Origin of the sequence: Sorangium sp. So ce834 (genome assembly GCF_051521425.1) — a bacterium.
In the GTDB taxonomy this organism is placed as follows: domain Bacteria; phylum Myxococcota_A; class Polyangia; order Polyangiales; family Polyangiaceae; genus Sorangium; species Sorangium cellulosum_D.
Genome location: NZ_CP150351.1, coordinates 7137230 through 7194900, shown reverse-complemented (window position 1 = coordinate 7194900; position 57671 = coordinate 7137230). Strand labels below are relative to the sequence as shown.

The 57671-nt window shown below is 72.6% G+C and carries 37 protein-coding genes and 1 pseudogene (2 of these 38 running past the window's edge); 13 read left to right on the top strand and 25 right to left on the bottom strand.

Annotation, left to right across the window (positions count from 1 at the left end):
* The 3 genes from WMF20_RS25755 to WMF20_RS25745 all read left to right on the top strand — a co-directional run.
* Positions 1-397, top strand: partial view of a MarR family winged helix-turn-helix transcriptional regulator gene (locus WMF20_RS25755; protein WP_437604609.1) — the 3' portion only. The gene continues 32 nt to the left of window position 1, outside the view; the window shows 397 of its 429 coding nt (coding positions 33-429); its start codon lies off the left edge, out of view; its stop codon occupies positions 395-397.
* A 1070-nt stretch (positions 398-1467) separates the two neighbouring features.
* Entirely contained in the window at positions 1468-3387 is a 1920-nt protein-coding gene (locus tag WMF20_RS25750; RefSeq protein WP_437604608.1) for a serine/threonine-protein kinase, read from the top strand.
* A gap of 29 nt (positions 3388-3416) precedes the next feature.
* Positions 3417-3740, top strand: a complete 324-nt coding sequence (locus WMF20_RS25745; RefSeq protein WP_437604607.1) for a hypothetical protein — start codon at positions 3417-3419, stop codon at positions 3738-3740.
* Positions 3741-3787: 47 nt separating this feature from the next.
* Here the strand turns inward: WMF20_RS25745 and WMF20_RS25740 are convergent, their stop codons facing one another.
* The 3 genes from WMF20_RS25740 to WMF20_RS25730 form a co-directional block, all read right to left on the bottom strand.
* Entirely contained in the window at positions 3788-4114 is a 327-nt protein-coding gene (locus WMF20_RS25740; protein WP_129576891.1) for a rhodanese-like domain-containing protein, read from the bottom strand.
* A 79-nt stretch (positions 4115-4193) separates the two neighbouring features.
* Complete coding sequence (locus WMF20_RS25735; RefSeq protein WP_437604606.1) at positions 4194-7019, bottom strand: hybrid sensor histidine kinase/response regulator; 2826 nt, start codon at positions 7017-7019, stop codon at positions 4194-4196.
* Between the two features lie 439 nt (positions 7020-7458).
* A complete protein-coding gene (locus tag WMF20_RS25730; RefSeq protein ID WP_437604605.1) occupies positions 7459-10251 on the bottom strand; it encodes a hybrid sensor histidine kinase/response regulator in 2793 nt (930 codons plus the stop codon).
* Positions 10252-10578: 327 nt separating this feature from the next.
* Here WMF20_RS25730 and WMF20_RS25725 point away from each other — a divergent pair, with 327 nt between their 5' ends.
* From WMF20_RS25725 to WMF20_RS25715, 3 genes are all read left to right on the top strand, one after another.
* Positions 10579-13128 (top strand): DEAD/DEAH box helicase, encoded by a 2550-nt coding sequence (locus WMF20_RS25725; protein ID WP_437604604.1) that lies wholly within the window; start codon positions 10579-10581, stop codon positions 13126-13128.
* 213 nt (positions 13129-13341) lie between these two features.
* The gene (locus WMF20_RS25720) at positions 13342-15654 is read left to right on the top strand and encodes an alpha/beta fold hydrolase (protein ID WP_437604603.1); all 2313 of its coding nucleotides are present in this window, start codon (positions 13342-13344) and stop codon (positions 15652-15654) included.
* 168 nt (positions 15655-15822) lie between these two features.
* Positions 15823-16371: a DUF892 family protein gene (locus tag WMF20_RS25715; RefSeq protein ID WP_129576886.1), complete on the top strand. Its 549-nt coding sequence runs from the start codon at positions 15823-15825 to the stop codon at positions 16369-16371.
* A gap of 273 nt (positions 16372-16644) precedes the next feature.
* Here WMF20_RS25715 and WMF20_RS25710 read toward each other — a convergent pair.
* A pseudogene (locus tag WMF20_RS25710) lies at positions 16645-17295 on the bottom strand (DNA alkylation repair protein); the annotation flags it as partial.
* 105 nt (positions 17296-17400) lie between these two features.
* Here WMF20_RS25710 and WMF20_RS25705 point away from each other — a divergent pair.
* Positions 17401-17610, top strand: coding sequence for a hypothetical protein (locus tag WMF20_RS25705; RefSeq protein ID WP_437604602.1), 210 nt, complete (start codon positions 17401-17403; stop codon positions 17608-17610).
* 52 nt (positions 17611-17662) lie between these two features.
* Here WMF20_RS25705 and WMF20_RS25700 read toward each other — a convergent pair whose 3' ends face one another.
* From WMF20_RS25700 to WMF20_RS25675, 6 genes are all read right to left on the bottom strand, one after another.
* Positions 17663-18655, bottom strand: coding sequence for a chemotaxis protein CheB (locus WMF20_RS25700; RefSeq protein WP_437604601.1), 993 nt, complete (start codon positions 18653-18655; stop codon positions 17663-17665).
* A 54-nt stretch (positions 18656-18709) separates the two neighbouring features.
* Positions 18710-19081 (bottom strand): response regulator, encoded by a 372-nt coding sequence (locus tag WMF20_RS25695; protein ID WP_437604599.1) that lies wholly within the window; start codon positions 19079-19081, stop codon positions 18710-18712.
* 39 nt (positions 19082-19120) lie between these two features.
* A complete protein-coding gene (locus WMF20_RS25690; RefSeq protein WP_437604598.1) occupies positions 19121-19807 on the bottom strand; it encodes a sensor histidine kinase in 687 nt (228 codons plus the stop codon).
* Positions 19741-20694 carry a hypothetical protein gene (locus tag WMF20_RS25685; RefSeq protein ID WP_437604596.1) on the bottom strand — a complete coding sequence of 318 codons (954 nt, stop codon included), beginning with the start codon at positions 20692-20694 and terminating at the stop codon, positions 19741-19743. Before WMF20_RS25685 ends, WMF20_RS25690 begins: the two co-directional genes overlap by 67 nt.
* Before the next feature lie 2 nt (positions 20695-20696).
* Positions 20697-21668, bottom strand: coding sequence for a chemotaxis protein CheB (locus tag WMF20_RS25680; protein WP_437604595.1), 972 nt, complete (start codon positions 21666-21668; stop codon positions 20697-20699).
* A gap of 64 nt (positions 21669-21732) precedes the next feature.
* Positions 21733-22728, bottom strand: a complete 996-nt coding sequence (locus WMF20_RS25675; RefSeq protein ID WP_437604594.1) for a leucine-rich repeat domain-containing protein — start codon at positions 22726-22728, stop codon at positions 21733-21735.
* A 760-nt stretch (positions 22729-23488) separates the two neighbouring features.
* Here WMF20_RS25675 and WMF20_RS25670 point away from each other — a divergent pair.
* From WMF20_RS25670 to WMF20_RS25650, 5 genes are all read left to right on the top strand, one after another.
* Entirely contained in the window at positions 23489-24439 is a 951-nt protein-coding gene (locus WMF20_RS25670; RefSeq protein ID WP_437604593.1) for a hypothetical protein, read from the top strand.
* 192 nt (positions 24440-24631) lie between these two features.
* Entirely contained in the window at positions 24632-26104 is a 1473-nt protein-coding gene (locus WMF20_RS25665) for a hypothetical protein (RefSeq protein ID WP_437604592.1), read from the top strand.
* Positions 26049-26975, top strand: a complete 927-nt coding sequence (locus WMF20_RS25660; RefSeq protein ID WP_437604591.1) for a hypothetical protein — start codon at positions 26049-26051, stop codon at positions 26973-26975. The genes WMF20_RS25665 and WMF20_RS25660 overlap by 56 nt, the downstream gene beginning before the upstream one ends.
* Positions 26972-30319 carry a CHAT domain-containing protein gene (locus tag WMF20_RS25655; RefSeq protein ID WP_437604590.1) on the top strand — a complete coding sequence of 1116 codons (3348 nt, stop codon included), beginning with the start codon at positions 26972-26974 and terminating at the stop codon, positions 30317-30319. The genes WMF20_RS25660 and WMF20_RS25655 overlap by 4 nt, the downstream gene beginning before the upstream one ends.
* A 102-nt stretch (positions 30320-30421) precedes the next feature.
* Entirely contained in the window at positions 30422-31585 is a 1164-nt protein-coding gene (locus WMF20_RS25650; RefSeq protein WP_437604589.1) for a trypsin-like peptidase domain-containing protein, read from the top strand.
* 104 nt (positions 31586-31689) lie between these two features.
* Here WMF20_RS25650 and WMF20_RS25645 read toward each other — a convergent pair whose 3' ends face one another.
* The 4 genes from WMF20_RS25645 to WMF20_RS25630 are packed head-to-tail and all read right to left on the bottom strand — an operon-like array spanning position 31690 to position 37509.
* Complete coding sequence (locus WMF20_RS25645) at positions 31690-32517, bottom strand: hypothetical protein (RefSeq protein WP_437604588.1); 828 nt, start codon at positions 32515-32517, stop codon at positions 31690-31692.
* Positions 32514-34667: a hypothetical protein gene (locus WMF20_RS25640; RefSeq protein ID WP_437604586.1), complete on the bottom strand. Its 2154-nt coding sequence runs from the start codon at positions 34665-34667 to the stop codon at positions 32514-32516. Before WMF20_RS25640 ends, WMF20_RS25645 begins: the two co-directional genes overlap by 4 nt.
* Positions 34658-36787, bottom strand: coding sequence for a hypothetical protein (locus WMF20_RS25635; protein WP_437604585.1), 2130 nt, complete (start codon positions 36785-36787; stop codon positions 34658-34660). The genes WMF20_RS25640 and WMF20_RS25635 overlap by 10 nt, the downstream gene beginning before the upstream one ends.
* On the bottom strand, positions 36784-37509 hold the full coding sequence (locus WMF20_RS25630; RefSeq protein WP_437604583.1) for a hypothetical protein: 726 nt from the start codon (positions 37507-37509) through the stop codon (positions 36784-36786). The genes WMF20_RS25635 and WMF20_RS25630 overlap by 4 nt, the downstream gene beginning before the upstream one ends.
* Positions 37510-38475: 966 nt before the next feature.
* Here WMF20_RS25630 and WMF20_RS25625 point away from each other — a divergent pair.
* Positions 38476-39261 carry a hypothetical protein gene (locus WMF20_RS25625; RefSeq protein WP_129576867.1) on the top strand — a complete coding sequence of 262 codons (786 nt, stop codon included), beginning with the start codon at positions 38476-38478 and terminating at the stop codon, positions 39259-39261.
* Positions 39262-39309: 48 nt separating this feature from the next.
* Here the strand turns inward: WMF20_RS25625 and WMF20_RS25620 are convergent, their stop codons facing one another.
* From WMF20_RS25620 to WMF20_RS25570, 11 genes are all read right to left on the bottom strand, one after another.
* On the bottom strand, positions 39310-40755 hold the full coding sequence (locus WMF20_RS25620) for an NAD(P)/FAD-dependent oxidoreductase (RefSeq protein ID WP_437604581.1): 1446 nt from the start codon (positions 40753-40755) through the stop codon (positions 39310-39312).
* A complete protein-coding gene (locus tag WMF20_RS25615; protein WP_437604579.1) occupies positions 40752-44522 on the bottom strand; it encodes a serine/threonine-protein kinase in 3771 nt (1256 codons plus the stop codon). Before WMF20_RS25615 ends, WMF20_RS25620 begins: the two co-directional genes overlap by 4 nt.
* Entirely contained in the window at positions 44519-48400 is a 3882-nt protein-coding gene (locus tag WMF20_RS25610) for an NAD(P)-binding protein (protein WP_437604578.1), read from the bottom strand. The genes WMF20_RS25615 and WMF20_RS25610 overlap by 4 nt, the downstream gene beginning before the upstream one ends.
* A 68-nt stretch (positions 48401-48468) precedes the next feature.
* Positions 48469-48873, bottom strand: coding sequence for a hypothetical protein (locus WMF20_RS25605; RefSeq protein WP_437604577.1), 405 nt, complete (start codon positions 48871-48873; stop codon positions 48469-48471).
* Entirely contained in the window at positions 48866-49876 is a 1011-nt protein-coding gene (locus WMF20_RS25600) for a hypothetical protein (protein WP_437604576.1), read from the bottom strand. Before WMF20_RS25600 ends, WMF20_RS25605 begins: the two co-directional genes overlap by 8 nt.
* A complete protein-coding gene (locus tag WMF20_RS25595; RefSeq protein ID WP_437604575.1) occupies positions 49873-50193 on the bottom strand; it encodes a hypothetical protein in 321 nt (106 codons plus the stop codon). The genes WMF20_RS25600 and WMF20_RS25595 overlap by 4 nt, the downstream gene beginning before the upstream one ends.
* Positions 50190-51020, bottom strand: a complete 831-nt coding sequence (locus WMF20_RS25590; protein ID WP_437604574.1) for a hypothetical protein — start codon at positions 51018-51020, stop codon at positions 50190-50192. Before WMF20_RS25590 ends, WMF20_RS25595 begins: the two co-directional genes overlap by 4 nt.
* 4 nt (positions 51021-51024) lie before the next feature.
* Entirely contained in the window at positions 51025-52215 is a 1191-nt protein-coding gene (locus WMF20_RS25585; RefSeq protein ID WP_437604573.1) for a polyprenyl synthetase family protein, read from the bottom strand.
* Between the two features lie 16 nt (positions 52216-52231).
* Complete coding sequence (locus WMF20_RS25580; protein WP_237244111.1) at positions 52232-53785, bottom strand: sigma 54-interacting transcriptional regulator; 1554 nt, start codon at positions 53783-53785, stop codon at positions 52232-52234.
* A gap of 788 nt (positions 53786-54573) precedes the next feature.
* Positions 54574-55362, bottom strand: coding sequence for a lysophospholipid acyltransferase family protein (locus WMF20_RS25575; RefSeq protein WP_437604572.1), 789 nt, complete (start codon positions 55360-55362; stop codon positions 54574-54576).
* A protein-coding gene (locus tag WMF20_RS25570; RefSeq protein ID WP_437604571.1) for a serine/threonine-protein kinase crosses the window boundary here: on the bottom strand, positions 55359-57671 show its 3' portion. 1458 nt of this gene lie beyond the right edge of the window; the window shows 2313 of its 3771 coding nt (coding positions 1459-3771); its start codon lies beyond the right edge, outside the window; it ends in the stop codon at positions 55359-55361. Before WMF20_RS25570 ends, WMF20_RS25575 begins: the two co-directional genes overlap by 4 nt.

Below are 57671 nucleotides of genomic sequence, written 5' to 3'. Positions count from 1 at the left end.
GCAGCGCGATCAGGCGCTGCTCGCGGAGGCGGGCCTCTCCCTGGATCGAGCCCTCTTTCAACTGCTGGTGGGGATCGAGCGCTTCGGGCCGATCGGCGTGGTCGAGCTCTCGGACCGAGCCGGGCGCGATTACACGACCGTCAGCCGCCAGGTCGCGAAGCTCGAGAGCCTGGGGCTGATCGAACGTCGACCCAGCCCAGCCGATCGCCGCGTCCATGAGGCGGTGATCACCGACGAGGGGCGACAGATGACGGACGCCTTGGACGCCGCGCGTCAGAGGCTCGCGGCCCCGATCCTCGCCAAATGGAGCGAGGAAGACTTCAGCGACCTGGTGCGCCTGATGCGCCGGTTCGTGGACGACTTGCTGGCGTCGTCGCGCGGAACGGACAAGCCCTGAGGGGCAGACCTCGGCGGGCGGCGCTGCGAGCGCGCGGGCCGCTCCCCGACGACGCCCGCGGACGCCAGGCTCTCGTTACTCTTCGTGGCGTCCTTGGCGGTTCAGCTCTCGGTCGATCGACGTGACCGACGCGCTCGGGGAGGGCTCACGCCGTGCCGGCGAGCGTCGCGGCCCACGCGAGCGCGACGAAGGCGACCTCGACGTCGTTCTTCCTGGGGACGAGGCGCTTCGTCTCGATGCCCTCGGCGGCGCGGTGGGGGAGCTGCTCCAGCGCGGAGAGCTCGGCGGCCTGGGCGGCGTGGAGGTCGCGGAGCGCGGCGTCCGCCTCGGTCCACTCCGCTCGCGCGCGAGCGCCTGCCGCTCCTTCGGGGCGAAGAACTCGTCGACGTCGAGGGCGCCCACCGCGGCGATCGGCGGCGCGGCGAGGTCGGCGAGCAGCTCCTCGAGCCCCGCGGCCCGGCGCTCGCGCAGCCGCCGCTCGGCGAGGTGCGCGAGCAGCACGTGCTCGCGGCTCCGCGCCGGATCCGGGTCGCGCCCGACGAGCCGGAGCAGGAGCGACAGCGAGGCCGAGAGCGCCTCGCGGGCACGCCGTGGGTCACGAGGTGGTGCGCGGGGAGCTCGAGCGGGCGCGCGGCGGCGGCGCCGGGATCCCCCGAGAGCGGGCGAGAGCGGCCCAGGGCGAAGGGGCGGGTCGGCATGAGGGCGCGCTCGTGCCACGGCGGGCGCGACGTCGCAATGCTCCGAGCGGGAGGGGGAGCGGCGGCGCGCAGGCGCGGGGCCGCGGGACGACGCCGCGGGACGACGCCGCGGGACGACGCCGCGGGACGACATGGAGTTACGCGCGGCGCCGCTGGGATCGGCGCGCAGCGCCGCAGAGGCCGTGCGGTACGGCAAGCGGCCGCTCAGCGCAGGGCGTGCGCCACGCGCCGGCGCGACCCACGCAATCCGTGCGACCGCAGCGCACGCGCTGCGCCTTCCCCGTATGCCGCCGCCTGGCGTCGCCTGACGCCCGCATCTTCGCGTCAAAATGGACGCCGGTGCGGCTATAGTGAGCCGATGGAGGTCGGGCCATGAAGCCGGATGCGCCCGCATCCGCCGAAGGCATCCCAAGAATAGGTGAGGTCTTCGCGCAGAGATACCGCCTCGAGCGCAGCCTGGGCCGAGGATCCATGGGCGCCGTCTTCGTCGCAGAGCACGTCTCGCTGCGCCAGCGCGTCGCGGTCAAGTTCCTCCTCCCGCGGGCCAAGGACTTCCCGGGCGCGAGCGCCCGCTTCCTGCGCGAGGCGCGCGCCGCCGCGGCGATCCGGAGCGAGCACGTCGCCCGCGTCATCGACGTGGGCACGGCCGAGCTGGGCTTGCCGTACATCGTCATGGAGCACCTGCGCGGCCGCGACCTCCAGCAGGTGCTCGACGCCCGCGGCCCTCTGCCCGTCTCCGAGGCGGTCGACTACGTGCTCCAGAGCTGCGAGGCGGTCGCGGAGGCGCACGCGCGCGGCATCGTCCACCGCGACCTGAAGCCGGGGAACCTGTTCCTCACGTCCGGCCCGAGCGGCGTCCCCGTGGTCAAGGTGCTCGACTTCGGCCTCTCCAAGTCGGCCGAGGACGCCGCCGAGGAGGACGGGAAGCTCACGGCGTCGGAGATGATGCTCGGCTCCCCCTGCTACATGTCGCCCGAGCAGGTGCGCTGCACGAAGGACGTCGACGCGCGCACCGACGTCTGGGCGCTCGGGATCATCCTCTACCAGCTCCTCACCGCGCGCTTCCCCTTCGACGCGCCCTCCATCTCGGCGCTCTTCGTGGCCATCGTCACCGACGCGCCCAGGCCGCCGCGCGTGCACCGGTGGGAGCTGCCCGTCCACCTCGAGGAGGTCATCCTGCGCTGCCTGGAGAAGGACGTGCAGCAACGCCTCCAGAGCGTCGTGGAGCTGTCGCGCGCGCTCGCCCCGTACGGCACCGAGCACTCGGCGCGCGCGCTCGACCAGATCGAGGCGATCGCCGCGGGCAAGGCCTTCCCCTCGCTGCCGCCGCCCCCGCCCGACCCCGCCGCCAGCACCACGCCCGCCGGCGCGGCGCGCTTCCAGGGCGCCACGGCGACCTGGCCGCGCCCGGGCGCCGACGATGAGCCCGACGGGAGGTTCAGCCGCCGCGCCACCGTGGTCGCTCCCGGCGGCGGCGACCCCGTGACGACCCTGCCCAGCCCGGGCACGGCGGCCGACGCCCTCCGCACCCGCGACGCCGCGCCGGCCGAGCGCACCTCGGTGCCCGTCTCCAGCGACGAGGGGCCCACGCTGATGATGGCGCGCGAGGACGGCCCCACGCTGACGATGGCGCGCGAGGACGGGCCCACGCTGACGATGGCGCGCGAGGACGGCCCGACGCTGAGGATGGCGCACGACGACGGCCCCACGCTGCCCTGGCCCTACCGGCTGCTCGCGGCGCGCCCGCTGGCCGACGGCGAGGAGAGCATCGGGAGCGTGCCCGTCGTGACCGAGCGCCGCCCCGGCCAGCAGAGCTCCCTCATGCTGCGCAAGCGCCGCCGCGCGGCCGCGCGCATCGCCGCGGCCGCCTCCCTGACCGCCGCGGTCGCGGTCGGGGTGACGCTCTGGTCCCGCCGCCCCGAGAGCTCGTCGAACGTCGGCCTCCCGTCCGGCCCGGCCTCGCAGGCGCCGGCCCACGCCTCGTCGCTCGACGCCGCGGGCGAGCCCGAGGCCCCGGCGTCGGCCGGCGAGGCGCTGGAGGGCGCGGCCGGCGCGGCGGCGGGCACGGCGGCTCCGGCGCAGCCCCCCGGCTCCGCCGCGGCCGGCGGGGCGGGGCCGGGCGCGGCTCCCTCGTCCGCCGCCTCCGGGCCCAAGGCGCCCCTCGACCCCCGGCTGGACGGGGCGCTGCGCAAGCCGGCGCACCCTCCGGCGCGCCCGCCGGGCAGCGCCGCGCGCGACCCCAGGGCGCCGGCCCCTCACGACCCCGCGCCCGCGATCCGCGACGACCGGTAGCTGGTAGACCCGGAGCGCAGGGAGACCCCATGGCGAAGAAGAAGCTCTCGGCCCGCGCCGCCCGGCGCGCGGGCGACCGCGCGGCGGAGAAGCTCACCCGCGACATCGAGCGGCTCGCGCTGCTCGAGCCGGGCCACACCCCGGAGCGCGCCATCGCGCTCGACGCAGCCTCGCAGGTCGAGGTGGCCGCGCGGTCGATCCCGTGCCCGCGCTGCCGCGGCGCCTTCCGCGTGGAGGACCACACGGCCGAGACGCTGGACGGCGTCCGCCTCCGCGTCGCGCAGGTCGCCTGCAGCGCGTGCGGCGCGCGCCGGAGGCTCTACTTCCGGCTCGGCGCCGCCTCTCTCAACTAGCCCTGCCCGCGCGCCCCTCGGGCGTGCCGCGACGCTCGGCCCCCGCGTCAATACCGCGGGACGCTCTCGTCGATGTGGACCGACCACGCGTCGATGCCGCCCTGGAGCGAGGCCACGCGCGCGTGGCCGAGCTTCTCGAGGATCGCGGCGGCCGAGAGGCTCCGGACGCCGTGGTGGCAGTACGCGACGATCAGCGCGCCCTCGGGGGCCGCGACCTCGTCCGCGCGCTCGGCGAGCTCGGTCAGCGGGATCAGCGTGCTGCCCGGCAGCGCCGCGATCTCGTGCTCGCCGGGCGTGCGCACGTCGAGGAGCATCACGGGCTCCCCCGCCTTCAGCTTCAGAAAGAGCTCTTTCACGGAGATCTGCTGGACCATGGCCTGCTCGCGATCGCCCCCGGCACGGCGCCGGAAAGACCCCTACCTATCCGAAGCGCTCCCCAGGAACAACCGCGTCTCACCCCGTCGCCCGCTCCCTGGCGAGCGCCGCGACCACGCTCACGAGCTCCGCCGGATCCAGCGGCTTGGCGACGTGGGCCTGGTAGCCGGCGCCGAGCGCCCGCGCCCGATCCTCGGCCCGCGCCAGCGCGCTGAGGGCGACGGCCGGCGTCGCGCCCCCGCGCGCGGGGCCGAGGTCGCGCACCCTGCGGATGAGCTGGAAGCCGTCCTCGCCCGGCATGCCGAGGTCGCTGACGAGCACGTCGGGGCGCTCGCGCTCCAGCATGGCGATCGCCTCCGCGGCCGAGCCGGCCGTGGTGACGCGCGCGGCGCACTCCTCCAGCACGCGCTGGGCGACCTCGCGGGCGTCGGGCTGGTCGTCGACCACGAGGACGCGCACGCCGGTGAGCTCGTCCGCCGGGTAGACGGCGGCCGCCGCCTCGGTGCGGGCCGCGGGGGACCGCTGCGTCGCGCCGGGCGCCTGGGGCGAGACGCCGGCGAGCGGCAGCTTGACGGTGAAGGTGGCGCCCCGGCCCTCACCCGGGCTGGCGACGTGCACGGTGCCGCCGTGCAGCTCGACCAGGTGCTTGACGATGGAGAGCCCGATGCCGAGGCCGCCGTGCTTCCTCGTCGAGGACGCGTCCGCCTGGCGGAAGCGCTCGAACAGGTGCGGCAGAAACTGCGGGGCGATGCCCGGGCCGGTGTCGGTCACCGACAGCTCGGCGTGCGCGCCCGCGCGCCGCAGCGCGACGTCGATCCGCCCGCCGGCCGGCGTGAACTTCGCCGCGTTCGACAGGAGATTCCAGGCGACCTGCTGGAGCCGGGCCGGATCCCCCTTGAGCGAGAGCGACTCGGGCTCGACGCTCGAGACGACCGCGAGGCCCTTGGCCTCGGCCGCGAGCTTGACCGCCTCGAGCGCGCCCTGGAGGACCGCGGGCAGGTCGACCGGCTGGACGTCGAGCCGCAGCTTTCCCGACACGATCCGGCTCATGTCGAGCAGCTCGGAGACCATGTCGGCCTGCAGGTGCGCGTTGCGCTCGATGACCTCGAGCCCGCGCGCGAGGGCCTGCGGCTCCGGGGCCCGGCTGCGCAGGATGCGCGCCCAGCCGAGGATGGCGTTGATGGGCGAGCGCAGCTCGTGCGAGAGGGTGGCGACGAAGTCGTCCTTGACCCGGCTGACGCGCTCGGCCTCGTCGCGGGCGGCGCGCTCGCTCTCGAGCAGCTTCTGGCGCTCTTCCTCGGCCAGCCGCTCCGCGGTGACGTCCTCGCAAATCCCCATGAACGACTCCACCGCGCCGTCGGGACCGAGCTCGGGGATGAAGCGCGTCCGGTATCTCCGCCCGCCCATGGTGAACTCGATGCGTTGCTGCTTGCCCGTCCTCTGCGCCTCGCGGCACGCGGTCTCGCTGGCCTCGCACATATCCCTCGGAAGGAGGGTCTCGAAGCCGTGCTTGCCGAGGTAGTACTCGGGCGGGAACCCGGTCACCGCCTCGACGGCGGACGTCGCGAACGTGCACCGCATCTCGGGGTCGAGCCGGAAGATCACGTCGGGCGAGTTCGTCATGAGCGACGTCAGCTGGCGCTCGCGCCGGCGGAGCTCGTCCTCCAGGCGCTCGCGCTCGGCGAGGACCCGCTTCGCGTCGTCGAGCGCCGCCCGGAGCCGGCGCTCGCTCTCGCGCAGCGCCTCCTCCGTGCGCTTGAGCCGGCCGATGTCCAGGCACAGGCCGACCCAGGCGGTGATCTCGCCCCGCTCGTCGCGGATCGGGACGGCCCGGTTGAGGGCCGGGTGGACGGCGCCGTCCGCGCCGAGATAGCGGAGCTCTTTCTCGTACGGCTCGCCCGTCTGCAGACACCGCCAGAAGAGCGCCACCTTGTGCCGGTCGTCGGGGTGGATCGCGTCGAGCCACCCGCCCTCCGAGCACTGCGCCTGGGTCAACCCCGTCATGCGCAGGAACGCCTCGCTGGCATAGGCGCTCCGGCCCTCGCGGTCGGTGACCCAGATGCCGTAATCGATGGAGTCCCCGATGGCGCGGAAGACCTGCTCGCTCTGCCGGAATGCCGCCTCCGCGCGCCGGAGCGCCGTCATGTCGAGCGCGAGCACGAAGCCGCCGTCCTCGAACCGCCCCGCGGGCAGCAGACAGCCGTTCACGAGCATCGTGATCCGCGTCCCGTCGCGCCGCACATACGTCCGCTCGAACGGCGCGAACGTCCACCGGCCCGACAAAAGCTCCGCCCGCGCACGATCGCCGGCGGGGCGCTCCTCCTGCATCACGTCGGAATCCCACCGGACCAGGCCGGCCGCGAGCTCCTCCCGCGTGCAGCCCACGAGCTGCAGATACGCCTCGTTCGCCTGGACGATCCGCCCATCGGGCATCCAGAGCGCCATCGGCGCCATGTTGCTGTAGAAGAGCCGCTGCATCCTGGCCTCGCTCTCGGCCAGCGCCTGCTCCGCCGCGAGCGCCCGCTCCTCGACGCTCCGCCGCTCGGTGATGTCCTCGACGAACACCACCACGCGATATGGCCGGTCGCGCGCGTCACCGACGGAGACGCCCGTCAGCTGGAGCGAGCGGATACAACCGTCCTTGCAGCGGCAGCGCACCTCGAACGTGATCTCCTCCTCGCCGGCCTCGAGCAGCGAGCGCCATGCGACCAGCGAGCTCGTCCGGTCCTCCGGCAGCGCCAGGTCGAGCAGCCTCTTCCCGAGCAGCTCCCGCTCCGCGTAGCCCAGCAGCCGGCAGAGCGAGCCGCTGACACGCAGGAGCCGCCCGCCCGGCGCGTCCATCTGCGCGTACCCCCTGCCGGGCGAGCGCATCGACCAGGCTGGCTGTCCGGCGGTCTCCCCCATCGCTGTCCGTCCACTCTCCCGGTCACCAACCCGCTCCACGTGCCCCCCGGACGTGCGCGTGCGGCGTCCCCCTGTTTCGTCCAGCCACGCTATCACGAACACGGCGTGTCACGGCAGTATGACAGGCGGATCGAGCGCACGTCATCGGCTCACCCCGGCTGTCTCCGGGGCCCTTTCCGTCCGGGTCTCGTGTGGAGCCCGGCTATCCGACCGGGACATGGATGCGTTTGCTCGCAGGCTTCCGTCATTCCAAGGCACGCTGCCGCAGGCGAGATTCCTGCTCATTGAGCGTCACGATGGAAGGCGCCGAGTTCTTCCAGGAGATCATTCGGCTCACCGGCGAGCAGACCGCTGTGATCAAGTCGACCGCGCGCCCGGTGCCGCTCGACCTTGGCTGGACCGTTACCTCTCCGAAGCGCTCCCCAGGAACAACCGCGTCTCACCCCGTCGCCCGCTCCCTGGCGAGCGCCGCGACCACGCCCACGAGCTCCGCCGGATCCAGCGGCTTGGCGATGTGGGCCTGGTAGCCGGCGCCGAGCGCCCGCGCCCGATCCTCGGCCCGCGCCAGCGCGCTGAGGGCGACGGCCGGCGTCGCGCCCCCGCGCGCGGGGCCGAGGTCGCGCACCCTGCGGATGAGCTGGAAGCCGTCCTCGCCCGGCATGCCGAGGTCGCTGACGAGCACGTCGGGGCGCTCGCGCTCCAGCATGGCGATCGCCTCCGCGGCCGAGCCGGCCGTGGTGACGCGCGCGGCGCACTCCTCCAGCACGCGCTGGGCGACCTCGCGGGCGTCGGGCTGGTCGTCGACCACGAGGACGCGCACGCCGGTGAGCTCGTCCGCCGGGTAGACGGCGGACGCCGCCTCGGCGCGCGGCGAAGGGGGCCGCTGCGTCGTGCCGGGCGCCTGGGGCGAGACGCCGGCGAGCGGCAGCTTGACCGTGAAGGTCGCGCCCCGGCCCTCACCCGGGCTGGCGACGTGCACGGTGCCGCCGTGCAGCTCGACCAGGTGCTTGACGATGGAGAGCCCGATGCCGAGGCCGCCGTGCTTCCTCGTCGAGGAGGCGTCCGCCTGGCGGAAGCGCTCGAACAGGTGCGGCAGGAACTGCGGGGCGACGCCCGGGCCGGTGTCGGTCACCGACAGCTCGGCGTGCGCGTTCGCGCGCCGCAGCGCGACGTCGATCCGCCCGCCGGCCGGCGTGAACTTCGCCGCGTTCGACAGGAGATTCCAGGCGACCTGCTGGAGCCGGGCCGGATCCCCCTTGAGCGAGAGCGACTCGGGCTCGACGCTCGAGACGACCGCGAGGCCCTTGGCCTCGGCGGCGAGCTTGATCGCCTCGAGCGCGCCCTGGAGGACCGCGGGCAGGTCGACCGGCTGGACGTCGAGCCGCAGCTTTCCCGACACGATCCGGCTCATATCGAGCAGCTCGGAGACCATGTCGGCCTGCAGGCGCGCGTTGCGCTCGATGACCTCGAGCCCGCGCGCGAGGGCCTGCGGCTCCGGGGCTCGGCTGCGCAGGATGCGCGCCCAGCCGAGGATGGCGTTGATGGGCGAGCGCAGCTCGTGCGAGAGGGTGGCGACGAAGTCGTCCTTGACCCGGCTGACGCGCTCGGCCTCGTCGCGGGCGGCGCGCTCGCTCTCGAGCAGCTTCTGGCGCTCTTCCTCGGCCAGCCGCTCCGCGGTGACGTCCTCGGTGATCCCCATGAACGACTCCACCGTGCCGTCGGGCCCGAGCTCGGGGATGTACCGGGCGCGGAACCTCCGCGCTCCGAGGCTGAACTCCATCCGCTGCGGCTTGCCCGTCCTCTGCGCCTCGCGGCACGCGGTCTCGCCCGCCTCGCACACCTCGAGCGGGAGCCCGTTCTCGCGGGGCGTCCTGCCGACGTAGTGCTCCGGCGGGAGCCCCGTGACCGCCAGCGAGGTGGGCGACATGAACGTGCAGCGCAGATCCAGATCCAGGCGGTAGATCGCGTCGGGCGAGTTCGTCATGAGCGACGTCAGCTGGCGCTCGCGCCGGCGGAGCTCGTCCTCCAGGCGCTCGCGCTCGGCGAGGACCCGCTCCGCGTCGTCGAGCGCCGCCCGGAGCCGGCGCTCGCTCTCGCGCAGCGCCTCCTCCGTGCGCTTGAGCCGACCGATGTCCAGGCACAGGCCGACCCAGGCGGTGATCTCGCCCCGCTCGTCGCGGATCGGGACGGCCCGGCTGAGGGTGGGGTGAGCGGCGCCGTCCGCGCCGACGTAGCGGAGCTCGTCTTCGAACGGCTCGCCCGTCCGCAGGCACCGCCGGAAGAGCGCCACCTTGTGCCGGTCGTCGGGGTGGAGCGCGTCGAACCACCTGCCCTCCGAGCACTGCGCCTGGGTCAACCCCGCCATGCGCAGGAACGCCTCGCTGGTATAGACGTTCCGGCCCTCGCGGTCGCTGACCCAGATACCGTAATCGATGGAGTCCCCGATGACGCGGAAGACCTGCTCGCTCTGCCGGAATGCCGCCTCCGCGCGCCGGAGCGCCGTCATGTCGAGCGCGAGCACGAAGCCGCCGTCCTCGAACCGCCCCGCGGGCAGCAGACAGCCGCTCACGAGCATCCTTATCCGCGTCCCGTCGCGCCGTACATACGTCCGCTCGAACGGCGCGAACGTCCACCGGCCCGACAACAGCTCCGCCCGCGCACGATCGTCGGCGGGGCGCTCCTCCGGCAGAACGTCGGAATCCCACCGGACCAGGCCGGCCGCGAGCTCCTCCCGCGTGCGGCCCACGAGCTGCAGATACGCCTCGTTCGCCTGGACGATCCGCCCATCGGGCATCCAGAACGCCATCGGGGCCATGTTGCTGTAGAACAGCCGCTGCATCCTGGCCTCGCTCTCGGCCAGCGCCTGCTCCGCCGCGAGCGCCCGCTCCTCGACGCTCCGCCGCTCGGTGATGTCCTCGACGAACACCACCACGCGATACGGCCGGTCGCGCGCGTCACCGACGGAGACGCCCGTCAGCTGGAGCGAGCGGACGCCGCCGTCCTTGCAGCGGCAGCGCATCTCGAACGTGATCTCCTCCTCGCCGGCCTCGAGCAGCGAGCGCCATGCGTCCAGCGAGCTCGTCCGGTCCTCCGGCAGCGCCAGGTCGAGCAGCCTCTTCCCGAGCAGCTCCCGCTCCGCGTAGCCCAGCAGCCCGCAGAGCGAGCCGCTGACACGCAAAAGCCGCCCGCCCGGCGCGTCGATCTGCGCGCTCCCCCTGCCGGATGAGCGCATCGACCCGGCTGGCTGTCCGGCGGTCTCCCCCATCGCTGTCCGTCCGCTCTCCCGGTCACCGGCCCGCTCCACGTACCCCCCGGACGTGCGCGTGCGGCGTCCCCCCCGCTTGTCCGGCCAGGCTATCACGAACCCGCCGTGTTGCGGCAGCGTGGCAGCCGGATCGAGCGCGCCTCATCGGCTCACCCGGGCTGTCCTCGGAGCCCTTTCCGTCCGGGTCTCGCGCCAGGCCCGGCGATCCGACCGGGACACGGAGGAGTTTGCTTGCATTTTCCCTGAAACCAGGCTTCTGCATGGTGCGCCCCCTCGACGGGCGTCCCAGCCGCCATGGATCAAGCCGCCGCTCCGCTCCTCGCCCGCCTCCCGCCGTCGCCCCACGATTTCACGGCCGACGACCTCTTGAACGGCTTCCTCGACTACGTCGCCGAGCGTGGACTCGAGCTCTACCCGGCGCAGGAGGAGGCCATCCTCGAGATCTTCGGCGGCAAGAACGTCATCCTCAACACCCCGACCGGCTCGGGCAAGTCGCTCGTCGCCGCCGCGATGCACTTCAAGGCGATGGCCGAGGGGATGAAGTCCTACTACACGTGCCCGATCAAGGCGCTCGTCAGCGAGAAGTTCTTCGCGCTCTGCAACGATTTCGGCCCCGAGAACGTGGGCATGTTGACCGGCGACGCGGCGGTGAACCGCGACGCGCCCATCATCTGCTGCACGGCCGAGATCCTCGCGAACATCGCGCTCCGCGAGGGCGAGAAGGCGCTCTGCGACTACGTGATCATGGACGAGTTCCACTACTACTCGGATCGCGATCGCGGGGCGGCCTGGCAGATCCCGCTGCTCACGCTGCCGCAGGCGAGGTTTTTGCTCATGAGCGCCACGATGGGAGGCACCGAGTTCTTCCAGGAGGAGATCGCGCGCCTCACCGGCGAGCAGACCGCCGTGATCAAGTCGACCGTGCGCCCGGTGCCGCTCGACTTCGAGTACCGCGAGACGCCGCTGCACGAGACGGTGGCGACCCTCGTCAAGAACGGCAAGGCGCCGATCTACATCGTGAGCTTCACCCAGCGGGCCTGCGCCGAGGAGGCGCAGAACCTGATGAGCCAGGACTACTGCACCAAGGAGGAGAAGCGGGCGATCACCGCCGCCCTCGCCGGGGTGAAGTTCTCGAGCCCTTACGGCCGGGAGGTGCAGCGCTTCGTCAAGCACGGCATCGGGCTGCACCACGCGGGGCTCCTGCCGAAGTACCGGCTCCTGGTCGAGAAGCTGGCCCAGCAGGGGCACCTCAAGATCATCTCGGGCACGGACACGCTCGGCGTCGGCGTCAACATCCCGATCCGCACGGTGCTGTTCACGAAGCTCTGCAAGTTCGACGGCGAGAAGACGGCCATCCTGAGCGTCCGCGACTTCCAGCAGATCAGCGGCCGGGCCGGCCGCAAGGGGTTCGACACGCAGGGCAGCGTCGTGGCGCAGGCGCCGGAGCACGTCATCGAGAACATGCGCCTCGAGGCCAAGGCGGGGAACGACCCGGCCAAGCGGCGGAAGATGGTGAAGAAGAAGCCGCCGGAGAAGGGCTATGTGCACTGGGATCGGCAGACGTTCGAGCGGCTGATCCAGTCGCCGCCCGAGCCGCTCGTGTCGCGGTTCCAGGTCACGCACGGCATGCTGGTCAACGTGCTCGGCCGCGAGGAGGGCGGGTGTCAGGCGATGAAGCGGCTCATCCGCAGCACGCACGACCGGCCCGCCGTCCGGCGCCAGCACGGCAGGACGGCGATGCTCCTGTTCCGCTCCCTCGTGGAGGCGCGCATCATCGAGTTCGTCTCCAAGGAGGACGGGCCGGGCAAGCGCATCCGCATCAACGCGGATCTCCAGGAGGATTTCTCGCTGAACCACGCGCTCTCGCTCTACGTGCTCGAGACGGTGGACAAGCTGGATCCCGACAGCGGCACCTATCCGCTCGATCTCTTGACGCTGGTCGAGTCGATCCTCGAGAACCCCGATCTCATCCTGCAAAAGCAGCTCGATCGGCTGAAGACCGAGAAGCTCGCGGAGCTCAAGGCGGCCGGCGTGGAGTACGAGCAGCGGATGGAGGAGCTCGAGAAGCTCGATTATCCGAAGCCGAACGCGGAGTTCATCTACGGCACGTTCAACGACTATGCGCGGCGGCACCCCTGGGTCGGGCAGGAGAACATCCGGCCGAAGGGCGTCGCGCGCGAGATGTACGAGCAATACCTGTCGTTCGGCGAGTACATCCGGGAGTACAACCTGGAGCGGGCGGAGGGGCTCTTGCTCAGGTACGTCTCCGAGGTGTACAAGGCGCTGGTCCAGACCGTCCCCGACTACGCGAAGGACGCCGACACGAGCGACATGATCGCCTATTTCCGGGCGCTCATCCGCGGCGTGGACTCGAGCCTCCTCGACGAGTGGGAGCGGCTGCGCGACCCGTCGTACCAGCCGCGCGCGGCCTCCCCCGGCGGCGCCGTGGAGCCGTCCGCGTTCGACATCACCCGCAACGCGAAGGACTTCACGGTGCTCGTCAGGAACGAGCTGTTCTTCTTCCTGCGCGCGCTCGCCCGCCGCGACTACGAGGTCGCCGCCGAGATGGTGGAGGGCGAGGACGCCCCCTGGACGGCGGAGCGGCTGGACGAGGCGCTCCGGGGCTTCTACGCGGAGCACGCCGCCATCCGCACCGACCCGGCCGCCCGGAGCCCGAGCAACACGCTCATCCACCCGGCCGAGGACGGCGGCTCGTGGGTGGTGGAGCAGATCATCGCCGATCCGGACGACGACAACGACTGGATGCTCGACTGTAAGGTGGATCTCGAGCGCTCGCGTGACGCGGGCAGGCCCGTCATCGTGCTCCGGCGCATCGCGAGTTGATCGCAAAGGCGCGAAGAGGAGAGTTCAACGCAAAGGCGCAAAGACGCAAAGAAATGATTTGATGGTGAAGAGCGGGGACTCCCCTGCTTTTCTTTATTCTTCTTGCGCCTTTGCGTCTTTGCGCCTTTGCGTTGAATTCTCCCTCTCCACCTCCGGCCTGGCCGCAGCAGCCGGCGTTTGACTTCCCCCGCCGCGTCGGGCGAGATCGCGGCCATGCGAACTCCGCCGCGCTCCGCAACCTGGTGGGTGCTCCCCGTCGTCCTGGCCGCCGCCTGCGCCCCGCCCGCGGGCTCGTCCCCGCCCAGGGCAGCCGCGCCGGCGAAGGCCGCCCCCGCCGGGGACGGCGCCGCGGCGAAGCAGGGCGGCGCGCCGGAGAAGACGCGCATCGCCGGGCCGGAGGCGAGCCGGGTCACGTTCGCGCACCTCGGCCGGCAGCCGCCGCTCGGCGCGCGGCTGCCCAGGGGGGTCCAGTACGCGCCCGGCGGCAAGCTGGTCACCTACCTCCAGCGGCAGCCGGACGGGCCGGAGCAGGCCCTCTTCGCCTTCGACACCGCGTCGCGCGAGACACGGCAGCTCGTCGCGTCGGGCGACCTGCTGAAGGAGTCGAAGCCGCTCTCCCGCGAGGAGGAGCTCCGCCGCGAGCGACAGCGCATGTTCTCGCGGGGGATCACCGCGTATTCGTGGGCCAAGCGCGCCGCGGTGATGCTCATCCCCTTCGGCGGCGACATCTTCCTGCGCGACGCGGCGGGCGCGATCGCGCGGCTCACCAGCACGCCCGAGCCGGAGATCGATCCCCAGGTGTGCGACGGCGGCGAGCGCGTCGTGTTCGTCCGCGGGCGCGAGCTCTTCATGATCGACGTCGCCTCGCGCCGCGAGACCGCGCTCACCCGCGGCGCGCCCGAGGGCGTCTCGCGCGGCCTCACCGACTTCAACGGCCAGGAGGAGTTCGACGAGCCGAGCGGGTTCTGGATCTCCCCCGGCTGCGACCGGGTGGCCTACCTCGAGGTCGACGAGCGCGAGGTCGAGCGGGTGCCCGTCTTCGGCGTCCGCGACGGCAAGGAAGATCTCCAGATGGTGCGCTATCCGCGCGTCGGCGGGAAGAACCCCCGCGTCCGGGCGGGCGTCCTCGACCTCGCGACGCGGAAGACGACCTGGCTCGCGTGGACGGGCGGCCAGGAGGAGCGCTACCTCGGCCGGTTCGCGTGGGCCGACGGCGGCAAGGCGCTCTGGTTCCAGACGCTGTCGCGCGACCAGAAGCGCCTCGCGCTCCTCCGCGCGAACCCGCGCTCGGGCGAGGCCGCCGAGGTCGTCGTCGAGACCTCGCCGACCTGGGCGGACTTCGGCGAGATGCGGCCGCTCGAGCGCTCGCCGAGGTTCCTCTGGGCGACCGCCGCGGGCGGCCATCGCCACCTCGCGGTGCGCGACGCGGACTCGGGCGCGGAACTCGCGAAGCTCACCGCGGGCGACTGGGACATCACCGCGCTCGCCGCGCCGGACGAGGAGCGCGGCGAGGCGCGCTTCGTGGCCACGAAGGACGGCCCGACCGAGCGGCACCTCTACACCGTGCCGCTCGCGGGCGGCGAGGTGAAGCGGATCACGGCGGAGCCTGGCGTGCACTTCGTCACCGTGGAGCCGAAGGGGCCGGGGTACGTGGACGTCCACTCGGCCCTGGGTCGCCCGTGGAAGGCCGTGGTCCGGGGCGAAGGCAGCGCCGAGCTCGGCGCGATGCCGGCGCCGGTCGACCCCGAGCTGGCGGACCTCGGCCTGCGCGCCCCCGAGATCGTCGAGGTGCGCGCCGAGAGCGGCGACACGCTCTACGGCGCGCTGCTCGCGCCGCGCACGATCGAGCCCGGCCGCCGCTACCCGGTCGTGGTGAGCGTGTACGGCGGGCCCGGCGTCCAGACGGTCTATAACTCCTGGTCGCCGCTCCTCCTCTGGAACCACCTCGCCGACCGCGGGGTGGTGGTCTTCCAGCTCGACAACCGCGGCTCGGCGAACCGCGGGCGCGCGTTCGAGGCGCCCATCTACGGCCGCCTCGGCGAGGTCGAGCTCGCCGATCAGATCGCGGGGCTCGAGTTCCTGAAGACGCTGCCGTACGTCGACGCGGGCCGGGTCGGCATCTACGGCCACAGCTACGGCGGGAGGATGGCGCTCTCGGCGCTCCTCAAGGCGCCGGACCGCTTCCACGTGGGCGTCGCGGGCTCGCCGGCGACCGACGATCGGCTCTACGACACGGGCTACACGGAGCGGTACATGGGCCTCCTCGACCAGGCGGCCGCGCGGTACGAGGCGACCGATCTCTCGAAGCACGCGGGCAACCTGCGCGGCAAGCTGCTCCTCCTGCACGGGCTCATGGATGAGAACGTGCACGTCGCGCACACAGCGAAGATGATCGAGGCGCTCATGGCCGCGGACAAGCGGTTCGACATGGTCGTGTTCCCGGGCGAGCGGCACGGCTACCGGTCGCCGGTCGCGAGCCATTTCGCGAACCGCGCCATCGTGGAGTACCTGACCGAGCACCTCTGATCGGCGCGCCCCCGCCTCGCGCGCGCCGCCGCGCGCCTGCCCCCGTGCGCGCCGCGCTCGCCGCCGCGCCTCGCGCTCGCCGCTGCGCCGCCGCGCCGCGCGCACCGGCCGGGCGCGCGCTGCCGCTCGACGGCCTGCGAATCGCATCTGCCCCGGCCGGAGGCATCCATGCAGAAGCTTGCACAGGTGAACAAGGACAAGGCCATCGACCTTCTCAACGAGCGGCTGACATTCGAGCGCGCGAGCGTGAAGCTGTACGACTCCATCATCCAGAAGGTCGGCCGCACGGCCGATCCCGGCCTGCTGAACCTGCTCGGCCAGCTCCGGGAGCACCGGAATCAGGAGAAGGAGCACGAGGAGTGGCTCGAGGCGCAGATCCGCGCGCTCGGCGGGGACGCGCACGCCGAGACCGAGATGTCGCGGCTGATCGAGATCGAGTCGCGGGGCCTCGAGCAGGTGGTGCTCGACGGCGACCAGAACCCGGCCCACCTCTTCCACGCGCTGCTCACCGCGGAGCTCGTCGACAACGCCGGCTGGCAGCTGTTGCTCGAGCTCGCCGACGAGGCGGACGACGCCGAGGCGAGGGAGGCGTTCCGGTGCCGCCTGCACGAGGAGGAGGACCACCTCGTCCTCACGCGCCAGGTCGTCGAGCGGCTCACGCGCAAGGAGCTGCTCGGCTCGTCGGACGAGGCCGTCGCGGCGGCGCATCCGACGTGATCCGGCGCCGGGCGGCGCGTGCCCCCGTCAGCCCCGGCGCGGCGCGACGCGGCGCGACGCGTCGCCCTTCGACGTCTCCGCGGCCGGGGCCGCCGCCTCGCCGCCGCGGCGCGACTTTGTCGCCCTGGCCGGCGCGGCGGCCGCCGGCTTGGCGGCGGCCCTGGCCGGCTTGGCAGCGGCGGCCGGCTTGGCAGCGGCGGCCCTGGCCGGCTTTTCGCCCCTGGCCCCGACCGCCTTCGCCGGCGCGGCGGCCGGCTTCCGGCCGGCCCACAGCTTCAGGATGTGGGCGGTCGCGTCGGGCGTCTTGCAGCTCGTCTCGCCGTGGTCGACCTCGACCTTGCCGATGCGCCGCGCCGCCGAGAGCGCCGTTCCCCGCAGCGGCTCGTTCCGCGCGCCGATGCTGATCACCGCGCCGTTCATCGCCTCGCGGGCGCGGTTCTTGGCCCGGTGGATCGACGCCTCGATCGCCTCCAGCCGCTCCTCGAACAGGCTGTCGGGCAGCGACGGGTCCTCCTCCGCGAGCGCGCCGCAGAGCTTCCAGCCCGCGCGGCCGATCCACTCGTCGTCCGAGGCGGTCCAGCGCGCCATCGCCTCGCGGGCGAACGGCGTCTTCACGGCGATGCGCTTCACGATCAGGTCGATGAGGAGCGGCGAGCGCAGGCCGTGGAGCCACGCCTCGATCTGGTCCCGGGTGAAGCGCCCCGGATCGGCGATCGACGCCGCCAGCGTCCGCGCGTCGGAGTTGCCGGTCGCCCAGAGCGCCTCGGCGAGCTCGTGGTCGCGCTTGATCCGCTTCTCCAGCGCGTTCATGTGGGCGAAGCTCACGCCGAAGAGCGGCTCGGTCGCGCCGTGGCGCAGGTAGACCTTCCGGTTCTGCTCGGTGCCGAGCCGCTCGAGCTCGCGCATCACCTCGGTGAAATGCATGGCCTTCACCTAACCATGCTGCCCATTACGCGCTCGCACGAACTTTTTTCGCGCAGATCGTTCCCGCGGCGCGCTCGTCGACGCGGCCCGGGGTGAGCCGCGGCGTTGACCCTCTGCGTCGAGCGTTGGCTGGGGCTGCCGCCCGTCCGCTGCCTCTTCCCGGACGGGGGGAGCGACGACGGAACCCGCGAAGAACCGGGAGCGAAGGATCGCGAAGACGTTTACGTCAGCGGCAACGTGGCGATCTACTTCAGCGAGCTCCAGGCGAAGAAGAACGACTTCCGCGGGCCGGACGTCTTCGTGGTGCTCCCGTAGCCCGGCCCCGGTCCCCCCCGTCGCGCGCCCGCCCGCCCCGGCCCTCGGCCCGCTAGGACGAGCGCCTCGGCCGCGGGCGCAGCGACGACCCGTTCCCCTCCTCCTTGCCCATCAGCGCCCGGCGCACCAGCGCGCCCCGCTCCTCGGCGGCCCGGACCTTCTCCTCGAAGTGGGCCATCACGTGCAGCTGATTGCGCTCCTGCGCGCGCTGCGCCATCCGGCGCGCCAGCGCCACGGTGTCCTCGATCGTGCGGAGCGCCACCCACAGCGCCGCCTCGAGCGCCTCCGACTGCTCGTCCTCCAGCCCCTCCGGCGAGTATCGATGGCCGACCTTGCACCGGAAGCTCAGCATCGCGCCGTCTCCGCTCCGGATCAGGTTGCCTCCGCACCCCGGACACGTGAACTCGCTCTCGAGTGCCTCCACGTTCTCCCCCACGAGCCCGTATGACGTCTCCGCCCCCTCGGGCGCCTTTCCTGTCCTCTTGTGCACCAGATCGACGAGCAACGGCGGCAGGCGCGCCAGGGGCACGCAGTGATCCACCGGCACGTTGTCGAGCGCGCTCTGCGGCATGCCCGGAAACAGCGCGTCCTTCGGATCCTGCACCACGGCGACGCCGCCGTGACGCTTGATCTCCACGAGCCCAGCGGTGCCGCAGTCGCGCGCGCCCGACAGCACCACGCCGACCACGCGCGGGCCGTACGCCGCGGCCGCGCTCCGGAACAGCGGATCCACCGCTGGCCTGTGGCCGTTCTCCTTCGCGCTGTAGACCACCCGCACGACGCCCTCGCCGAGCATCAGGTGGTTGTCCACCGGCGCGATGTAGATGCGCCCGCGCTCGATCGGCTCGCCGTCGACCGCGGTCGCCGCCGGCATCCGGGTCGTCCGCTCGAGGATCTGCGGGAGCACGCTCCGGCCCGTCGACGGCAGGTGCAGGACCACGAACAGCGACGCCGGCAGATCCGAAGGCAGGCCCCCGATGAGCGCGATCAGCACCTCCACGCCGCCCGCCGACGCCCCGATCGTGATGATGTCGTGTCCCGGCATGGTGGCCTCGTCGAGGAGATGCGTTGAGAGGAGACGCGCCCCGTCAGGGGTCGCTCATGCTGCCGGGCGGACGACGCGCTCCATCGTCGTGAGCAGCGTGGCCATGCTGGCCGGCTTCTGGAGCACCGCCGCCGAGAGCTGCTCCGCCGCATTCCGGAGATCCTCCGGCATGCGCGCCGAGAAGATCACGATGGGCGGCTTCTCCGGGACTCCCTGGAGCCGCGCGACGAGCTCGGCCGTCGTCGCGCCCTTCACGGTCAGGTCGAGCAGGGCGGCCCCGTAACGCCGCTCCGTCAGCGCGGCGATCGCCTGGTCCGCCGAGTGGACCGACTCCACCTCATAGTCGGCCATTCCCAGCATCTCCAGGAGCATCTCGCTCGAATCACGATCATCCTCGATCACGAGGATCTTCGCCCGCTTCGCCATCGTCCCTTCTCCGCAGGAAAGCAGCGCGAACCCAGGGCATCAATCGTGCACACCTCGATTCGGTATCAGCGGCAGCCTGATGGTGAAGGTCGCTCCCTTACCCTCCGCGCTGCGCACGAAGATCTGCCCTCCATGCGCCCTGACGATCTCCTTGCAAATGAAGAGCCCGAGCCCCATGCCGCCAGACGAGGTGTCCTTGGGCCGATCCACCTGGTAGAAGCTCGAGAACACGTGCGCCACGTCGGCGGCGGGGATGCCAGGGCCGTAATCCTCCACGTCGAGCTCGGCGGTGCTGCCCGCGTGCCGCAGGCGCACATCGATCTTGGGTGAGCCGTTGGCGTGCCGGAAGGCGTTGCTGATCAGGTTCATGAGGACCTGCTCCAGCCGCGCGGCGTCGCCGTTCACCACCATCGGCTCCGCCGCGGCGGGGAGCTCGAGGTGGACCTTCGGGGCCGGCCCGAGCGTCTGGGCGCTCTCGGCGACGTGCGAGACCAGCGGGGCGAGCTCCACCGCCGAGAGCTTGAGCTCGAACTTCCCGGTCTGGATGCGGGTCGCGCTCACGAGGTCCTCGACCAGCCGCTCGAGCCGCTCGCTCTGGGCGCGGGCGAGCGACGCGAAGCGGGCGAGGCGCGGGTCGCCGTCCGCCGGCAGCAGCGTGCTCAGCATGTCGAGGTAGCCGCGCAGCGGCACGAGCGGCGTGCGCAGCTCGTGGCTCGCCATCGCCATGAAGCGCTCTGCAGCTTGCGCATGCTCCGCTCGGTGATGTCGCGGATGACATGACGATCACGCCCCGCTCGGCCGCGTCCTTGCCGGTCGAGTCGCCCCCGCCGATGGGGTGGCCGGTGGCCTCGAAGTGCCGGGTCGAGCCCGCCGGGGCCGGGCGTGGTGAACTCCACCTGGAAGCTCTCCCCGCGCGCGGCCCGCTGCTCCGGCGTCTCCTGGTACAGCAGCGGCCGGCCCTTCTCGTCGTGCGCCGTGAGCCGGCCCCCGCCGAACATCGCCTGGTAGGCGTCGTTCATGAGCACCGGCCGCCCCGCGCCGTCGACCACGAGGAGCGCGTCGCCCAGGCTGCGCAGGATCGCCGAGAGCCGCGCCCGCTCCGCCTCGATGGGCGCGGCGAGCTCCTGGATCTCGCGGCTCCGCGCCTCCAGATCGGCGTTCGTCGTGTTGAGCTCCTCGATCGTCGCCTGCAGCTCGTCGTTGACGGTCTCGAGCTCCTCGTTGGTCGCCTGGAACTCCTCGTTCAGCGTCTCGACCTCCTCCATGGCGGCCTGCGCCTCCTCGGTGGAGACCATCAGCTCCTCGTTCACGGCGCGGAGCTGCTCGTGCGCCGACGTGAGCTCCTCGTTGGCCCGGAGCAGCCGCCGGTTCTGCTCGGTCAGCCGCTGGATCGCCGACTGGTCGTGCCCGCGGGTGGACTCGAGCTGCGCGAGCGCGGCGCCGAGGGCCTCGTTCTCCCGGCGCAGCTGATCGCGCTCGGCGGCGAAGCGCTCCTCGGCGCGATCGCGCTCGGCCTTCGCGGCCGCGAGCTCGGCGCGGAGCTGCGCCTCCCGGCCGAGGCTCTCCTGGCTCGCCTTCCGGCGCCGCACCACCTCGGTGACGTCCTCGACCACGATCAGCGCCGCCTCGACCTTGCCCGGCTCTTCCGCGCGGGGCCCGTGGCACGTGATCTGGATGTAGGTCGGGTCATCCGAGGGCGTCGGCTCGACGGCGACCTCGATCGGCTCCGACGATTCGCCCCGGAAGGCGGCGTCGATCGCCTCGAGCGGCGGCCGGTGGGGGACCGACTGCGCGAGGTGGACGAGGTCCTGACCGAGCGCCGTGCCGTGGATGCCGAGCAGGCGCCGCGCCGTGAAGTTGATCTCCAGGATGTCGTGCCGGTCAGGACGATGGCGACGAGGTTCTCGCCGAAGACCTCGGCCGCGGTGCGGAAGAGCGTGTCGACCGACGGCTTGGGTCGCGCGCTGCTCTCCGGCTGGAGCCGGAGCTCATGGTCGGTGATCTCCACGTCGCGGCCCGGGGGCACGATATAGACGACGCCGTCCTCGAGCGGGGCGGCGGAGGCGACGGTGCGGACGGGCAGCTCGCTGCGGCGGCGCAGGACGTCGCCGAGGTGGCTCTGAATACGGACCTGGCAGCCGTTCGTCGCGCTCCATTGCCCATTCACGGGGGCCACATCGCTGGCGGCCTTCCACTCATGGTCATCGAGATCGTAGCCGTAAATGTCCATGTCCACATGGGCCGTGCTGCAGTTGACCTGATTGACGAGCCCGTTGTCCTCCCAGGACGCCTCGAAATGGAGAGTCTCGATGTAGCTGTCGCTCCCCGCATCGACGACGTAACCTCCGGTGCAGTTGGAGTCGTGATAGGCTCCTGACGGCGACTGCGTCTGGACGCTCTCGGATGGGTCGATGACAAGGAAATCATGCGGAACGACGTCCTCGATGTCGCACAAGGCTGACTGCGCGGAGCCGAGCTCTCCCTCCTCGGACACGGGATCATCCACGCTCTCCGCGGAGCACCCCGCGAGCGCGATCGAAGCCAGGGAAGACAGGAAGACGAGCGACGCACGGCCGAGCTGGTTCATAGGATAAGGTCTCCACGGGACGCCCGCGCCCGGCGGCGTCGACCCCGGCGAGCGCTGCGCGGGGTCACCGGCAGTCCACGTGAACGTCCGCGCCGCGCTCCTCGAGCGCGCGGATGTTGCTCGCCTGGGTGGCGCAGCCGATCGGGTTTTGGGAGAGCTCCACGGACCATTCTTTGCTGATATTCGGGTTGGCGGCGAGGGGCGACAGGTCGGAGATCGCGTTGTCGTAGAAATCCATGACGGCCAGCCGAGAGAGGGTCGAGAGCGGAGACAGATCGGAGATGCGGTTGCTCCCGAGGTACATCGTGCGCAGGCTGGTCATGGTCGACAGGGCCGAGATGTCGCTGAGCCCCGCGTCGGTCGCATAGAGCTCGCGGAGCTTCGACAGGCCGGACAGCGGCGCGAGCGTCGAGATCGGCAGGCCGCTCATGCCCAGGATCTCGAGCTCGATCAGCGCGCCGAGCGGGCCGATGTCGCTGATCGGGTTCAGGCCGATGCCCAAGAAACGCAGGTTCGTCAGCGAGCCGAGGGCGGTGATGTCCGAGATGGCGTTGACCTCCAGGTTCAGCACCTCCAGCTGGACGAGCGAGGACAGCGGCGTGATGTCTGCGATGGAGTTCCCCGTCACATCCAGGAAGCGCAGCTCTGCGAGCGAGGACAGCGGCGTGAGATCGGCCACGTGGTTATAGCCGAGGTGCAGCCCCACGAGGGACCTGACGCACTCGAGTCCGGAGAGCGACTGGACCCCGCTGTCGGTGGCGAGGACCTCGAGGGACGCGACGTCGGCCGGGAGGAGCGGGCCCGAGGGCTTCTCCACGGCCTCGCGCACCGCCGCCTCGAGCGCCGGGTCGGCGAGATCGAGCGGTCCGGAGCAGGCGTCGCTGCCGCCGTGGCCGCCGATGTCGCCGCCGGCGCCTGCCCCCGGGGCGGTCGACCCGCCCACGCCGTCCCCCGTCGTGACGCCGGGGGAGCCGCCCGCTCCGGTCGCGCTGGGCAGCGGATCGACGACGACCCGTCCGCACCCGATACCCGCCGCTCCTGCCAGGAGGGCGACCCCCAACCATCGGCTGGCGCTGCCTATGTTGCGCATATCCTCTCGCGGTGTGAGAAAGCCAGACAGGGCGCCTTCCCCTCGGCAACGAAGCGCCGGCAAGCGATCTGCGCGGGTCTCATAGCACGGAGATGCAAGAAACGCCTGGCGCCGTCGTGCTCGGAGGAGCGCTGGGCCCTGCGCCCCGGAGAGCGCTCGACGCGCGAGCGCTCGCGTGCCGTGCGCCCCCCGGGACCGGAACAGGTGCGGTCGGGATTGCTGAGCATTCCCTCCGGGACCGGAAACGGTGCGGTCGGGATTGCTGAGCATTCCCTCCCGGACCGGAAGCGGTGCGATCGGGGTAGCTGAGCATTCCCTCCGGAACCGGAAGCGGTGCGGTCGGGGTAGCCGAGCATTCCCTCCGGAACCGGAAACGGTGCGATCGGGGTAGCTGAGCATTCCCTCCGGAACCGGAAGCGGTGCGTTCGGGATTGCTGAGCATTCCCCCCGGACCGGAACCGGTCCCCGGGCATGGCTGGGCTACCCTCCAGGACCGGAGACGGTCCCGCCCCGGCAGCTGAGCTGTCCATGCGCAAGAACCCGACGCCAGGCCGCCAGTCGTCGCATTCTTGCCAGCTCCGTTGACGCATGGAGACAGGTGCTTACCCCTGGCCGGCACGTCCGGTACGCACCGGACGCTCACAGCACGTCCAGCGCCGGGGGGCAGGGAGCATGGAGTTCGTGTCCCTCCGCCGTCCGGCGAGGGACTTCAACGAGAGGTGTTCCCCTCATGGCCAAAAGTTCCACTCCGGTGACCAAGAAGAAGCCCGCTCCCAGGAAGCCCGCGGCCCCGCCGCAGGCGGCGGCCGCGTACGACAGGGCGCTCCCCGAGATCGAGGCGCTGAGCCCGGAGCAGCTCATCGCCATCAAGCTCGATATCCCCCGCGCCGTCTCCCAGGTGCTCGGCGTGCTGCCCGGCCTCCTCGCGCTGCGCCCCGCCATCGCGGAAGCGCTGCACAAGCACGATATCGCGCTGCTCGACCGGCTCGAGACCTACGCGCTCGCCGCCTGGTATGCGCACCTCCTGTGGCTGTCCACCGGAGCCGCCGAGAGCGCGCTGAAGCCGCTCGTCGCCGAGGCGGTCCCGCTGCGCGAGAACCTGCTCGGCGACGCCGAGGCGCTCGCCCGCCGCGGGCTGCTCGACGCGGACGCGGTCGCGGAGATCCGCGCAGGGCAGGGGCACATCGATACGGCGAACGACCTCGTCGCGCTCTCGGCGCTGTTCAGCGGGAGCTGGCCCGAGATCTCCGGCAAGACGGCGGCGACCGAGGAGGAGGTGAGACGCGCCGGCGAGATCGGGCCGCAGCTCCTCGCCGCGCTGGGCGTGCGGGAGCACGGCAAGGGGCCCGGGCCGACCGAGGCCGCGGACAAGCGGGCGCGCGCGTTCGCGCTGCTCGCGCACGCCTACGACCAGACCCGCCGCGCCGTCGCTTACCTGCGCTGGAACGAGGGAGACGCCGAGACGATCGCGCCGTCGATCTACAAGAGCCGCGGCGGCCGCGCGACGGGGGCGAGCGATGACGGGCCCGAGCCCGACGATGCCGAGGAGGCCGCCGCGCCGCCCGGCCCCGACGCGGGCACAGCGCCCGCGCCGGCTGCGGGCACAGCGACCCCGCCCACCGCCGTACCGCCCGGCCCGGGGCCGCAGGCGCAGCCGGGCGCGACGCCGCCCGCCGGATAGCCGCGCGCATCGCAAACGCCGCCGCACATCGGCGGCGGGTCCACGGTCGCCGGTCGCACCGCCGGCCGTAGCGTCGCGCCGCCGGCCATATCGAGGTCACCGTACCCGCCGAGGCGACGACCCTTGCTCCTTGCCCTCGTGCCGCTTCGAGACGATCATGGCGCGCCACAGCTTCTGCCAGGCACCGCGAGCATGGGAATCCTCGAGATCGAGCAGATCAAGGCCGTCCATACCGCGCTTGTATCGGCCGGCCGCATCGACCGCGATGCCCTGTGCAGCGGCATCAATGCCGAGATCGTCAACGCGCTGACGCGATCCAATGAGCCCATTGCGCAGCTGCTCATGGATCTGCAGGCGCTCAACACCCAGGGGCGGCAGAAGAACGGGAACAAGGACGGCGACTACCCCCTCGCCATCTATCTGAGCAACGCCCTCATGCTCACGCTGGCGATCCCGCAGGCGCAGGCGATCCTCGCAGGCGCTATCGAGCGCTGCAATCAGGCTGCGTTCCTTCCCCGTCCGCCAGGGGACACCGACGCACCGGACATTCCGGTCGCCCCGCACCTCCCGGTCGCCCCGGACACGACCGGCCCCGCCGAGCCCCCGAAGCGCCGCCGCCTCGAGCGACACGCGCCCGCGGCGCTGGCGATCCTCGCCCTCGTCGCCGGTATCGGCGGCCGGGTCGCCAGGGCCCCGCCCCGGCCCGTGATCGACGTCGAGATCACCGCGGACACCGAGGCTCGGTGGCCGGCGCAGCCCAATCAACCGAAGTTCTCGGACTACCCGGTTCCCCTCGAGCGCGTGGCCGAGGTGCTCGACCGGCTCTCGGCCGGCAGCCCGCGCGCCGTCGCGCTGGCCATCGAGCTCGGATCCGACGGGCGGCGCCAGGAGGAGATCGATGCCCTGTCCCAGGCCATCGCCCGGGCGCGCGATCGGGCGGTGCGCGTCATCGTCCCGCAGGGCGCCGCGCGCGCGCTCGTCGACGCGGCCGGCGGCGCAGTCGGCGAGCACGCGCTCCTCCTCGGCTCGATCCTGCTGGGGCAGACGCTCACGGGCGTGCCGACGGGCGACCCGGCGCCGCTCTCCCTCCAGCTCGTCGCGGCGGAGCCGCCCGCCTTCGCGACCGAGGCCGTGCTCCCGCTGAACGAGGGGCAGTGCGGCAACACGGTGCAGTCCGTCGACGCGGGCCTGATCGCGGCGGACGGCGACGCGCGCCTCCGGGAGGCGTACGTCGTCCTCGGTGGCTCGATCGCCGAGTGGCGGCAGCAGCAGGAGCAGGGGCGCGTGCACCTCTACGTCCCGCCGCTCGGCCGGGAGTCGATCACCACCTCGCGCGCGCACGCGATGGTGGCCGCGTGCGCGGCGGGCGGGGGCCTGCGCTGGGCGCTGCCCGCGTGGCCGTGGCTCGCGGCGGGCGTCGGCGCGCTCGCCGCCCGCGCGCGCAAGGCCAAGCGCCTCTCGGCGGCGATCCTCGTGGGCATCGGCGTCGCCGCTGTAGTCGTGACGACGAGCGCAGGTTACACTGTTCCCGTCTGGCCTCTCCTCCTCGTGGCCGCGGCGAGCGCGGCGATGCAGCGGCTGAAGGGCGGTGACGATGATGTATCGGGGGATGGGCGCGGTGGTGATGCTGCTGTCGTTCCTCACGGCCGGCTCGGCCGCCGCTGAGGTCAGCGAGCCGCGCCTGTGGCGCTGCCAGCAGCAGGTGACCGTCAACGGGGTTCCGGTCGACTGCAGCACGGTGGGGGGCGGGATCAAGCTCAAGGTCGACGACAAGGTGGAGGTCGTCCAGGGCGACGCGCTGGTCACCAGCTGGGGGGGCGAGCTCCTGCGCCTCGGCCCGGGCAAGGCGGTGCGCATCCCCCCGCGGCCCGCTCCGCCGGCTGCGCCCTCGGCCGTGCGCGCCATGCAGCAGATGTTCCAGCTGCTCTTCGGCGGCGTGCGCCAATCGGGGGTGATGAAGTCCGACAAGAAGCCCGGCGCCGCGGTCGCGGCGGCGCCGGCGCCGCCGCAGCCGAGGCTCGTCGCGCCGGCGTCGCTCGTCGTGACGGAGTGGAAGGGCACGGTCCGGTGGGAGAGCCCCACGAGCCGGCCGCTGGCGCTGCGCGCTCGATCCTTGAGCGGGGCCCTGATCGGCGCGCCCCGCCTCCTGGATCAGCCGGCCGTCGATCTGGAGTCGCTCGGGCTCGGCGACGCGCCGATCGTGGTCCTCGAGCTGCTGGTCCTCGATTCCCGCCCCGAAGGACAGCCGGCCTACCTGTCGCTGCCCGTGGGCGCCGCGCTCCGTCAGCCCGGGCGCCCGGTGCGCGCGGTCGTGACGACCGCGCTGCGGCGCGTTCCGGCGGCGGAGCGCGCGCGCGAGCAGCAGGCGCTGGAGGCGGAGCTGGCCTCGCTGACACCGCTCGAGCAGGCCGCTCGGCTGCTCGCGGCGGGGGAGCTCTGCCGCGCGCGCAGGGCGGCGGAGGCGGCGGTGCCCGAGGGGCTGCCCGAGCCGTGGCAGCGCTCGCTCTCGGGCGTGCGGGTGCAGGTCGCGCCATGAACCGGGCGCCTCCCGCGAAGGCGCTCGCCGGCCTGCTCATGGCCGGCGCGCTCGGCGCATGTTCGGCACCGCAGCCCGCCGCGCCCGCAGCGCCCGCGGCGTCCACAGCGCCCGCGGTCGACGCCGGGCGCGCCTGGGAGAGCTTCTGGACGGCGATCGGCGACGGCTTCGTGCCCGAGCTGCCCCTCGCCGACCTGCCGGCCGCGAAGAGCGCGTCCGAGGCGCTCGGCCGGGCCGAGCCCGGGGGATGGCGCAGCGGGCTGGCCACGGCGCAGCTCGAGCTGCTCGGCGGGTCGCTCTCCGCCGCGCGGGCCGCCGTGGAGAGGGCCGCCTCCCGGTGCGGGCAGGACGCCGGGTGCGCCGCGGCGACGGCGGTGCTGCGCGCGCTCGTGATCACCGAGCAGCACACGACCTTCGAGCGGGTGGTGCACCTCGACGCGCTGCGGAGCAAAGGGCTCGACGTCGACGTCGAGGGGCTCGGCAAAGGCGCCCGCGCGGCCCTGCCCCGCGTCCCCGCGCCGCTGCGCCGCGCCGCGTGGGCCTGGCATGCGGCCTCGAGGGTCCGCTTCATCCGCGCCGGCTTCCGCTCGCTGCACTACTTCATCACGCCGGGCGACGCGGACCGCTTCGACGCGGAGGCCGCGAGGCAGCTCGACGTGGTCGGGGACGATCCCGTGGTGCGCGTGCTGCGCTGGTCGCTGAACCCGGCCGAGCCGCCGCCCGAAACGGAGGGCAGGCTGCGCGCGGCGGCGGCGCTGCTCCGCGCCGAGTGGCTGCTCGCGCCCAACGGAGGGGTGATGAGCGCCGACGTCCACGTGCTCGGCGGTCCCCCCGACAGGATCACCTGGTACACGGAGGGCTTGCCCCCGCCGCTGGAGCGGGCGCCGAGCGCCGAGGAGATCGCCGCGGCGCGCGCGCTGCTCGCCGACGACGCGGCCTTCGGCGCCGGCACGCTGCTCGAGCCGCAGCGCGCCCTCACCCTCGCGTTCCTCGATCTCGACGAAGGCCGCACGGCCGACGCGCGCGCGCGCATCGAGCGCGCCGAGGCGCGCCTGCGCGGGCCGGGCGCGCCCGCGACGGCGGCCGGCGCCGCCGTGCTGTCCGCCGCCGCGCACCTCGTCGACGGCCGGGTAGGGCCGGCGATGACCGAGTTCCAGCGCGGGCTCGAGCTGACCGAGCGCGCCGGCGCGTTCGGCCGGAGCGTCGCGGTGCTCGGGGCGATGGCGGCGCTCGCGGAGCATGTGTTCCACCTCGGCCAGCGCTACGCGGACGGCGTCGCGCTCACGGAGAAGGCGACCGATCTGGCCATCGAGCACGGCTACCTCGATCAGGCGGTCCGCCTCGCCACGACCTCGGTGGATCTCGTGGACGCGCTGTCGCTCCCGCAGGAGCAGCTCCGCCTCGCGCCGCGGAGCCACCGCGCGCTCGACGCTGCCGTCCAGGGCTATCAGCGGTACGGCGCCGCGCAGAAGCTCAAGGGCGGGGCCGCCGCGAGCCTCGTGGATCAATCGATCCTGTCGATCAGCTCCGTGCGGGCGGGGCTGGCTTCCCAGGAGGCTGCAGCGATGGCGCAGCTGGGCGCGCCGTGGAGCGAGGTCGAGGAGCGGCTCCAGGTGTTCTCGGAGCAGGCCGCCGCCGGCGGCCTGCTCGGCGTGGGCGGCGCTTCCAGCGCGCTCGTCGATCGCCTCCGGGTGACGCTGCGGATCTTCTCCTACGTGGCCCAGGGGGACGCGCCGGCGGCGATCGCGGCGGCGCGGGGCGATCGCGAGCTGCGCGAGCTCATCGCCGCGGCCCAGGGGTACCCGGCGGATCCGGCCGTCCTTGAGGCGCAGCTGCGCGAGCGCGAGCAGGCGCTCGCCGCCGCGACGGCGGGGCAGGGGCCGCTGGTGGGGCGTTACCTCGATGCGATGCTGCACCGGCAGGATCTCGCCTCCAGGCGGGAGCGGTACATCGGCGCGTGCGAGCGCCTCCGGAGCGCGCGCGAGGCGCGCAGGGTCCTCGACGCCTGGCGCGCGGATCCGTTCTCGTCGGCGATCGCCAGGAGCCAGCCCTACCGCGCGCAGATCCTGGAGGCGCAGGTGCTCGCCGCCGAGGGCAAGCGCGGCGAGGCCGCCGCCGCCTACGAGCGGGCGATCGGCGTGCTCCGCGCGCGGCTCGGCGAGGGGCAGCGCCGCGATCGGCACCGGGCGACCATGAGCGCGCTCGCCGAGGGCTACGGGGGGCGGGCGCGCGTGGCGCTGGAGGCTCGCGACGCCCTCACGGCGCTGGATCGCGTGGACGAGCTGCGCTGGCTGCGCGACGAGCAGGAGGGCGGGAGCGGGCGCCCGCTCGCGCCGCCCCCGCTCGAGCTCGACCGGATCGCGCAGAAGCTCGGGGGCGAGGCGGCCGTGGTCATGCTCGCGGACGTGGGGATCCCGGGCTCGGTCCAGGGCTTCGTGTGGTCGCGCAGGGGCGGCCTCCGCACGCGCGCGTTCCCCGCGGCGGCGAGCGGCATGGGGCTGAGCCGCGCGCTGGAGCTGGTGTCCAGCGGAGGCGCGCCGGAGGGGCCGGCCCGGTCGCTCGCCGAGTGGCTCGGCCGCGAGACCCGGCGCGATCGTCCGCTCGTCCTGGCCGTGCCGGCGAACCAGCGCGCCGCGGGGCTGCACCTGCTGCCGGTGGCGGGCGAGCCCTTGGCGCTCCGCAATCCGCTCCTCTACGCGCCCTCGCTGCGGGCGCTGGGCGCGCTGTTCGGCCAGCAGCCGAACGCCGGCGGGGACCGCCTCGTCGTCGGGGTCCCGGTGACGGCGGACACGTCGCGGACCGCGATCGGCGAGGTGGTCCCGGTGGGCAGCGAGGCGGAGCTGCGCGCGCTCGCGGCCGAGCGCCTGCTGTGGGACCAGGACGCGACGGTGCCCGCCGTCTCTGCGGCCATGGCGCGCGCGCGGCGCATCCACGTCTCGTCGCACGGGCGGGCGAGCTGGCTCGACGCGGCCGGGACGGGGCTCGTCCTGAGCGGCGGCGAGGTCCTGAGCCCCGGCGCGGCGAGCCAGCTGTCGCTCGCGTCGCCGCTCGTGGTGCTCTCCGCGTGCATGAGCGGCCTCCAGGTGCACCCGTCCGCCTCCGGGGTCCCCGCGCTCGATCGAGCGTTCCTGTTCGCCGGGGCCCGCGCGGTGATCTCGACGCCCTGGGAGGTGCCGGCCGACGCCGCGGCCGCGTGGATGCGCGCGCTGCACGACGGCCTGGACCGCGGCCTCACGGTGATGGAGGCCGCGCGTCAGGCGTACGCGAGCACGCGGAAGGGCTTCCCGCAGGCCACGAGCTGGGGAGCGTTCTCGATCGTGGGCGCCGGGGAGGGCCCGGCGTGACGCGGCGTCGGGGGGAGCGGTTCATGTCCAGCGCCGCGGCAGGGCGCTGCCTTGCAGGCGCGGCCATGCGCGCGAACGATGCCCGAAGGTGAGCCAGGAACGATGACCTTTCACTACCTCCCGCAGCCCCGCATTCACGAGCTCTTCGCGGCGCTCACGGACGCTGGGATGGTCCGATCGAGCGTGCTCGATTCGCTGCTCGAGGGCCTGTTGCCGGCGTTCGCCAGCAGCTTGCCCGACGGCGGCCAGGCCAACGCTCGCCTCCTCACGACCTTGCAGAAGCTCAATGCGGTCGAGCGGCTCACCGACGGCTCGGTGCCGTTCTCCGTGTGGCTCCAGAATGCGGCCTCGCTCGCGGTCGCGCATCCGAAGGCGGCGGCGGTCCTGCATCGAGCGCTCGCGGACGTCAGCGCGCGCGCGGCCGGCGCGGCGCCGGCGCCCGGGTTCCGCGACGCGCTGCCGGGCAAGGAGGAGCGCATCGTCCACCAGGACGACATGCTCCCGTTCGCGTTCCTCCGGGGCGGCGTGGAGGCCGGGCGGGCGGTGGCGCGGATCGTGGTCACGCGGTACGAGGGCGGCCAGCCGGCGCTCGACGCGGCGGGGGAGCTGCGCCGCTACCGTGGCACGGGCTGGTTGCTCACGCGGAGCCTGCTCATCACGAATCACCACGTGATCCTCGCGCGCTTGGCCGAAGAGCCGCCCGCGTCGATCGGAGATCTCGAGCTCCAGGCCAGGAGCGTCGTGGCGGAGTTCGACTACGACGAGCGAGACGCGGTCCCTTCGGCGGCGAGGGTCGCCAGGCTGGAGGCGTTCTCGCCGTCCACGGGCCCGCTCGATTATGCGATCCTCCGCCTCGAGGCGCCGGTCGACCGCAGGCCGTTGCGGGTCTCGCGGGCGCCGTTCGTGCTCCCGGCGGATCCTGGCCAGTACCCGGCGGTGAACATCATCCAGCACCCGGAGGGCGCGCCGAAGCGCGTCGCGTGCCGCAACAACCTCGTGACCCGCGTCCAGGGCACGGATCTCTGGTACTTCACCGACACGATGGCTGGCTCCTCCGGCTCGCCGGTGTTCGATGACAGGTGGCAGGTCGTCGCGCTCCACAAGAAGTGGGACCATGTCGATGACGTCATGTACCAGGGCAAGACCACGGCGTGGGCGAACGTGGGCACGTTGATGTCGGCCGTGCTCGAGGCTCTCGGGAAGAGCGGGCGGCAGGAGGACCGGGGGCTGCTGGACGAGATCGTGCGAGACAACCAGGGCGGGTAGCGCTCCTCAGCGGCCTGTGCGGAGACGCCGGGACGCTCGCACCGCGCGATCCCCGCTGAGCGGCGTTCACGTACCCGAAGGGCCCTTCTGCGCTCCGCCGCGACTCAGCCGCCGCGGCCCCCCGCCTCGCCGCTGCCGTCGGCTCCGGCCCCACTGCCGCCGGCTCCCTTCTCGCTGCCGCCGGCTCCCTTCTCGCCGCCGCCGCCGCCTGCTCCGCCGCCGCCCCCGCCAGCGCCCGTCAGGCCGGTGACCGCTGCGCACTCCGGGAGCGAAGCGCAATCGGCGCAGCCGCAGCCCTCCCGGGAGACCACGCAGAGGCCATCGTCGTCGCACTGCTGCGGGTCGCTGCAGACAGGGTCGTCAAGGCACTTGTCGCAGTAGCACGGATCGCTCACCGTACAGTACGACACCGAGGAGCATCGAGAGCATCTCGGCGAGCCCAGGCACTCGATGCAGCCGCACTGATCGTCGTCGCCGCAGATCCCGTCTGTCGGCTGCCCGCAGCCGGAGAATGCGTCTTCGCACTCCGGCCGAGCCTTGCAGTCCTCGCACCGGCAACCCTCGAGGAACGCATCGCAGACGCCATCGTCCGTGCAGTTCGATCGGCTCGGATCGGAGCAGTCGACGTGCTGATGACAATCCGCGCACGTGCACGCGTCCTCCAGCCCGCAGACGAGATCGTCGCTGCACTGGAACGGCGTGCACCACGCCGTCACGGCGCAGTCCCTGCACGCGCAGGTCTCGCCGGCGAGCCGATCGCAGATGCCGTCCGGAGACGATTCGCAGGATGTGTCCGCGACGCCTCCGCTCGACCCGGCCGCGGGCTCGTCTTCCTCCGGCAGAGCGCCGCCGCCGGGGCAGCCCAGCGCGGTCGCCGCGAGCGCGAGCGGCAGGAAGATCGTGGCAGCGACGCGCCACCTGCTCGAACTCATAACGCGATCCTCAGGCCGAGCTCCAGCTGCACGGGCAAGCTCGCGGTCGTGCTCCAGGTCGGAGCGCCCCTGAAATCGGTGGAAAAGGTATAATTCAGATCTCGATAGATGAAGCGCTGGCCGAGCTCGACCGACGTCCGTCGTGTGAAGAGATACCGGCCGGCGAGCCCCCACGTGAGCGCCGGCTGTGGAGCTCCGGCGCGCCGGAAGTCATCGCTCCAGATCGGCGCGCTCACCGCGAGCCCCGCCGACCCGCCGAGGTGGACTTTGGGCCACGCGATCCAGAAGAACCCGGCTTCCAGCATGGAGCGCGAGAAGAGCACGTCCTCGCTGTGCGGCGCGGCGGCGAGCTCGCCTGGAGCACGCAGGGGATAATAGAGGTGGCTCCCGAGCATGAAGCTCGCCCGCAGCTCGATCTGAACCGCCGTCCCGCGAGGGCGCAACCCGACGACGCCGCGCACGAAGCCGAACCAATCGAGCTCCCACTCGTCGCCGGCCGGGAACGCGGGGTTGCGGCGCGCGAGGTCGGCGATGCCTCCGAGCGCGATGTCGCGCAGAAATATGATCTCCTGACTCTCCGGGTGCGGGAACTCGATCACCCCCTCCGTCACCTTGACCTCGTCGTCGTGGTAGGCTCGCTCGCCGACGATGCGAAACGAGAACACGTCTCCGCAGCTCACGCCGGGGATCCAGAGCCGCGCGGCGCTGTCGGGCTCGGGGCGGACGTAATGCTCGGTCCCCGTCGGCCCGCGCACCACGAGCCACTCGATGCCAGCGGCGCGTCGATGGAGCAGCCGATTCACCTCCTCGCTGGTTCCCCAGCGACGCAGGCTGACATCCACGCGGCGGTCCGCCGCGCTGACGAAGCCGGAGAGCAGCTGGTTCCCGTAGGCCAGCGTGTCTTCCCAGGCCTCATCGCTCTTCGGCCGAGCGAAGCGCAAGCGCGCCGGCATCGAGAACTGCGGTTCGTACCGGGCCGCCCGCCCTCCGGCGCCGGGCCGCTGCGCGCGGCGTGTCTTCCCTGTCTCCACGGAGCCGCACACGTAGTCGCAGACGTCAGGAGCGCTCCCGTTTGGAGCGGACCTGCAGGCGAGCCCGGTCGAGACGACCGTGACCGCGGGGCAGCTCACGGTCTTGGGGTAGAGGCAGTCGCGCTTCCACGAGAACCGGACCATCGTGTGCTTGAGCTCGACGGCCGGCGGCGGCTCGAAGTCGATCCACGTCCCCGTGTAGCGAGCGCTGGTCGCCCCTCGGTCGTCGCTCGCGACCACCACGACGCGCTTCGTGGTCCGCTCCGCGACGTAGGGGATGCGCATCTTGAACTGCCGCGACGTGTCGAGGTGGACGTCGCAGGAGAACGGCTCGCGGCCGGTCTCCAGGTGCGCCCTGGCGCTCACCTCGCGCGTCCCCGGCGGCAGCACGATTTCGTGGGTGCGGCACCGCGGGATCAGCGGGAGGCGCATGATGCCCCTGACGCTCGGCGCGGCCTCGCCGAGCGCGATCTTCGCCGAATCGGTCTCCATCGGCCGATAGCTGCTCTCGGCGTAGTGGCCTCCGATGACGGCGCCGACCAGATCGATCGTCTTCGCCTTCGAGATCACCGAGCGGACGCTCAGCGTCACGACGTTGCCGTCGAGGCGCGGTTGATCGATGGGGCTCAGGTTCGCCGAGGCGGTCCCGCCGTCGTACCGCACCTCGCGCAGGTGGATCACCGCCACGCGCCAGGGCTGCTTCGTCTCGCGCGTGTTCTTGGCGCACACCAGCCTGTGGTGGTCGGTGTCGCGAGGGATGCTGATCTTCGGCTCGCACGGCCCACGCTCGTCGAGGCAGCTGACGCCGATCGCCTCGCCCCCCTTCGGTCCGCGCTGGTCCGGCTCGCCGGTCCGACTTCGTATTTCCGGCTCCGGGACGCTCAGCGAGATCTGCGAATCCCTGTTCCTGTCGAGGGTGATGCCCTCTCGCGCGACGGAGATGACGCACACGTGGCTCGGAAAGTCTCCCGGGTCTCCCTCGAGGTTGAGCGCGATGCGAAACCCCGTACCGGGGCCCTTGTTGTCCTGAGCGCTCGCGGAGCGCTCCAGCGCGAGCCCGAAGAGCAGCGCGAGCGCAGCGCAGCGGCACACGATCAGACAAAGTCGGATCACCTGCATTCGAAGCACCTGCCGCCAGCGCACTCCCGCGCGTAGGCGTGGTCAGAGGAAACATGGATAGGCACCGGCTGCGGGCACCTGGCGCAGTCGACAGGCGACCACCCCGGCATCGTGAAGCAGCGCCGAGGGCCGCCGGGCCGGTCCTCCTCGATCAGGGTCGCGGCCTCGAGATCGGCCCGCAGCGGCTGCTCGCGCTGCGCGGCGCGTCCGGTGCCGGCGAAAGAGAGCTCCCCCGCTGGCACACACGCCCATGCGTGCGTGGTCTTGGCCCCGACGTCGATGAGCGCGGCGCGCGCGCCGGCGACGTATACCTTCTCGTACCGGGTCGCCTTGAAGCGGGCGCGCAGGAGCACGAGCATGACGTCGGTGCCGCCGGACGTGGGACAGTCCACGGACAACACGTCATCGATCCTGAACCCCACGATCTCCGTGCCAGCGGGGAGGGTGAGGCGCAGCCCCGGCTCGGGCCGATCGGACGTGACCCGGACGCGCGCGCCTCCGCCGGCCCAGGAGAGGGTGAGCCCGAGCTCCGAGCCCTCACCCGCGCTCCGGGGCTGATGGTCATCAGGGACGGTCGCCTGGCAACGGACTCCATGGCTCTCGGTCGAGAGCTCGCGGATCCCGCGGCCCAGGAGCCTGGCGCGCGCCGTGTTGATCTCCGGGATCGAACCGGCGTCCCTGCACGTGACGGGCAGCGCGCCGGGGAGCTTCACCCGCTTGTCCAGGAACACCTGCGACGGCAGCGGCCACGCGCGGCGCGCGAGCGCGTCCACCTCGACGACGAGCGGCTCTCTGCACGCCTCCGGCACGCAGAGCCGCACGTCGTCCACGTCGGAGCTCTCGAATCTGGACGCGAACGCGCGGTCGTCGCACGCGAGATCGACCCGACGCACGCCTGGAATGCTCACCGGCGGTGGAAGGACGAGGCTGGCCTTGAGGCCCGCATGGCAGGTCAACGTCGCGTCCTGACCGCGCTCACGGAGGCGCCACTGGGCGATGCCCGGGAACGGCTTGGGCATGAGCTCCACGGCGCGCTGCGGATCGAGGGTGCTCCAGTCGAAGCGCTGATCCTCGCGCGGCGCGCACGCGCCGTCGAGCGTCAGCGGGAGCGGCGCCCCCGTCGCCTGTCCCTCCGGCGCGCGCCGCCCCCACGCTCCTTCGCAGCGAACGCCGACCCGCCGGGCGTCGAGCCCGAGGAGGCCGCGCCATGCGCCCTCCGCCTTGCAAGCCGCGTCGGCTTCGCGGCACGCAGGCGCGCTCTGGCACAGCGGATCGCTCAGGCAGAACATGCCCGTTCCGTCGGCGAGCCTGGGTGGCTCGCCCACGCCGAGCAGGCCGCCGAAGCGCACCGCGTGCTTGCGGCCCTTCACCTCGCCGTCCACGAGCTTGGCTTCGGCCTCGGTCGCGTTGTCGATCCGCGTGATCGCGGCGGGCGGACCGACGGCGGCGACGAGCGCGATGGCCGCGTTCATGGGGACGGGGAAGCGCAGCAGGGGCACGGCAGAGCCCGCGCCGTCCTCGTGCTTCACCGCGGCCACCAGCTTGGCGAGCGCCCGCACGAGCTGGTCGAGGATCGGGACCCCCCCGGCGCCCGTGATGAGGCTGATCACGGCGAGGATCCACGGCTCTGCGTCGGCGAAGGCCGGGAGCGACAGGGGCCGCAGCAGCTCCAGCCGCCAGCGGATGCATGCGAAGCTCAGGAGCGCCGTGGCGATGTAAACGAGCCATCGATACGTCGCGGAGACTACGTGCAGCTCATGCAGCGAGCGCTCCGTCGCTCCGCTGCCGCGATGCGCGGTGATCGTGAGCGTCACCCGCGCTATCTTCAGAGCGCGGAGGGGAGCTGCCGGGGGCTTGTAATTATAGCAGAGCAGCGCGTCGTCGCCCTCCCCGCCCTTGTCGTGCTTCGGTCGCTCGAGCGAGCCCCGGTCCTTCGTGCAGCGATCGACCACGTGCCCGGTGTCGGCATCGACAGGCGCGGCGTGGTACTCGATGTCCACCCTCACCGTGTCCTCGGCGAGGCCGCCGATCTTGACCTGCGGCTTCCATTCGGCGCCTTGGATGGCGAGCCACCGCCCCGCGGCCGCTTGTTTCCCCTGGAAGAAGAAGAGCGCGTTCATTCGCCTCCCTCCGCTCGGCTGCACGTCCTGCCGCAGGCGCCGAGGTACTGTCGATCGCTCGTGTGGATGCACGTCGCGAGCGGCTCCGGACACGACTTCGTCGGCGTTCCGTTGAAGCAGTCCCGCGCCGTCACGCAGCGCGCGACGCACTCTCCTCCATGGCACACGCCAAAGCTCGATCGCCCCGGACCGGGCAGATAGCAGGACGAGCCGTCCGATAGCCGCGGGTCGCCTCCGCTGCAGGCGGAGATCAGGTCCGGGTAGTCCGATGGATGCTCGGGAGGGACGGGCGCGATCCGGGTGGCGCCGATGATCCCGACGTCATCGTACGCCCAGCATCCGACGCCGAGGAGCGTCAGCTGCTGGCTCCGGGGGGCCTCGAGGCCGTTCTCCCGGCCAGCCGGCGGCGCGCACGACTCCCGGGAGCGGGCGAGCCTGGACGGCTGCGCGCGCGCCACGAAGATCTGGTCCGGCGAGTCGAAGATGCTGACGTCGGAGAGCGCGCATTGCTCCCAGTTGGCGATGGCGCCCAGCGGGTCGCCGCTCACGCCCTCGCCCGACGGCACGACCTCGGGCGCGCAGCCGAACAGCGCGCAGGCGACCACACGGGCGCCCTCGGGCGCGCGCCAGGAGAACGCGGCGGGGCGGGTGTCCTCCACGTGCGAGAGCGCGAACTCGGGGACGGCATATCCATGGATCAGGGAGCGCTCGTTGGGTTGCACGACGCGGCACGACCTCCGCGCGCGCTGATCGGGATCGGCTGCGACGCACGCCGCGAGAGGGCCTTTCAGCTGCACGGACGGCCCCGGATGCGCGTCGACGCAGATCGCGCCGGCGGGGCACTCCGCGTCGGATTCGCATCCCTGAAGGCGCACGCAGTGCGTGACGGGATCGCTGATCGAGCACGGGCAGTCGCACTCCCCTGCGTCGAGCCCGCCGCTCCGCGCCTGGCACCCGAGCGAGGCGCCCCCCCACGCCAGCGCGCTCGATGTGAGCGCGGCGATGGCTACCCGCGATCGCAGGACAGCCCACCTCCCAACGTTCGGAGTTGTGCGTCGGGCCGTGGGGGAAGAGGACCCCTCCGTGTCCCGTGGAGTGCTTGAGATCATCGGGCTTCTCGTGAGCCGCTCGCCGGTGCCAGGAAGAACCCCAGGTCCGTCCCGGCGTGCGCGGACGATGGCGCCAGCGTTTGAAGCAAGCGCTGCACCAGGAGGGGACGGCCGCCTGCGGAGGCGGTGACGAGGCGGCGGGATCGAGCCGGCTTCCGGGTCGGCCGGCGAAGCGCCGCCGGCGCGCGCGGGGCCTCTCCGTCGAGGCCCGGCGCACGCTCGCTGGAGCGATGGCCGCGACGCGACAGTCCACTGCATTGGACCGGCTGTCCACTCCAGTGGACACCCCACGGCGCCTCGAGCGCTGGGCGGCGGCGTCGCTCGCGCCGGGGCTCGACGGCATAATGCTGGGCTCGCGCCCGGGGCGCTGGCCTGCGGCGGCCGCGCGGAGCCCGCGCCCACGCCTGGCACGCCAGCTGCTGAGCACGCCGAGCGAGGTGGACAGGTCGCCGCCCCCTCCTCTGCGGGCTGTCACGCCGGCGCGGGATCGCCCGGCGTCCGCCGGAGGGGGCATCGACGGTTCTGGGCGGCCGCACCCGCAACAGCAGTGCACCCGGTCACGCCAGGGAGGAAGAAACCATGTTCATGCACTTCACGATTCACGGGATCAAGGCGCACAGGGTCCAGGATCACCCCTTTGATCCGCTCAACACGAGCGTCGAGCTCTACCAGACGTGGCACCTGTCGAACATCGACCCGCTCGTCCCGATCGCCGACAAGCCGGCCTCGAGCTTCACGCGGCTCGGCTTCAGCACGCGCGGCGGGCCGGATGACGGCGTGAGCTTCCGGGAGAAAGAGGCGAGGACCGTGGTCGATCCGCAGATCATCTTCGGCCTGCCCGACGATGTCTTCGTGAGCGGCAAGAAGACCCGCTTCGTCATCGACTACCATCACTGGGAGTCGGACGGCTCGACGGCGAAGGTCCGTGCCGCCTTCTCGAACGGCACGCTGGCGTTCCTCCTGAAGGTGTGGAAGGAGTCGCACGGCGACCAGGCCGCTTCGCGCGCCCGGCTCGAGGGGTGGCTCAAGGACAACTGGCAGCAGGTGCTCAAGGGGGCGATCGCGGCCGCGGGCATGGCCTCGTCGCCGTGGGTGGCCGTGGGGACGAGCATCCTGCCGGTCGTCGAGCTCCTCGTCGACGTCGCGAGGAACAACAGCGACGATTACATCGATATGCACCGCTTCGTCGTCGAGCTGAGCGGCGAGGGCGCGCCCGGCCAGATGAAGTGGCGCGTGATCCCGCCCTCGGGCGCGACGCCCGACTGGGTCGCCGGGCAGGGCAAGCAGGAGCTCGTCGTGCGCGCGGAGGACGGCGGCGGCGACAATCTGTTCGATGTCCGGTACGTCTTCCGGATGATCGACTAGCCCCTCCAGGCGCCGGCGCGCGAGCCCAGCCCCGCGCGCCTCGGGGGCTCAGCGCCCCCCGAGCGACACCCCTCGAAGCGCGGCGAGCCCGAGCTTCTTCTGCTTCGCATGGACCTCTCTCGCCCACCCGTACAGCCACGCCCCGTCCTCCCGGATCGCGCGGGCCAGCGACGCCTGGAACCCGAGGAGCGCGGCCCCGCCGGCGAGCCAGCCCGAGGCGCCGCCGGGCGCAGAGGCGCCGAGCGCCTCGCGCCAGAAGCCGGGCCCGTGCGCCAGCGTGCGTACGAACATCTCGGGGGTGATCCCCTCCCGCGCCGCGATCACGCCGCCGAGGATCCCCCCCGTCACCTGCGCGTAGCGCGCGTCCTTCTGGGCGGTGAGGCTCATCGTCCGGAACATGGCGAGCCACACCGGAAGCAGGTGCCGGTTGCGGATCATGGTGACCGCGAGATCGCTGATCCCGAGATCCGGGTCGAAATGCGCGCGGAAGTCGGCCTCGTAGCGCGCGAGGAAATCCCTCCCGAAGCGCCCCTCCCGGAACGCCGCGCGGACGGTGCGCGCCGCCACGTGCGCGCTCGAGAGCGCGAGCGGGATCCCCTCTCCATTGATGGGATCCACGAAGCAGCCTGCCTCCCCGATCAGGAGCCCGCGCTCGAAGTGGTTCCTCGTCGCGCCGCCGTAGCTCCGGATGGGCCACCCGCGCTGGGGCCCGATCTCCACGCGCGCGCCCTTCGAGCTCGCCAGGTGGTGGACCAGCCTCGTGAGCTTCGCGTAGAAGTCGCCCAGCTTGAGGCCGCTCCTCACGAGCGGCTCGCTCACCATCCCGACGCCGATGTTGCAGAGCCCCGGACGCACGGGGAACACCCAGCCGTACCCGGGGAAATACTTCTCGTCGAAGTACATCAGCGTATGATCGAGGGTCAGGTCGCGCGCGTACGCGCGGATGGAAGCGAGGGTGTAGCGGGGGTCGTTCATCCGCAGGCCCGCCGCGTTCGCGACCGCGCTCGTCGCCCCGTCCGCCCCGACGAGGAGCCGGCCCTCGATGCGGCACGCCTTGCCCTCGCGCGTCGCGCTCACGAGGACCCCGCGCGCCGTCGCCTCGAACCCCGTCACCCGGCACGACTCCCGGGCCTCCGCGCCCGCCCGGATCGCTCGCCGGAACAGGAGGTCGTCGAGCTCCTTGCGCGGGATGGCGTGCCCGTGCGCCGGCAGGCCGGCGACGCGCGGCAACACCCCGGAGACCAGGTGATCCCGGTTCAGGTAAAGCCGCGATTTGCGGATCGGGAGGCAGTCGAGCCGCCGGATCGCCTCCCCGCAGCCGAGCGCCTCGAGACGCGCGAGGCCCCTCGGGCTGACGTAATCTCCACACGGCTTGTCCCGGGGGAAGCGGGCGGCGTCGCAGAGGAGCACCGCATACCCCTCGGAGGCCAGCTCGATCGCGAGCGCGCTCCCCGCGGGCCCGGCGCCGGCGATGACCACGTCATAGACCGTCACGCGACCCCCGGGCCGCCGAACGCCCGCTCGACCCCGGGGGCGATCGCCCTCGCCAGCGGCGTCATGTCGGGGACGCCTTCCGACGACATCCAGGCCCCCGCCTCGTCGATGTGGCGGGCGCCCTCCCGGCCGCCGGCGACCCTGCCGAGCGCCCAGCGGGCCACCTCCCGGTGAATGGCCATCTTCGCCGCCGTGTACCCCGCGAGCGCCGAGCGCAGGTGAGCCTGCGCCTGGCCCCTCCGCCCCTCCGTCGCGGCGAGGCCCGCGAGGAGCAGCGACGCGTGCGGGCGCGACGCGGGCACCGTGGCCCGGCCGATCGCCCGGACGAGCTCCTTCACTCGGCGGAGCAGCGCCCTCCGCGCCGACCCGCCGCTCTGCCCCGCGAGCGCGAGCGCCGCCCGCGCCCGGGTCCACCGCAGCTCCATCGCGGGCAGCTCCATCCGCAGGAACAGGCCGTCGCGCAGCTCGGGCCAGTCCCCCTCGATCCGCGCGACGGCCGATCTCGGATCGCCCACGTAGAGGTCGAGCGCCACGCCGGAGAAGACCCGGTGATACGCGTGCATCTGGTAGAACCCCGACTTCCAGGTCTCCACCACTTTGCGCAGATCGGTGGCCACCTCGTCCACCCGCCCGGCCGCGAGCCGCCCGACGCCGTGGAACCCGCCCCGGTAATTGTTGGCCGCGAACAGATCGCCGCGCGCCTCGGCCTCGCGGATCGCGGCGGGGATCCGCGCGACCAGCTCGCCGACGCGGCCAGCCTGGCCGAGCGCCTGCAAGCTGAACACGATCGCCACCGCGGCCTCGTACTCGGCCCCCCGGCACTCCGCGCGAAACTGCACCGCGGCGGCGTCGCAGAGCCTCGCCGCCCGGTCCCAGTCGCCGTGGAAGAAGGCCGAAGAGCCGGCGCCGAGCAGGTAGAAGGCCCGCTCGTAGGGGGCGGCGCCGCCCTCGAGGGCGCGCTCGTTGCGCCGCACGAGGTCCCGCGACCTCGCGCGCAGGAAGCCGCCGCCGATGAGCGCCGCGAAGGCCGCCTCGTAGCCGAGCGACCGCGCGATGTGGGCGGAGTCTCCCTCGCGCAGCGCTTCGAGGAAATGCAGGAGGCCGACCCCGTCCGCGCGGACCGGGTCCATCATCGACAGCGCCGTCGTGGCGGCCCACAGGTCGTCGAGCCGGCGCCGGGTGCCCGGGGCGATCGCGCCGGGCGGCCGCGCCTCGAAGTCGAAGCCCCTGAGGTACAGCCGCAGCCGCTTCCCGGCCGACACAAGGAGCGCGCCGTTGCCCGACGTCGGCAGCCGCACGCGCGATTCCCCGAGGAACGCCTCCATGAGCCGCAGGCCCTCGTCGAAGCGCCCCGCTTTCAGGTACTGCTCGCCCGCCCGCCGCCGGTAGAGCCCTCTCCGCTCGATCTCGCGCGGAGACTCCTCGGCGACCGCGCGGGCCGCGCGCTCGAACGCGGGGGCCGCGTCCGTGCTCCGTCCGGCGTTGGCCAGCGCCTCGGCGAGCAGGGCGTGGAGGTCGGCGCAGGGCGCCTCTCCGGCGGTGTGCTCCAGCGCGACGCGGTAGAGGCGCGCCGCCTGCTCGAAGGCCAGCGCGGCCTCGGCGCGCCGCGCCGCGGTCATCGCGTGGCGGCGGGTCCGGGGCCGGTCGCCGGCGGCCAGCGCGTGGGCCATGAGCTGCTCCGCGTCGTCGGAGCCCGCGGCCTCCATCGCCGACACGAGCGCGGCGTGGTGCCGGGCGCTCACCTCCTTGGGCAGCGCGCCCGCGACGAACTCCCGCAGCCGATCGTGGTAGATCTGGAGCGTCTCCTCTTCGCCCGCGCCCGCCCACCGGAGGAGGCGGAGCAGGCACAGGTCCCGGAGCCGCCGCCGGTCCCGGCTCCCCGCCGCCTCGAGCAGCACCGCGGCGCGCTGGGCGGCCCCGGAGAGCGCCGCGACCTCGACCAGCGCGCGGTCCTCGTCCGAGAGCGCCTGGAGGCGCTCGTGCAGGAGCGACGTCGCCGTCGTCGTGAGCCCCCGGGCGCCCTCCGCGGTCCGGGCTGCCGCCGCGAAGTGCGCCAGCTCGGCGACCAGGTAGGGCACGCCGCCGGCTTCCTCCACGATCTCGAGGACGGCCTCCGCGCCGGCGCCTGCGCGGGCGGTGATCGCGCGCGCGAGGGCGACGGCCGAGCCCGCGCCGAGGGGCGCGAGCTCGATCTCGACCGATTTTCCCCTGGATCGGGCCATGGAGAGGGCCTCTAGCAGCGCCGGTTGAGGCGTCTCGCCGGCCGGGCGGCGCGACAGGACGAGCGCGACGTGGGGCGGATCCTCGCCGCCGAAGACGCTCTCCACGAGGGCGACGCTGTCGGCGTCCGCCCACTGCGCGTCGTCGACCCAGAGGACCACGGGCTGCCGCGCGGCCGCGTGCGCGAGGACGACCCGGAGCGCGGCGAACCCGGACTGGCGCAGGGCGCGCGGGTCGCCGCGGGCCGCGCCGGACCACGCCTTCGCGTCGACGACGGGCACCCGCCGGAGCTCGGGGAAGAGCAGCGCCAGCGCCTCCGCGCCCTCGGCGGGGCAGAGGGCCGCGGCCGAGGCCTCGTCGAGGCCGACCCAGTACCGGGCCAGATCGTCGATCGCCGCGTCGAACGCCTTGTACGGGATCGACTCGTACGGGTGGCACCGCGCCTCCAGCACGAGCGGCGTGGCCGGGCCGGCGCCCTCCAGATCGCGCAGGAACCGCCGGACGAGCACGGTCTTTCCCATGCCCGAGGGCCCCACGACGTCCACGGTGACGAGCTGGCCTTGCTGGGCCGCGGCGAAGGCGTCGCGCAGGGCGCCGAGCTCCGCCTCGCGGGCCACGAAGTCGAGCTCGGCCTCCGCCGCGAGCGGGAGCCGGCTGGCGCGGGCGCGGGGCGCCTCGGCGTCCTCGCGCGGGGCGGCGTGCTCGCGCAGGGCGGCCAGCGCCTCCGGGGCGGGCATGCGCCGGCCTGGGTCCGGCTCCAGCAGGCCGAGCACGAGCCGATCGACCGCGGGCGGGACCGAGGGCGCGAGCCTCGACGGCGGGTCGGGCAGGCGATGCTTCGCGTCGATCTCCTCGGAGGGGTCGTCTCCGAACGGGAGCCGGCCCGCGAGGGCCTCGTAGAGGACCAGGCCCACGCTGTACCAGTCCGAGGCGGGGAGCGGCTTCGGGTCCCAGTACTGCTCGGGCGCGAGGTAGGGCAGGGTGCCGAGCACGACGCCGCGGGCCGTGTCGAGCAGCCGCGCGCGGGAGACGGGGGTGGCCATGCCGAAGTCGAGGAGGGTCACGTGTCCTTCCTCGCTGACGAGCACGTTGGTGGGCTTCACGTCGCGGTGCGATTTGCCGGAGGCGTGGACGGTCGCGAGCGCCTCGGCGAGCTGGAGCCCTGCCTGGCAGATCCCGCGGATCGCGGCGGCCTGCTGCTCCTCGGGCGCCTTCGGGTCGAGGCCGAGCCGGTCGGTGAAGGGGAGCCCGCCCGGGACGACTTCCATCGTGAAGAAGCACCGCTCGCCCTCGATGTGGAGCTCGTGGAGGCGGACCAGGTTGGGGTGGACGATGTCGCGCAGGGCCCTGTATTCCGCCTTGAGCCACTGCCGTCCTTCGGGCGTGGTGTCGAGGAGGGTCTTGAGGGCGACCTCCTGGTCCCACCGCCGGTCGAGCACGCGGTAGACGATCCCGAAGGCGCCCGAGCCGAGGACTTCCCGGACGACGTAGCGCCCTCCGGCGTCGAACGGCCCGCCGACGGGCGCGGAGACGCGCGCGGCGTTCACGGCGCCTGCTTCCCGGGGCCGGCCTTGACGGCGCCGAGCAAGGAGAGGAGCTTTTGCAGGTTCGGCGGGTCGCCGCCGAGCGAGCCCGCGAGGTCCTTGCCGGCGCGGACGATCTCCATGAGCCCGTTGAGGCTGCCGGCGAGGTCGTTGGCGTCCGCGCCCCAGTCGTTCTTGAGGGTGGCCCCGAGCGCGGCGAGGAGCGACTGGCCGGGGCTCGGGTCGGGGTGCGCGACGTCGGCGATCTTGTCGAACTGGAGGATGTCGGCGATGTGCGGCTTGCCTGCGCGGAACAGCATCTCGTCGACGCGCTTGAAGAAGGCGAGATCGTCGAGCTCGTGCTCCTCGATGTCCCAGATGTCGCAGTAGTCGCCGGTGATGCCGGCCCTCTCGAGATCCTCCGATCTGTGTGTGGAGGCCATGTGATCGAGGATGGCGTTGACGGCGTGCCGCGCCGACTCGTTGGCGGCTTCCATCGTGTTCATGCGGGTGAACGTGCGCATGTACGAGCCGCAGAACACGACCTTGTCCTCGTGGACGCGGTAGCCGCCGTGGGGAGCTTGCCAGAGCCCGGTGCCGTCCGTCCGTTCGCCGTTCCCGAGCTTGCTCCTGCCGGGCACCCACGGCATGCAGCGCGGCCGGTTGTCCCAGTCTCCGACTCTGTTGATCAGGAACGGGGTGCGGTTGGCGCGCAGCGCGCTGCCCGCGAACACGAGGTTCGAGTCCAGATGGTAGTAGAGCGGCTCCGGGAGCGGAAGGTTCGTCACCGGCGCGGCCGCGCCGCGGATCGTCCGCAGACTATCCTTGATCTGGCGCCAGACCTCTCTCTGGATCTCGTCGGGGGAGGAATCCATGAGGCTCTTTCCCGTGAACGAGGAGCGCCGGCAGCAGCTCCCGATGTCCACCGACAGGACGCCACGGATGCGCGGGGTGATGGCGTCGAAATGCTTCCCTACCCAGAACTGCGACTGCGACACGGCGGAGAGGCCCCACTCGGTGTCCGGAAAATAGACGTGTCCGCGTACGAGCTTGAAGTCCTGATCGAAGTAATACTGGACTCCCGTGAACGTCTGGAGCCGATCGCCGGGCGCGTCTCCGTACCGCTGCCCGGGCAGGCGCGGTGTCGTCACGCGTACCGCCTGCGGGAACTGCTGTGCGCTCTCGCTGGTGAGCCGCACGTCTTCCGCAGGGCGCGCCCAGCGGCGGAGGACAGTCTCGAGGATCTTCACCTCGTGCGGGCCGACCCTGCGGTCGAACCAGAAATGGAGGCGCAGCTCCGGTACGCCCTCCGGCTCTTGCACGGTCTGGCCGGTCGAATACGTCGCCGAGCGGAACACGGATCGTTCCCGTTGCTCGAGCGATTCATCGTCCTCGGCTGCCTGGACTCGGCGGAGGAGGTTCCGCAGCTTGTCGTCGGCCTCCTGCAGAGAGAGAGGGCTCGTGTAGGTGACCGCGAGCTCGTAGCGTCCCAGCCCGGCAGGCAGCTGGGTCGTGATGTAGCTGGTGAACCCTCGAAGCTCCCGGGGTACGCCGTCGTGCGGGAGGGTGCTCATCTCGCTGGAGTTCCACCATCGAGTTACCCGCTCGGCCGCGACGGCGTCGAGCGCGACGACGTGGTAGTCGGCGTCCGGGAGAGCTAGGCGCTGCCCTCGGACCAGCACCTCCAGCTTTTTCCCGGTGCCCGTGATGCTCAGGAGCTCACCCTGATGGAACTTGACATCGAGATTCTCCTCCAGGTGCTTGCGCCACGGGATGAGCCAGGCGTGGCTCGTCGGGCCCGAGAGGATGCAGTCCGTGTACTGTCCGCCGAGCACCTGATCGAGGAGGAGCTGCAAGTACACGTTGGCCTGGGTGCGCGCATCGCAGTGCTCCGCATCCATGGCGACCAGCGCCTGTGGTGCGGCTCGGATCGCCTGGATGAACGGCTCGGAGTAGAAGCCTTTCTGATCTGCGCCGAGAAACGTGAACAGGGATATCCCCTCGTACTCTTTCTCCCTCCTGGCGCTGCACGTCATCAGATAGCGGACGAGCTTGAAGAAGAAGCGCGTGAGGTCCCGCCGGCTGAACCCGAGCCCCTGCGTGAGGCGCATGTACTCCGTCCGGAAGGCCTCCAGGCTGCGCGGGCGCTCGCGGCTGAGCGGGACCAAGCCCTTGCGCGCGGCGAACACCTGGCGGAAGGTGGGCTCGAGCTGATTGAACGCCGTGGGGCGGAGTCCGGGCCCTGGCACCGCGATGGGTGTACGCTTCATGGTATCGAAAACGTGCCGGTAGAAGCTGGGGAATAGACGATACCCGTGCTCTCCCGGAACCAGCGTGCCGCGAGCTCTTTTTGCGCTCGTTCTGCGAGCTGTTTTTGCGTCTTGTCTGCGAGCTCCTTTGGTGTCTGCCTCGCAAGATCCTTGTGTCTCTGCCCTGCGAGCGTCTTGTGCATTGTGCTCGTGCAGGGCGTCCCATTGCGTCCGAGCCATGCCACCCACCTGAGGGGTTAGCTCGTCTCGGTCGAATCCCTTCCCCGCAGGTCCCCGCGGATCGGGCGACGAAGCTTCGATGACGTGGACCTGGAAGTTGCGCTCTGCGAGCTCGTGGGCTGCCGTGAGACCCGCGATCCCAGCCCCATAGACCAGCACGACAGTGCGATCGCCTCGGTCTGCCTTGTCGCTCGGCTTCGGAAACGTCCAGTCCTCCTGGATATTTTGATTGCACCAGCGCGCGAGGCGCTCGGGTGCCTCCTTCTTGTTCGGAAATAAGAACGAGCTCCACCAAACGCGCTCTATCGACGAGCGTTTGCTGAAATCGTGCTTTCTGTTCGGCTTCTTGGGCTTTTGGCCGAATGTGCTCCGATGAATGGTCGACGTACGTTCCTGCTCTTCCGGGTCCTCCAGGCAAGCATTGATAAATAGAATCAGCTCCTGTTCGAGAATGTCCGCCGACCTCGCGTCCATTTCGGCGTCCTGCTTGCCGACGTCGGCGCGCCGGGGCGCTCCCAGCGCGTAACGGGCCGCGTTGAGAAACTTGCAGACGCGATCCGGATCGTAGAACCAGGGCGACCCTTCCACGGGATGTATGCAGGGAATTAGGCTGTTGTCGGCGGTCTGGAACAACGCCAGGCACCAGGCCACGAGATCTGTTCCCCCCTTCTTGCCCAGGAGCTCTACTATGGAGTCGAGGATGGATCTCGGCTTTTGAAGGAGGTGCCAGTAAGGGCTCGGCCGGTCAACCGACGAATAAAAGGCGGAGTCCAGCAGGCGTTCGAGCTCGCGGCGAGCTGGCACCTTCCGTTCCTGTTCCTCCTCCTTGGCCGCCGTCAAGTGAGCGCCATTGGTCACGCGCGTCTTATCGAGGTTCGATTGGTACACGGATGCTCCCATGTCCCCAGCGAGCCGTCGATCCGCGAGGAGCTCGAGCAGCGCAGCGTCGTAGAACGCGAGCACCTCTCTGGGAATGGCCGCGTGCCATGCGCGGAGCTGCTCTGCGACGGCCGCCGGCCAGAGGTTCCTGGCCGCGGGCGCAGCCTTGTGCCGCGGTGCCGCGTACTTGCACTGGCAGAGCAACAAATACATGAGCTGCTGCCGTACGAAACGCTTCACGGAGTCCTGCGCTCGGTTAGCTGTCCGCGCAAGGTCGAGCGCCTGCACGCCGTGATGGGAGCCGTCTCCATCATGCGCGCTATTGTGCCAGCTCGACTGGCTGCCATAGTCGAGCAGCTCGCCAGAGGTTGGCTCTTTAGGTTCGAATTCCTCGAGCCTACGCAGGATGATACCCTGCCAGTCTTCGCGGTGACAAACGTCAGACAGAGGCTTGTATGGCTTGCGATCTGGAGTTGGAAGCGCCTTGGTTCGCGCGCAGAACTCCAGGAACTCGGACCGCTTGTGAAGTTCCACGACCAGATTTTTTCGCTGTTTTTGCGCCGGGCCCTGCCCTCGGCTTCCGCTCCGCTGTCTCTCGCCGCTCATTTCCCGCCCTCCAGCTCCAGGCGGAGCTCCTCCGCCTCGTCGATCCGCAACAGCGCTCCCACGAAGACCTCGAACGCGCGGAGTCCCCGCGAGAGGTCCTCCACCTTCCCGGCGAGGCCGACCGCCCCGCTTCGCAGCGACTCGCTCAGCGTCCGCTCCCCCGACAGAAGCGCCCGGATGCTCTTCCGGTCCGTCGAGATCCGGATCGCCGCCCGCTCCGCCAAGGGCACCTCGACCACCTCGCGCCCGACGCCGCCGAGCCCCACCGCCGGCTCGGACGCGACGTCCACCGACACCGTGAGCCCCTCGAGGCAGCCCGCCATCGCGGCGCTCGCCTCCGGCTGCCGCTCCGCGATCAGGCGCAGCGCCCGCCGCAGCGTGCGCGTCACCGGCTCAGCCACGGACCACCTCCAGGAGGCACGGGCCATCGAGCTCGACCACCTCTCCGGCGCACACGCCGCGGATCCGGGCGCGCGCGTGGGCCTCGTTCAGCCGCACGACGCCGCGGATATCCATCTCGGAGGGCACGAGGATCTGCCCGCGCACGCCCGCCTCGATCTCCCCCGACAGGGACTCTCCGCCCCGGCTCGCCTCGAACCGCGTCCACCGCGGCACGTCGCGGTCGTGGTCCGGCAAGAGCAGCGCCGCCGCCGCGGGCACGCGCCCCGAAGGCCGCGCATCCACGGCGCCCTCGGTCGTGAAGCGCGCCTCGGTGTTCCGGAAATACCGCACGATCGCCCCGCCCCGCAGGAGGAACACGCTCGTCGCGGTGGTCCGGGTGCGGGCGCGATCGTTCATCCTCGAGAAGACCACCGTCCACGGGACGGCCGGATCGCTGGGCACCGCGCAGCCCCATTCCCAGGAGAAATCGCCGCCCCAGCGGAATCGACCCCAGTTGTGGTCGTGGTACGCGGGCCTGTCCTCGAACGAGCGCCGCTGTCCCTCGATCTCCACCCAGCCCGACGCCAGGAGCCGCGGCACGAGACACCAGCTCAGGTGAGCCCCGGGCCCGAGGCGGATGTCGTGGCTGAGCGAGGGCACCGACGCGGGCGCGAGGACGACCTCCATCCGCGCGCCGTCACCGTGGTTCACGATCTCGTACCGGCCGCCGCGCCACCGCATCGCGGCGCGATCGAACGTCGCGTCCATGCGGCCAGGGCGCACCTCGGGCCTCGGGCACCGCGCCACGTGCCCCCGCCACGCTTGCCGGCAGACGACCGTGATCGCCTTTCCCGCGCCGCCGCCCTCCAGGCTGAGGTTGAAGAGCGACGTCCAGTCCTCGCCGAAGACGACGAAGTGCTGCCACTCCTTGTAGTCTCGCCTCGCCTCGAGCTCGAACGGCAGACCGCGCCACGGATCGGCGTCCGCGGCGAGGGCGCTGAGCCGCGCGGCGGAGAGGCTCACCGGAGGAGATCTTCCACCGGCCGGACGGGCACCCCTGCGGGGGGCGGCCCCTCCGGGGGCGACGCGCCCTCGGCCCACGTCTCCGCGATCCGCTGCACGCGCCCGCTCAGCGACAGGACCCCGAGCAGCGCGAGCAGCACCGCGTCCTCCGCCTCGCCGTCCCCGGAGACTGGCCCGCCGTCGCCGCCGGGTCGGCCCGCCGCGGCCGCCAGGCCCGCGAGCGACGCGATCTCCCGGCTCGCGCCGAGCAGCCCGAGCACGGCGTGCAGGAACCCGTCGTGCGTGTCGAAATCGAGCTCGGGCGCGATGACGCTCACGGCCGGTCTCCGGCGCCGCCCAGGTCCGACAGCACGCCCTCGAGATCGCGATCGAGGGCGCGCAGGAAGGCGTCCACGTAGGCCGAGGGCACCGCGCCGCCTTCCTCGCTCACGATCCCGCCGGACAGGCCCTCGAAGAGGGTGCGCGCGCGGGCGAGCAGCGGAGAGCCCGCGAGGCGCCGCTTCCAGGAGCGACCCTCGTCGGTCTCCGAGAACCGCCGGCCCTCCCGGACGAGCGCGTGGAAGGCCGCCTGTCCGGCGAGAGGGTACTTGACGAGGAGCGCCTGGGCCGCGCGCAGGCGCTCCAGCACGGCGTCGCCAGCCTCCGCCTCGCCGCGGGCCCGCCGCGCGAGCGCCTCGTCGAACTCCCGGCTGTAGCGGATCAGGAGGCGCTGGTAGTCGCCGAGCGCGCCCAGGAGGGCAGCCAGGATCGCGTCCCGCTCGCCGCCGGGCGGGGCGCCGGCGCTGGGCTCGAGTCCGCGCTCGGCCCGGGGCTCGCGGCCGATCGACGGCTCCGCGGGCATTTCCAGGGGCTCGGCCACCGGCGGATCGACCGAGAAATCCGGGAACTCGTCCTCGCCGTCGCGCGCGCCGCGGGCGGCCGCGGGCGCGCCGGCCTCGCGCGCGCCGCCGGCAGCCCTGGGGGCGCCTGCCTCGCGCGCGCCGCCGGCAGCCCCGGGCGCGCCGGCTTCGCGTGCGAACCTCGCGAGCCGCGCCTCGGGGCCGTCGTTCGCGCTGGCCCCGCTCTGAACGCGGCAGAGCGCCTCGAACATCGCCTGAATGTCGACGGCCTGGGCCTCGGCCAGGCCGTCCTTTCGAACCGACATCGCTTCACCACGTCCGCTGGACGACATAGTCCTTGAGCCAGCCGATGAACCGCTTGTGAACGGAGTCGGCCAGCACCTCCGCGAGCTCTCGCCACCGCACCTCGGCCGACGCCGCGTGACGCCCCGCCACCCCGCGGGCGTGCTCGATGCCTCCGTGATCGTCGATCAGCCGCCACAGGAACCGCACGTCGTCCTCCGTCTTCTCGCCCGACGACGCGGCCCGGCGGTCGAGATACCGCATCATCGCGGCGCGACCGGCCTCATCGATGATCCGCTCCTCCACCATCCCTCTCAGCAGATCCGCGAGCCCGGCCTCCGGCGATCCGGCGGCCGGTCGCGGCTTGCGCAGGATCCGTAACGCCTCCTCGCGGTCGGCCTCCCGGGCGGAGCGGAGCGCGTGGAGCAGCATGAGCGTTCGCTTGCCCTCCCAGAGATCGCCGGCGAGCTCTTTGCCGTAATCGGCGCGCCCCTCCTCGAGGTTGAGGAGATCGTCCTGGATCTGAAAGGCGAGGCCGAGGCTCTCCAGGAACGACACGAGGAGCGCCTCCAGGCGCGGCTCCGCCCCGGCCACCGCCGCCCCCACGAGGCCCGGCGCGACGAAGCTGTAGCTGCACGTCTTTCGCCGCACCATCGACTCGTAGTCCGCGTCGGTGAGCTGCCATGTCCCCTCGTCGATCCACGAGAGCTCCTGCGCCTGCCCCTCGAACGACTCGATGACGGCGCGGGCGTAGACGTCGAGGATGCGCAGGGCCCGGCCGAGGCCGAGCCGGTCGGTGTTGGCCAGCAGGGGACCGAGCGTGAGCGCGAGGAGGCCGTCACCGCAGTTGACCGCCGCGGGGACGCCGTGGGTCCGGTGGAGCGCGGGCCCACCCCGCCGGGTGAGCGAGCCATCCTCGATGTCGTCATGGATGAGAAAGGCGTTATGGTACATCTCGACCACCGCGGCCGACGGGAGGACCTCCTCGCGCTCCCCGCCGAGCGCGCGGCAGACGGCGATGCACAGCGCGGGACGCAGCCCCTTCGCGCGGCGCAGCGGATAATCCAGCATCAGCCGGTAGGCCCGATCGTCCCCCGGGGAGCCCGCGCGGATGATGCGGCGGATTTCCTCGAGGACGAGCTCCCTGTGCTCCTCCAGGTACACCGCGCCGAGGTCCGGCTGCGGGCCGGGCGCCGCCCCGGGGGAGGAGCCCTGCACGGAGAGAGCCGCCGCGCTAGACACCTTTCGGTCGCTCCAGCCCGAGCCCTCGAATCAGGTTGTAGACGTGCGACCGCGCGATGTCGAGCCGCGCCGCGGCTTCAGAGACGTTCCAGCCGCCCTCGTCCAGCACGCGGCGGACGAAGCGCGCCTGGAACGCCCGCGTGGCCGCCTGGAGGGTCGGCTGTCCCGTGAGCCAGTCTCCGCGCTCTCCGGCGTCGCCGCGCTCTCCGGCGTCGCCGCGGGCCGGCTCGGGCTCGGGGAAGAAATGCCGCTGCTCGACGCGCAGCACGCCGTCCGCCGCGGCCCGGATGACGGCGGCCTCCACCGCGTGGGCCAGCTCGCGGATGTTGCCGGGCCACTCGGCGTTCTCGACGGCCCGCAGCGCGCCGACCGACAGCTCGAGCCGCGGGAGGTTGTACGTGCGCACGGCCTGCTCGCAGAAGTGGGCCGCGAGCTCCGGCACATCCTCGCGGCGCTCGGCGAGGGAGGGCACCCGGACCGGGAGCACCTGGAGGCGATAGAACAGGTCCTCTCGAAAGGCCTTCTTCGCCGCGGCGGCGCGCAGGTCGGCGTTCGTGGCGGCCACGATGCGCACGTCCGCGCTCACCGCCTTGGACCCGCCGAGCGGGAAGTACTCTTTCGACTGGAGGAGCTGGAGGAGCGCCGCCTGGGCCGTCAAGCTGAGCTCCGCGACCTCGTCGAGGAACAGCGTCCCCCCCTCGGCCGCCTCGACCTTGCCCGGGACTCTGCGGCTCGCCGTCGAGTGCGCGCCCGGCATGGCGCCGAAGAGCTCGCTCTCGATGAGGGCCTCCGGGAGGGCGCCGCAGTTGATCTCGACGAAGGGCCTGCCGGCCCGAGGGCTGTTGTCGTGGAGGACGCGGGCGACGGCGGTCTTGCCGCTCCCCGTGGGCCCCGTCAGGAGGACGCTCACGTCGAGCGGCGCGACGAGGGCGAGCTGCTGGAAGAGCCGAGCGAGCGCGGGGCTCCTCCCGCGGATTCCGTCCGCGCGCAGCTTCTTTCGAAGAGGCAGCGTGGGGTCCGCCGACTCGGCGGTTCGCCGCCGCAGGAGCAGGCGATCGGCGAGCGTGGCGACGTGGCGCGCCAAGAGCTCGACGTGCGCCCGGTCCTCGTCCCGAAAGGGCCCCGGCTGCATGCGATCCTGCAGGTAGAGGACGCCGAGCGGCGGGTCGGCGCCGATGGGCGCGCAGAGCACCGCCTCGATGCGGTTCGCGCGCACGCTGCCCCGGTCGCGAAAGCGGGGGTCGTTGAGCGCCGAGCTGGTCACGATCGTCTGCCCCGAGGCGATGGCCTGCGCGATCACGCCGCGCGAGATCGCCGCGCGCACGCCGGCGACGTCCTCTTCGGTGCAGCCGCGGGCCATCCAGAACGGCGCCCCCCCGGCGTCGGCGCCATCGTCCCGGATCTCCAGATAGCCGCGGCGAGCGCCGGCGATGTCGACGATCAGCGCGAGCGCCTCTTCGAGAAAGGGCTCGATCTCGTTGTTCGCGCCGAGGTCCAGGAGCTTCCGGTAGAGGTCCCGCTCGCGCCGCACGCGATCCACATCCACTGGCTCTGATACAGCCGCTGGTGGACCGGAACCCTGGTATGCCATTTCGACAATCTACCGGACGGCCGACGCGCTTGGAAGCCCCGCCGTGGGCGGGAAGCGGCGGCGACGGCGGTGATGGCTGCCTGGGTAGACCCGGCGCTTCCCGTACGCCCGGCGGCGCGGGCGAGGGCCGCTCACCCGCAATTTCCGCGCAATTTCCGCGCAATTTCCGGACGAGCGGCGGGAGCTCCAGGTGGGGCGCCAAGCTTTGGGCACATTGAAAGCGGTCGGGGCGCAGGGGCCGATACCCGAGCGCAGCGCCTGCAGGCCCCGCTCGCGGCGCGGTGTGAGGCGCGTCATGCGAAGGCGAGCCTCCGAGAAGATCGAATCGAGTCGTTCTCGATGGACCATGATTGTCCTCTGATAGCCGCGCTCACTCGACGCGCATGCCGACGAAGGAGCGCTATGGTGCATCGGACATCCATTGTGGCCGCTATGCGTGGAACGATTGAAACATCGCGCCGAGAGGCAGGTCCTGGAGCACCAGGTTGGTGAATCTATCCCTCGGCCTTCGGCTGTCGTTCGACGCCGAGGTGAATCTCGGTGGGGCCGTGGCGTCATGCAACGTGTCGCCGCGCTTCCTCCGGCTGGGCGTTCGCTCCGGACGCGAGCTTCGCCGTGCTGTAGCGGTGTCTCGCCTCGCGCGCTCCTCGTCGCGCCCCGCCGCGCGACGACATCCCTGCTGCGGTGTATCCACGCACGCTCAGCCAGCGTGGACGCCGCTCATGCATGCCTCCCCCCGCGGCTCACCCGCCCCCCGTCTCGCCCGCCCCGCGGAGCGCCGGCGGCAGCGCCGACGCCACCGCGGCCCGGCACGCCTCCATCGAGGCGCGGAGCTCCTCGAGCGACGGCCCGGGCGGATCGAGCGGCGGGTGCACGACGACCCGCACGACGCCGGGCGCGGCGGCGTAGCGGCCCTTCGGCTGGAGCGCGCCCGCGCCAACGATGGTCACCGGCAGCACGCGCGCGCCCGCGGCCCCGGCGACCCGGAAGGCACCCAGCCGGAAAGGCAAGAGCCCGCCGGTCGCGCTCCGCGTGCCCTCGGGGAAGAACACCGTCGACCACCGCTGCATCAGGTTGCGCTGCGCCGCGCCGAGATCCGCCACGGCGCCGCGGGCGCGCCGCCGATCGACCGGCGTGTGGCCGTAGAGGCGCATGCCCCAGCCGAGCACCGGCACCCGGAACAGCGCGCGCTTCGCCAGGAAGCGGAACGGCGCGCGCGCCTGCAGCGCCACGAGCAACGCGAGGATGTCGAGCGTGCTCTGGTGGTTCGCCGCGATCACGTAGCGCTCGCCCGGCCGCACGTGCTCGGCCCCCTCGGCCTCGACGCGCACGCCGACGAGCCAGAGCGCCCCGGCCGCCCACACCACCGAGAGGCGGTCGTGCATCCGCTGCCGGGGATCGAAGGGGAAGCAGAGCAGGCCGACCGGGAGCAGCACGACCAGGAACAGCATCGCCCAGGCGTGGGCGAGCGCCGTGCGCGCGACCTCGATCGGACCGGCCGGCGCCACGGCGGCGCCCCCCTCCGCGGTCACTTCGCGACCGGCGGGGCCTCCGGCCCGTCGAAGCGCGGGACGAAGCCCTCCACCGAGGCGAGCGTCTCGAGCAACGTCACGTGGCGCAGCCGCGGGATCGCCACGTGCGTCCGCGCGCCCAGGTCGTCCTCCGTGATCGCGAGCGTCGCCGCCGCCGCGAGCTCCGCCACCGTCGCGCCGACGATCTGCGTCGTGCCCAGGTTGCTCGGCGCCGACGACCGGACCTCGCGCGGCGCGTCGGTCCAGTACGCCCGCGGGTGACCCTGGAACGCCGCCTCGGCCGGAGGCCGCGGCCAGAACGTCGGGTCGACGAGGCCGAGCTCGTCGACGAGCACCTCGCGCTCGGCGCGGACGTCGCGCGCCTCCGCCTCGTCGCCCAGCGCGTCGAACGCCTCGGCGCAGCGCTCGAGCGCCGTGACGAGCTGCGTCCGGTTGCCGGAGACGCGGATGAGCTCGAGCGTCTCCCTGGCGTACGCCCGGAGCTCGCCGGCGTCGCGGCCGAGGAGCGCGAGCGCGTGCACCCGGCCGACCCGGCCGAGCCCCACGGCGTACGCGTCGCCCGTCCCCGCCGAGCCGATCTCGATCGCCCGATCGTAGGCGGCGAGCGCCTCGCGGAGCTGGCCCTGCACGAAGAGCACGTCGCCCAGGTACCCCTCGGCCCAGCCGCGCCCCATGCCGATGCCGAGCACGCCGCTCAGGTTGCACGCGTTGGCGATCAGCACCCGCGCCCGCGCCAGGTGGCCCACATGGAACTGGTGCCGGCCCGCGTACATCGTGCCGACATACAGGTAGAGCCCGCTCAGGCCGTGCTCCTCGGCGTACGAGAGGAGCTGCGCGGTCGACCGGACCCCGAGATCCCAGTCGAACCGGCCCTCGGCGAGCACCGCGTAGTAGAACCACGTGCCGAGCAGCCGCACCGGGTCGCGCAGGCGCTCGGCCAGGCGCGCGGCGTCGGCGGCGCTCTGCTCGGCCTCGGCGTAGCAGCCCGCCTGGCTCAGGGCGACGCAGAGGATGCCGCGCGAGTGGCACAGCTCGATGTACTCGCCCGCCGCCTCCGCGAGCTCGCAGCCGCGGCGCAGCGGCTCGGTCGCCGGGCCCACCTTGCCCGCCGCGCACAGCGCGCGCCCGAGGATGTTCGCGGGCAGGCACTGGTACGGGCGGAGCTCGGGGCTCGCGCCGATCGCCGCGAGCGCCTTGCGGCTGTGCGCGACGGCGTCGGCGAACTCCCCCCGGACGTAGTGCACGCGCGACAGCGCGCTGGAGAGCGCCGCCGTGACGAGCGGCGTGTCCGGCAGCGCGCCCTGCGTGCGCCGGAGCAGATCGAGCGGCTCCGCCGTGCTGCCGAGCAGGCACGCGACGCGCGCGAGCTCGTGCGCGCAGCGGGCCCGGAGCTCGATCCGCGCCGGGTCGAGCGGCAGCCGCTCGAGCAGCGCGAGCGCCTGCTTGAGCCGGCGGCTCGCGCCGTGCGGGTCCTGCAGGCGGTCGGCCTCGTTCGCCGCGAGCAGGTACGCCTCCGCGGCGCGGTCGAGCTCGCCGGCGCGCTCGACGTGGTGCGCGAGCGTCCCCGGATCGCCGCCGCGCAGCTCGATGCGCCGCGCGATGCGCCGGTGGACCTCGCCGCGATCCCCGGGCGGCACGCGGGCGGCGAGCTGCTCGCGCGCCGCGTCGTGCGAGAACGACGTGAGGCCCCCGTCCTCGCTCAGGCAGATGTGGTGCGCGGCGGCGTCGCGCAGGGCGCTGTCGACCTCCGCCGGACCGAAGAGGCCGAGCTCGACCAGATCGTCGCGCAGGAACTGGCGGCCGATGAGCGCGGCCACGCCGAGGACCTGGACCGTCGTCGGATCGAGCGCCTCGATGCTGCGGGCGAGGACGTCCGAGACCGAGGCGGGCGCGCGGTAGTGCGCGTCGGCGCGGGAGATCTCGAGCGCGCCGCCGCGGCCGCGCTGCAGGAAGCCCTCGGTCTCCATGTTGCGGACGACCTGGATGTTGAAGAGCGGGTTGCCGGCGGCGAGCAGCGGGACGCGGCGGACGAGCTCCTGCACGAGGTCGTCGCCCGCGCCGCGGCCGAGCGCGGAGATCAGCGCCCGGTTCGCCTCGGGCGGGAGCGGGCCGAGATCGAGGCGCTCGACGCCCTTCCAGGCGAGCCACCCCGCCGAGCGCGGCGTCATCGGCGACGAGCCGGGCGAGCCGCGCAGCCCGGCCGAGGCCGGCGGGGGCAGCGTCGAGCCGGGCGCGCCGCGCCCGGGGAACGGCGGACGGGCCGTGCCGAGCAGCAGGATCGGCCGCTCGCCGAGCTGGTCCGAGATCCG

What these genes read in the sequence shown, in the direction of transcription:
- WMF20_RS25745 (WP_437604607.1), top strand. Translation starts at nt 3,417, where the DNA reads ATGGCGAAGAAGAAGCTCTCGGCCCGCGCCGCCCGGCGCGCGGGCGAC.
- WMF20_RS25725 (WP_437604604.1), top strand. Translation starts at nt 10,579, where the DNA reads ATGGATCAAGCCGCCGCTCCGCTCCTCGCCCGCCTCCCGCCGTCGCCC.
- WMF20_RS25635 (WP_437604585.1), bottom strand. Translation starts at nt 36,787, where the DNA reads ATGAACGCGCTCTTCTTCTTCCAGGGGAAACAAGCGGCCGCGGGGCGG.
- WMF20_RS25740 (WP_129576891.1), bottom strand. Translation starts at nt 4,114, where the DNA reads ATGGTCCAGCAGATCTCCGTGAAAGAGCTCTTTCTGAAGCTGAAGGCG.
- WMF20_RS25655 (WP_437604590.1), top strand. Translation starts at nt 26,972, where the DNA reads ATGAACCGGGCGCCTCCCGCGAAGGCGCTCGCCGGCCTGCTCATGGCC.
- WMF20_RS25645 (WP_437604588.1), bottom strand. Translation starts at nt 32,517, where the DNA reads ATGAGTTCGAGCAGGTGGCGCGTCGCTGCCACGATCTTCCTGCCGCTC.
- WMF20_RS25715 (WP_129576886.1), top strand. Translation starts at nt 15,823, where the DNA reads ATGCAGAAGCTTGCACAGGTGAACAAGGACAAGGCCATCGACCTTCTC.
- WMF20_RS25625 (WP_129576867.1), top strand. Translation starts at nt 38,476, where the DNA reads ATGTTCATGCACTTCACGATTCACGGGATCAAGGCGCACAGGGTCCAG.
- WMF20_RS25660 (WP_437604591.1), top strand. Translation starts at nt 26,049, where the DNA reads ATGGGCGCGGTGGTGATGCTGCTGTCGTTCCTCACGGCCGGCTCGGCC.
- WMF20_RS25700 (WP_437604601.1), bottom strand. Translation starts at nt 18,655, where the DNA reads ATGCCGGGACACGACATCATCACGATCGGGGCGTCGGCGGGCGGCGTG.
- WMF20_RS25665 (WP_437604592.1), top strand. Translation starts at nt 24,632, where the DNA reads ATGGGAATCCTCGAGATCGAGCAGATCAAGGCCGTCCATACCGCGCTT.
- WMF20_RS25750 (WP_437604608.1), top strand. Translation starts at nt 1,468, where the DNA reads ATGAAGCCGGATGCGCCCGCATCCGCCGAAGGCATCCCAAGAATAGGT.
- WMF20_RS25735 (WP_437604606.1), bottom strand. Translation starts at nt 7,019, where the DNA reads ATGGGGGAGACCGCCGGACAGCCAGCCTGGTCGATGCGCTCGCCCGGC.
- WMF20_RS25590 (WP_437604574.1), bottom strand. Translation starts at nt 51,020, where the DNA reads ATGTCGGTTCGAAAGGACGGCCTGGCCGAGGCCCAGGCCGTCGACATT.
- WMF20_RS25650 (WP_437604589.1), top strand. Translation starts at nt 30,422, where the DNA reads ATGACCTTTCACTACCTCCCGCAGCCCCGCATTCACGAGCTCTTCGCG.
- WMF20_RS25670 (WP_437604593.1), top strand. Translation starts at nt 23,489, where the DNA reads ATGGCCAAAAGTTCCACTCCGGTGACCAAGAAGAAGCCCGCTCCCAGG.
- WMF20_RS25730 (WP_437604605.1), bottom strand. Translation starts at nt 10,251, where the DNA reads ATGCGCTCATCCGGCAGGGGGAGCGCGCAGATCGACGCGCCGGGCGGG.
- WMF20_RS25720 (WP_437604603.1), top strand. Translation starts at nt 13,342, where the DNA reads ATGCGAACTCCGCCGCGCTCCGCAACCTGGTGGGTGCTCCCCGTCGTC.
- WMF20_RS25680 (WP_437604595.1), bottom strand. Translation starts at nt 21,668, where the DNA reads ATGAACCAGCTCGGCCGTGCGTCGCTCGTCTTCCTGTCTTCCCTGGCT.
- WMF20_RS25690 (WP_437604598.1), bottom strand. Translation starts at nt 19,807, where the DNA reads ATGGCGATGGCGAGCCACGAGCTGCGCACGCCGCTCGTGCCGCTGCGC.
- WMF20_RS25640 (WP_437604586.1), bottom strand. Translation starts at nt 34,667, where the DNA reads ATGCAGGTGATCCGACTTTGTCTGATCGTGTGCCGCTGCGCTGCGCTC.
- WMF20_RS25695 (WP_437604599.1), bottom strand. Translation starts at nt 19,081, where the DNA reads ATGGCGAAGCGGGCGAAGATCCTCGTGATCGAGGATGATCGTGATTCG.